The sequence below is a fragment of the Stenotrophomonas sp. GbtcB23 genome, assembly GCF_019091045.1.
Taxonomy (GTDB): domain Bacteria; phylum Pseudomonadota; class Gammaproteobacteria; order Xanthomonadales; family Xanthomonadaceae; genus Stenotrophomonas; species Stenotrophomonas rhizophila_A.
The window spans coordinates 1-57,671 of the sequence record NZ_JAGXKC010000023.1; the positions used below are offsets into that span (position 1 = coordinate 1).

Here is a 57,671-nt window from a genome sequence, read left to right on the forward strand (position 1 = left end):
AGGCCGCCGAATTTGTTGTTCTGCAACGAGGTCGGACACAGCTCGTAAGTACCGACCTTGTAGGGCTGCTGGTCGTCATCCAGACCGATGGTGAACGGCAGCGGGAAGTCGTTTTCGCGAATGACAGCTGCCTTCTGTTCGCGGAAATTGACAGCGGCTTTGCCGTCTCGTGCGGGGAAGCTGCGGGTGGTGAACGTTTCGGCGAGGATCTGAACTTTCATAGTGGGATTACCTTCCAAGCGATGGTCCGGCCGAATGCAAAGGTGACTCTCCATGGGGACGGCCAGAACTCCCCGGTGAGCTTGTCGAAATACCCGCCCTGGCACTTACGGATGTCGGCCTCAGTGCCGAGCGCATCACGTGCCGAGATGGGCGACTTCCACCACCGCAGTTCGCGGCGGGATTCTTCGTTGAGTCCACCGCAGCCATGCGTGCGGAAACCCTTGGGAAATTCACCAGCGGTGATGTTGGTGAACTTGGAGGCGTACTTCGCCATGTATCCAACGGCGTTGCGCGCCAGTTCGAACTTGCTCGAGCCGTGCGGCCACCAGCCACGCGTATCGACCCGACCGAACCACATGCCCTGCGGAACCCACACTAGGAGGTGGTAGTGGGGCCATCCGCGTTGGGTGAGCTCGCCCACCCAGAGGTAACGGAACACCTGACCCGCGAGCCGTCTGAGCCGAGCGACAGTTCGATTGAAGTGGCCGCGCATGCGCTTAAGTAGCTCGCTAACGTCACGAGGGCCGCTACGGCTTCCGTCTCGGTAGGTGAGCGTAACCATGTACCACGCGCCACGGCGCGATCCTTTCTTCGCTTCTTGATCATGAAGGCGTGCACTCGTAATGACGGACTTCCGCATCCGCTGCGCCCGCTGTAAAAGCGGATCAATTTCGATGGAGAGACGACCGGTCTTCAACGCGGTGTCACTTGTTTTGTAATGGACAAGCCCAAGGGCCAGCGCTTCGCGCTGGCCCTCAGGGGTCAGCGCGAGCGGCGCTGCTTTCATGTATTCCGACAGAGAAGCGCCAGAGGCGCGCTTGTGGCGCGAGACGCTTTCAGAGGCCATTTCGGTACGGCGTGCAGCGGCCTGCATCTGACCAACGGACGCATCGAACGCGACGAGCTCGGCGCTCGGCGGCGGCGGCATGGCGTCCAGGCGGATGCGTGCGTTCTTGCTGGTGCAGGCAACGCACAGCCGACCGGGGAACAGGTAGACCGTGGATTCGCCGCAGAAGGAGCAGCAGGCGTCAGTCACGGCGGATATCCGCCGACGCGCGGGCAACGAAAGCAGCGTCACGAATCACACGGGTTTTGTCTTGCTCGCGGCGGTCAAGTACCCACGCCCCGAGTCGCGCCAGACCGATCAGCACGCAGGCCGCTGCTACGACGGCTACGGTGAACATCAGACCTTCCATGCCCTGCCCCTTGCCCCTAGCCCCTAGAAGACCCGCCAGCGGTCTAGGGGAGCTGCTGGCGGGTGTGTCTAGCGCTGCTAAGACACGGGCGCATGTATAGTTCCGCTGAGACACCACTGTCAAGGGGTACTAAGACGTGACCGCCACCAACGAACTGCTCGACGCCGTGCGGACTGCCGCAAACATCCCGTCCGACAACGTTTTGAGCCAAAAACTGGGGATCACTCGCGCCGTCGTAAGCGCGTGGAGAAAGGAGCTATACCCGGTACCGGATGAGCGAATTGCGCAGCTCTGCACCATGGCAAAGCTCGATGGGCCGACCTGGGCGGCACGAATCCATGCCGAACGGGCTCAGTCCCCGGTCGAGCGCGCCATGTGGAAATCCATGCTGGACAGGTTGAGCGCGGTCGCTGCGGTGATCGCGCTGGTGTGCGTCAGCGTGCCGGGGATCGCAAAGGCAAAACCCGTTGATATTCAAGGGTTTGCACGCTCCGACATCGCATATTCTGTATATTATGTAAGCCCCAGGCTGTGTTCGTAAGGAACGCGCATTGCACTCAAACGCTCCCAGCGATCCCCATGCTCGCCCCACGCCCTGGCTACTTCTCCTCTCCCGCCGGCGTGCGATCCAAGGGGCGTTTCCATGGCCAGAACCCTTCGACTTCCAGGACCACCGACCAGCTGAGGAAGGTGCGGATGATGACAAGCAGGCCCAGGGAAAGAATCGCGCGCATGGTGCTGTCCAGCGCAACCGTACGGATGATGTCCGCCGCCACCAGTATTTCCAGACCCAGCAACAGCGCCCGTCCGAGCCTGCGACGAAACCGTTCGTAGCTTTCCACGCGGTCCTTGTGGTGCACGGCCAAGGCGATCACGTAAACCGCTGTCGACACCACGATGGTCACTACGATCAGCGCGATCGCCAGCAACTCGATCGCCAGAGCCGACCATTCGACCCAATGGATCGCAGCCTCTTCGCTTGGCATGACAATGCTCCGGAAGGTCAGTGTTTCCACGGCGACTGGACGCCCTCAGCGAGCGCCGAATCGGCAAGCGTTTGCAATCCAGCCGCAACTTGCGAGTGTCTAGCCTGAGGAGGTTCGGACAGGGCAACCAGCGTTTAAATACCTAGCCCGACCCAGTAAAATTACGTGGATTGGCGGCTGCTTGCGTCTGACGCTACAAAAGCGGAACAACGCCAGGAATACGTTCACCCGCAAGCGCCTTTGCTTCCTGCCGGGCCTGCCGTGCGGAACCGGCGTCACCGCGCTTGCCATACAGCGCAGCCGCCAGCCAGGCGACGCGGTAATCGACAGCGGCGTAGGCTTCCAGTTCGCCGAGTATCGCCGTGGCCTGGTCCATCTGGCCGGCATCCATCAGGATCCGGGCCCGCAACAGGTTGGCCCTGACCCGGTCATTGGGGCTGCCATCGCGATTGGCGATGGCCAGCGCAGCCTGCGCATCACGCAAGGCCGCCGCGCGGTCGCCGAAACGGTGTTGCACGATCGCGCGGGCAAAGGCGTCAGCCGGGTCCGGACGTGCAGCGGCACCGCCCGCGCCTTCTGGCCGCAACCAGCGCGCTGCGTCTGTCGAGGTAGCCGCTGCCTGCACGGCAATGGCAGCGGCGCCTGCATCCTGGCCGTCCGGTCGCGCGCCTGCATCGCCTGCCCAGCGCCCTGCCCCCGCCACGTCGCCACGGGCCATCGCCAAGGCCATGCGCAGGCGCGTTACCGACGGGTCCTGCGCTGTGGTGGCCGCCAGCGCATCGATGGCGGCCTCGGCGTCGCCGAGTTTGCCCGTGGCCAGCGCAACGGTGGCGCGCGCGTTCTGGATCACGGCAATCAACTGCGGGTCTTCCAGCGCGCCGCGCAGCGCGTCGGTCCGCGCGAGTGTCGCCCGCGCCTGTGCGGGCTGCACCAGCTCCAGCTGCGCCAGTGCTTTTGCTGCCAAGGTGGCCGCAAGGTAGTCATTGACCTGGAAACGCTCGAACACGTCGATGGCGCTGTCGAACTCCTGCAGTGCCTGCGGCCAATGGTTGCGCATGCCCTCCATGCGCCCCAGGTTGGCGCCGACCATCGCCGCGGAAACCACGTCGCCGGTGCGTCGCATGGCGATCCGTGCCTGGCCCAGATCGGCCACAGCGGCTTCCAGGTTGCCCTGCTGCACCTGGGCCACGCCGCGACCGTTGTAAGCGTTGCCGAGCAGACTGGTATCGCGGTTGCTGGCGTCGTCGGCCAGTACGGCCAGCGCCTGGCTGTAATGCGCCTGGGCCTGGTCCGGGTGACCCATGCGCAGCGCGACTCCGCCGAGCCCCATCAGCCCCTTGGCGCGCACGCCGGCGGGGGCGGCCGGCTGCTGCGCCAGGGCGCGCTCGAACAGACGCGCCGCGTCGGCCATGCGGCCGGCACGATATTCCAGCTGGCCTTCGCGTACCTGCAGCGCCGCGCTGTCCCGCAGCGATGCCGGCGTAGCCTGGATCTGCGCGCGCGCCGCGTCCAGCTGGCCGGCATCAAGCTCGGCATCGATGCGACGCAGGCGCTCCTGCAGTGCGGTGGGCGCGGCGCGGTCAGGGGACGCACGCTGGATGCGGTGCAGCCAGGCATCGGTGGCCACGGCCATGGCCTGCAGGGGCGTATCCCCCACCGCCTCGACCGATACGTCGCTGCCGCTGTCGAGCACGCGCAGCTGCACCCGCCACTGCGTGCCACTGCGCTGCGCGCTTGGCACTATCAACCAGCGTGCGTCGCTGCGCGCGAGCAGTTGTTTCAAGGTGTCGGTGTCCAGCGCCCCGCTCTCTTCCAGCCCTGCGCCCAGGTGCAGGGTCTGCTCGGTCGGGGTCACCTGCAGCGCCGCACCGCGCAGGCGGTCGGCGGCATATTCCATGGCCCCCAGGCGGACCCAGCTTGCATCGGCCTCATCTTCGGCCACCCGCACCGGCAGCACCGTTGCGCGCATCTGCGCTGCAGCCGTGGAAGCCGTGGATGACGGCGCCGGACGCATGATCCGCGCGACCACGAAGCCCAACAACAGAACAGCTGTTACCAAGGCCAGCACGATCAGCCAGCGTGAGATGCGGCGGCGCCGGGAGACGGAGCCCGCTTCAGGCTCAATGGCAACCGCCACGGGCGCGGGCGCATCGGCGCTTTCGACGTCGGCGATCGCCTCGGGCGCATATGTCGATGTCACGGCCGGCGCGGCCGGATCAAGTTCTTCCACCTCGGCTACCCAGCGGTAGCCGAATCCGGGCACGGTGCGGATCATCGTCTGGCGGTCACCGGCGTCGTCCAGGGCCTTGCGCGCGCGGCGCATGGTCTGGGTGATCACGGTATCGCTCACGTCGGCACGTCCCCATACCGCCGACACCAGCTCATCACGGCCGACCGCGCGTTCGCGGTTGGCCACCAGATAGACCAGGCACTCCAGCGATTTGAGTGGCAACGGCAGCCGATGCCCGGCGCGGCTCAGTTCGCGTACGGCAGGGTCCAGCACGAACTCGCCAAATCGGTACCGGATAAGGCGCATCAACCTGGCCTGCCTCGTGTACGTGGGGGGATCCCCATCCTACGACAGCAGACGCCGCCGATGCTCAGTCGATCCGCACATGGAACGCGTAGATGCGGCGGTTTCGGGTGACCAGTTCCTGGCCGCATTCGAACAGCAGCTCGCCCTGCCCCGCTGCAAGGCCGCGAAAGCGCCAGGTGTGGGGGCCGGCCACGCGGGCCGGCTCCCATTCGAGGTCGAGAACCGCTGCCGGCGTTGTCCTGAGCCAGCATCGGTAGCCGCTGGCTGAATGCGCTGGAAGGCGTACCTCCAGCGGTTGGCCGGGTGCCACTGTCACCACCCGGCCATCATCGCCCTGGTCCAGCGCGATCACCGGCAACGCCATCGTTGCCGGTGCCACGCTACCCCCAGCCGGTGGCTGCACGCCTCCACTGCATCCCAGCAGCGCGCCAGCCAGCAGCGCGGGAAGCGCACGCCGCTTCAATCAGTTCACCTTGACCAGCAGCCGCGCGCCGCTGGTTGCCTGGGTCGCACTCACCGCCAGGTAATAGCGGCCCTGCGCCGGGTTGAGCACGGTGATCGCCTGGTTCACTCCCGGGCGTGCGGACGCGCCCGCATTCTGGTTGGGCAGCGGGTCCATTTCATACCCGGCCAGCAGCTGCAGTTCGCCGCGACCACCGTAGGTGGTGATCTCAAGCCGTGCCTTGCCGGGGGCGACGTCGATCACGTACAGGTCGCGCTGGCCGGCGTCCATGGCCGGCAGCAGCATCGCGGTGCCGGGGCTGGTCGGGATGCCGTCGATCGGCTGGCCGAAGCTGCGCGCCCGCGCGACCGCCGCGGCCGCATCCAGCAGGCCGGCGCCGTTGGGCTGGGTCTGCTTGACCGGGAACGCGCGCGATGTCGCCTTAAGCAGCCCCTCCACCTGCGAGGGCGTCAACGGCTGTGCGGCCACGCTCTGCATCAACGCCACCACGCCCACCACATGCGGCGTGGCCATCGACGTGCCGGTGTAACCGGCGTAGATGTCGCTGCCCGGTACCGTGGTGCCGTTGTTGAGGGCGGACCAGATGTAGCCGTTCGGGCTCCCCTCGGTGCCGGCGCCACCGGGCGCGGCCAGGTCGACGCCCGCACCATAGTTGGAATAGCTGGCGCGCTGGCCGGAATAGCCGGTGGCACCGACCGTGATTACGTTGGCGCAGCTGGCCGGCGCGTGGTCGGTGACCGGCGCGTTGTCGTTGCCCGCAGCCACCACCACGACGGTGCCGAGGCTCACTGCCGCGTTGATCGCCGCCTGGGTATCGGCGTCGCAGGCGTGCGCACCGCCCAGGCTCATGTTGATCACTTCCGCCGGTGTGGTGTTGTCCGGCACGCCGTCGATGTGGCCACCGGCGGCCCAGACGATGGCGTCGTTGATGTCGGAGGTATAGCCGCCGCAGCGACCCAGCACGCGTACCGGCAGGACCTTGGCGTTGTAGGCGATGCCCGCCCCGCCCACGTTGTTGTTGGTGACTTCGGCGATCGTGCCGGCCACGTGGGAGCCGTGCCAGCTGCTGTTGCTGGCCGGTGCGCCATCACCGCATTCGTTGATCGCGCTGTAATCGCCGATATCCCAGCCGCCCGGCACGCGGCTGTCGTCGGCGCGGTGCGAGACGAACGCATCGGAAATGAAGTCGTAACCCGGCAGCAGGTTCGCTTCCAGGTCGGCATGGTGGGTGGCGCCGGTGTCGATCACCGCCACCACCACCCCGGCACCGGTGGCACCGGATTCCCATGCGGTGGTGACCCGTGCGCCGCCGGCGCCGGTGCCGTAGTGCCACATCTGGTGGCTGCTCAGCACCGGGTCATTGGGCACGGCCGCGGCGTGCATCATGCGGTCCACCCGCACCGACGCCACGTTGGGGTCGGCGGCAATGGCGCGCATCAGGGTTTCGGCCTGGCTGCGATCAAGCCGCTGCGAGGCGCGCACCACGTGCTGGCCACTGAAGGTGGCGCGCAGGCTCTTCACCTGCAGTGCGGCGCTGCCCTGCTGGGTCGCAAGGCGGGCGCCCAGCTGCGGGCGGGCACGGCTGGCAGCGGCGTCCAGCGAACGCTGGCGGGCCGCAGGCTGGGTGCGCTCGGCGGTGCCGGGCTTGTAGGTGACGATGAAACGAGGCGACAGCGTTGCATCTTCAATGGAGGCCAGGTCGACGGTGCCGGCGAAGGCGGGCGCGCAGGCAGCGGCCACCAGCAGGCTGAGAACGGAGCGACGGAAATGCATGAGTGGATTCCTGGTATGCGGAGTCTGGAAAGGGGAATTACAGGTCGACGCCGAAGCCGAGGCCGGCCGAGCGGTCGTCGCTGCTGAAGGCGCCACCGATGCTCATCGAGACGCGCTCGCTCAGGGCCTTGGAGTAGCCCACCGACAGCGCGCTCTCGCCGTTCTGCCAGCCCACGCCGGCGGCCACGCGACCGCGCGGGCTGCGCGAGTTGGCGGCGTTGATGGCCATGTTCATCATCGCGCTGCCCATCGCGCCCTGCCGGTCCAGGCGCTTGTCCTGGGCGTTCAGGCGCGCGTTGACGTCATTGCGGAGCAGATCGAAGCTGTCGTTGAGGCCCTGCAGTCGCGAATCGGCATAGGCATTGGCACGGGTGAGGGTCTGGGTGGCCGTTGTGTCGGTGTAGCTGTTGGCCGAGGCCAAGGTAGCCGCATCGGCGTCCTGCATCTGGGCGACGTTGGCCGCATCGGTGCCTGCGGTGCCGGCAGCCACCTGGGTGATGCGGCGCTGCTGGCTGGCATTGCCGACCGACACGGTGTTCTCCTGATCGGCCACGGCGCCCTGCCCCAATGCGACCGCACCGCTGGCGCTGGCATGGCTGTCGGCGCCCACGGCAACGGCGTTGTCGGCGCTGGCGTCGACCATGGCATTGCTGCCGACCGCCACACTGTTGGCCGCAGCGACGCGGGCACCGCTGCCCACCGCAGTGTCGTTCGGGTCCGCGGCGCTGGAGCCGGCGCCTACGGCCAGGCCATCGCCCGTGCCCATCGGCACCTCCGACGCCGTCGGAGCCGGTGCTGCCGCTGCCGTCTCCAGCACGGCCACGCGCCCCTGCAACCCGCTGAACGCGGCATCGATGGCGTTGAACGTGGCGCCGGCGCTGGTGTACGCCCTGCCCTGGAAGCCGAAGCTTGGCGCGCTGATGCCGCTGGCGCTCACCGCCGCGCCGCCGCCGAGTGCGGTGGCCACGGTATCGAGCTGCGAGCCGATCGTGCCGCCCACATCCGCCACCACGGCATCGAGCTGACGCTTGTTCACGGCGTCGGTCGCGTCCACGGCATTGTCGACGTTGACCACGCGGCGTTCGGCACCGGCACTACCGACCGACACCACGTTGTCCTGCTCGGCGGACGCATTCATGCCGATGGCCACGCTGTTGAGGCCGTACACGGTGGCGCCGCTGCCGATGGCCACGCTGCCGGCGGTTTCCACCACCGCGTAGCTGCCGATCGCCACGGCATCGTCGCCGCCGGCGTAGCTGTTGTAGCCGGTAGCCACGGCGTACTGGCCCGTAGCGAACGCGTTGGTACCGGCCGCCACCGCCGATTCGCCCGCAGCGTAGGCATAGGTGCCCAGCGCGGTGGCGGAATCTCCGCTGGCCTGGCTGCCCTCGCCCACCGCCGCGCTGGACACGCCCGATGCCTGCGCGTTGGCGCCCAGCGCCGTGCTGCCCATGCCGACCGCCTGCGCCGCGGTGCCCATGGCCAGTGCGGAGGTGTCCGACGCCAGCGCGCCAGTACCGAAGGCGATGGCGTTGCTGGACTCGCCGCTCGAACCCGGTGCGGTCTTGGCATCCTGGCCGAACGCAATGTTGCCGGTGCCGGTGTAGCCGTCGGCATATGCGTTTTCGCCAATGGCGATATTGCGATGCCAGGTGGCGGTCGCCTGGTCGCCGAGCGCGATGCTGGCCACCCCGTAGGCCATGGTCTGCGTGCCGATGGCAATGGCGTCGGCATCGGCGGCCGTCGCTTCGCGACCTACTGCAACGCTGGACCGCCCGGCGGCCTGGGCAAAGAAGCCGCCGGCGAACGAACCGGACACCACCTTGGCATCGGTGCTGTCGTAGTTGCGGATCACGCTGGTAGGGCCGGGGTTCTCGGTGTCGCGGTCGCCGGTGCTAGCCGCCGGGCCCAGCGCGGTGGCGTAATTGCCGAAGGCATACGTGCCGCTGCCGAACGCGGCAGTGCCCAGGCTGGTGGCGAACGCCTTGCCGTAGGCATTGGAGATGTTGCCCGGACCGCGCGGCGCACTGCCGAAGGCCTGCCCCCAGTCCAGCCAACCCCCTACCGCCACCGAACCGGTGCCCAAGGCGTAGGACATGTAACCCAACGCACTGGAATACGGGCTGTAGGCAATGGAGGTGTAGCCGATGGCGGTGCCATTGGTGCGAACCGACTGGGCGCCGGCACCGATGACGGTGGAATTCTGGTCGGGCAGCCAGTTCGGGCTGAAGGGGGTATAGAGCGTGTCGCCCCCGGTGGCCGCACCGGCGCCGATCACCACGTTGTTGTTGCCCTTGGAGGTGGCGCCATTGCCGATTGCGATGGAGTTGACCGCCGACTCGACCGCGGTGAGCTGTGCGAAGCTCCCGCCCCAGTCGCTGACGAAGCTGGTCTGGTTGCCCTTGTCGCCGGTGACCGTAGCACCGTTGCCGAGGGCGATGGAGCCGTTGCCGTTGACGGTCGCATTGTTGCCCATCGCAATCGAATTCTGTGCCGGCGTTTCGTTGCGGGTCTCGATCTTGGTGATGACGCCGTTGGCGTCCTGGCTGACCGTCACGCTGCCGTTGATGGCGCGCACCCGGCTGCCGGTACCCAGCGCGATGTTGTTGCTGCCGTTGGCCAGGGCGCCACTGCCCATTGCCACGGAGTTGACGCTGCTCCCGGACGGGGTGGTGGCGACCGTAGTACTGGACTGCTGCTGCGGGCTGCCCTGGGTGTAGAGCGAGGTGGTCGTGGTCGCCGAGCCCGAATGCACCGCGCCGGCCTGGTTGCCGATCGCCACGCTGCCATCGCTGACCGTGAGCGCGCGTACCCCTATGGCAGTGCTGTTGGCGCCAAGCGCCTGGGCGGCAGCGCCCACGGCGGTAGCGTTCACGCCCTTGCCCCAGGTGACTTCGTTGGCGTCGACCAGGCCATCGCCGTCCAGATCGACCCAACTGCCCAGCGCGGTGCTGCCCGTGCCGCTGGCGTTGGCGCCGGTGCCACAGGCCAGTGCCTGGTCGCCGGTTGCCGTGCTGTCGAGAGGCAGGGGAACGCCGCTGCCATCCACCAGCTGGCAGTTCACACCGGCGTAGGCCGGCAGGGTGAGGACGGACAGAAGCGCAGCGGTCAGCGCTTTGCGATGCAGGGTGCGTGAGGTCGGAAGCATGGGCGGGCTCTGGGTGAGAAGCCACTAGAACGCCCCATCCGCCGCCGCCGTGCATGACGCCGTCGTGACATTGACGCCAAAATTGATGTCATTGAGGTGACATGGGTGACATTGTGGTGAAATCTGCAGCTACCGGCGGTCGATCCCGGTTCGCGTGATGCGTCACGCAAATGGGCGGGAACCGCAGGTCAGGGGCTGATCTCGTCACGTTGCCGGTCGATCTGGAGCAGCACGTCGGCCTTGCCCTCTTCCGCCGGCATCCGCCGGACCAGGTTCCGCAGCATCTGCAGGTCCTGAAGCCAGCCCAGCCCGTCACTGGTCCTGTGCAGTGCCTTCGCCTTCCTGGTGCTGGCAACATGGCCCTTGGCATCTCCGCCCAACGCACCGAGCGCCTGCCCGGCGTCGAGTTGCATGCGCAGTCGTCGCACACGTCTTCGCCAACGGTGGATGGCTTCGGCGTCACCGTCCGAAGCCGCGCGCGAGGCCGCCCGCTTCACCCGTCGCTCGCTGCGTGCGAGCGCGGCCCGAACGTGCCGCCGTCGCAGACGCTCCCACGGCTGGGCATCAAGCCGCTGCAGAACGCGCTCGATCGTCCTTCGCCTGCGTGCAAATTGCGGGTCGACGGCCACAGCGAGCTGCAGAATGCCCGCGCGCCTCTCCTCAAGCGTGCCCACTACCGCTGCCCACGCGGGACCGGGGTGCAAGGCCTGAAGCCGTTTGGCCGCCTCGACCACCACATGCGCATCCCGAAGCGCTGAAAGGCTTTTGCCGAGCCGTCGGAGCGAGCGATCCTCTCGTTCCAGCTCGAATTCGTCTTCATCCAGCAGCGCCAGCACCGCCCGCATGCGCCGGATGGCTTTGCGTGCTGCATGGATGCCTTCGTTCTGGTCGTCCGGCGCAGCCAACGCCGCCAGGACACGGGCGCCGTCCTGCGCCAGGAGCTCCCGCGCTACCGCACCAGGTGCATCTGCCAGCATGGGTGACTCCGCGCCGTGACGTCGGCAGAGTGTATCGAATCCGCTCAGCCCGGCCCCGGCGTGTCGGGCTGCTCAGGATCCAGCCTGGGCATCCAGGACACGTTCGACAAACGCCACCGCATTGCGGAGCACCTCGTCGAAGTCGGCCGCTTCGGCCACATCCGGCTGTATCCAGCGCTGGTCCCTCAACGCGACCACGAACACGAACGCGGGCTTGCCCTGCGGCTGCCACGCGGTCACATGGTAGTCCTGTCCACGATACGACGCATCCAGCGTGGCACTGGCGACAGTGGCCTGCCCTCCCTGCCCGGCCTGTCGCGACGCGTCGCCCCATACGTCGCCTGCCTGGGCTGCCTGCTCCGGATCCCGCACCTCCGCGCCGAAGCGTACCAGCCGGGCGGCTGGCAGGCGGCTGTACCTGCCGGAGGACACATCGGAGATGCCGCACAGCTCTGGCGGGCGCGGGCCACGCACCTGCACCATGCCTGCGGAGGTACGGTTGGAAGTCAGTCTGGACATCGGGCCTGCCCCACTAGCGATCACCTGACCAAAGTCTGGCGGTGGGCCCGTTCCGGCGCATCAGTAAAGCCGCGGGGACATCGTGCGTACTCTTACTTAACAGCACCGATGACGCGTGCGCGAACATCCATTGCCGCCAGGCACGCTCAGTAAATCTACTGGCCCGTTCTTCCACGCGCTTTTCATGCGCCCGGTACAACCCTGTGCGGAGTCCGGTTCACGCCGCGAGGAACGCCCATGCTGCCCGCCCTGCTCCGACGTATCGCCGTTCAGCTGTTCGACAATGGCGTGCTGCGGCTGATCTTCGAGAACACGCGCAACATGGCGGTGTCCTCGCTGATCACTGCCGCCGGGCTGGAAGTCGTCCGCGCGGGGCCGGGCGACCTCGACCTGGTCAACCCCACCGTGGCCGGCTACGTGGTGGTCACCATCGGGGTCAGCCTGCTGCTGCTGAACCTGGGCGACGGCCTGTGGCGGTTGAGCCGCATGAAGTCGCACCTGGTCCTGCAGATCCTGCTGTGCGGCGCCTACGCCTTCATTTTCTGGCGCGTGGTGTACCTGGTGCTGTACTTCAAGGCGGGCGGCGGGATGAGCATGAACACAGGTGGCTGACCCGCTCAGCGTGCATCCTTGTAGATCTTGCCGTCCTTCATGATCACGTCGAAGTTGGCGTCTGGATCGGCAATGACGTTGATGTCGGCCAGCGGATCGCCTTCGACCAGCAGCAGGTCCGCCAGCGCCCCTTCTTCCACCACGCCAACACGCCCAGCATAAGGGCTGCGCTTGCCCGACAACGCCAACAGCTGGGCGTTGGTGCCGGTGGCCATCACCAGTGCCTCGGCCGGCGTGTACCAACGGGTCAGGCTGGCCAGGATGCGGTTCTGCTGGGAGGCCAACGCACTGGAAAACAGCACGTCGGTGCCGAAGGCGGTCTTGAGCTTGTACTTGATGGCGAAGCGGTAGGTCTGGTCGGTGCCGGCGAATACTTCCTGCGCCTTCTCCCACTGCTCTGAGCCCTTCGGGAAGGCGTTCGCCAGCTCCGGCGGGAACGGCTGCGTGCTGAGCCAGGTGCCGGTGTCGCGGATGCGGCGGGCAGTGGCGTCGTCCATCAGGCTGCCGTGCTCGATGCACTTCACCCCGGCACGGATGGCGCGCTGGATGGCTTCCGGGGTGTAGGCGTGCACCGTGACGTAGGTGCCCCAGTCGGTGGCTGCTTCCACCGCCGCGCGGACTTCCGGTTCGGTGAAGGTCACCACGTCCAGCGGGCTGTGCGGGGAAGAGACGCCGCCTCCGGCGGTGAGCTTGATCTGGCTGGCGCCCCGCATCAGCTGCTCACGCACGCGCACCCGCAGTTCGTCAGGGGTATCGGCAATGGCGCTGTCACCCAGTACGTCATGGCGCGAGCCGGGCTGGCCCACGGTGCGCGGCAGGTCGGAGGCCTCGCGGAAATCGCCATGGCCGCTGGTCACGGTGATCATCGCGCCGGAGGGCCAGATGCGCGGCCCGTCGGCATGGCCGGCGTCGATGGCCGCTTTCAGGCCCCACACCGCGCCGCCAACGTCACGCACGGTCGTGAAGCCACGCAGCAGCGTCTTGCGGGACTCTGCCCCGGCCACGATGTTGATGTAACCCGTATCGGCCGTCATCAACGTCTGGATCGGGATGCCGGCGAACATGCTGTGCCAGTGCATGTCGATCAGCCCGGGCATGAGGGTGCGGCCGCGCCCGTCGATGCGGCGCGCGCCGGGCGCGTCGATCGCACCGGCCGAGATGCGCGCGATGGTGCTCCCCTGCACCAGCACGTTGCTGGGTGCGGAAAGGCGGCCGTGGGTGCCGTCGAAGATGCGCACGTTGGTGAACAACGTGGCGGCAGGTGCCGCGCCGGTCGCCGGCGGCGGGGAAGCATCGCCCCCCGGTGCCTGCTGCAATGCCGAATGCGCGCCTGCCGACGCGGCCAGGCCGATCGAAACCAAGGCACCCAGAATCCGGACAGTCAGTCGTTGCGACATGGCACTACGCCCCCGTGGCGGTTGTTGCGCTGGTATAGGAGCGGACACGTTAGGGCCATGTGTTTGCGGAAAATACTGGTGCGGGTTTCACTGCTGCATAACCAGGCCGGGCGGGTAATTGGACGATCTCGCAGGAGTGGCCTGTCATGACCGTGTTCTCCCGACTTGGCAAGGACCCCGGCTCCATCGGCGTGGCAATGAAGTCCAGCTGGCAGCGCCTGTTGATCGTGGGCGTACTGTTGCTGGTGCTGGGCGCGTTCGGCATTTACGCCTCCTCCTTCATGGTCCGCACCATGACGGTACTGGTGGCCGGCTTGCTGGTGATTGCCGGTGCGTTGCAGCTGACCGAGGCGTTCCTGCTGCACGGCCTGCCCAGTTTTGCGATGACCATCCTGCTGGGGGCGGCGCAGATCATCGGTGGCGTGGCCATCTACACGCACCCGGAGTGGGCCGCGTACGCCGTGGCGACCACGGTGGCCGCGGTACTGGTGGTGCAGGCCATCGCGCAGATCAGCCTGGCATTCCGGTTTGCACCGGGCGGCAAGCGCTGGATCTCCCTGGTGTCGGGGCTGGTGGCGCTGGTGGCCGCGGTGGTGTGCGTGAGCGGCGTGGCCTGGGCCGGGCGCGCCTCCGCGTCCTGGGGCGTGGGGTTGGCGCTGCTGGCCATGGGTGTGGCGTACATCGCCATTGCCCTCCTGTTTCGGCAGGACCGGGATCCTGCGGCCTCCCCTGCGCGGCGTTAGAACGCGCCTTCCAGGTAGGTGTAGATGTAGTTGGAGCCGCCATCGACGGTGCCCAGCATCTGCGCCGAACCGAAGATGCCGGAACGGTGCGATACCCCGAAACCGAAGTACAGCTCGTGCCAGCGCTCGCTGCCGAAGATGTCGCCCAAGCTCACATCGATGCTGGGATCCAGGTAGTTCAGCACCTTGGACGTGTTGCGCTCGCGGCGTGCCTGCGACTGCACTTCCGCATACGGCACGCGCTCGGCGTAGGACACGCCGAAGCCGAAGCCAAGCCGGGTCTTTACCCGGTGCGACCACGGGAACCCGTAATAGAAGCCCTTCATGTAGGCATCGATCTGCCAAGAGTCCGGCTGGTGCCCCTTCTCGTCGTGGCGCAGCACGCCCACGTAGCCGACCAGGTCAAGCGGCCAGCCGTTGAGGCCAGACACGAACGGGCGGCCCACGTGTATGCCCCAGATGTCGGTGGGATCGTCATCGTTGAGGCTGACGCAGCTGAAGGTCATGATCTTGACCAGGTGGCAGCCGTCGTCCGAATCACGCCCGTAGAACACCTTTACGTAGGTGGGGGTGCCCTCCTTGTCCCAGCGCACCTGGCCATTGCCGAAATCGTAGGCGGCGCCGACCATCGCGCCCCACTGCATGTCGCTGTCCACCAGCGGGCTGTTGCGGATGGTGCTGGAATAGCGCTTGGCGAACACGCCGCCGACCAGGCTCCAGTTCTGCAGGATGCGGTAGCGGCCGTACAGGCCGGCGGTGATGTCCAACCCGCTGCCGGCCGAATACTCGGTGCGCTCCGCAGTCACTTCATAGGGCTCCACGCCGAAGTAATAGTCGTTGAGCTTGGCACTGCGCCAGCCCAGGGTAAGCACCGGCTGCAGCGCCCAGCGGTCGCCGCGCAGCGTATACCCGTACCCGGCGCGCACTTCGGTGCCGTTGGAGTTATTGGAGATGTCCTGGCGGACCGTAAAATCCAGCGCGTGGTTGTCGTGCTTGAAGTAATAACGCGCGTCGATGTCGGCCTCGCTGTTGCGGGTTTCCATGCCCTCGAGGATGTCGGGGGTTTCGTCCTCGGGGTAGCCTTCCAGCCGCCGTTCGACGAACAGTTCCAGGCCCTGGTCCTCGCGCGGGGTGAAGCGCACGCCGGCCGCGTTGGAGCGCAGGAAGAAGCGCTCGCCCTCGTACAGGTACAGCGGCATGATATCGACCCGGTCGTCGGCGCCCTTGTACGGTGACGATTCGATCCTGCCGAGGAAGCCCAGCCCGGCGCTGCCGGGCTCTTCCAGAATGGTGCCGAGCATGGCGTCCTGCGCGGCCACCGGCGCGGCGGCGGCCAGTGCGCTGACCAGCAGCATTCTTCGTAGTCTGCGCGTAGCCATGACGTCTCCTATTTCACGAAGTCGTACTTGAGCGCGGTCTGCAGGCGGAACACATCGCCGCTGGCACCACTCTGCTCCTGCAGCTTGCCGTACAGCAGTTCGGCGCCCCAGCTCCAGCTCGGCGCCGGCTGCCAGATGATGTTGGCGGCGGCGTAGTCGCTGCGGCGGAACACGGTCGGGTCGAGCAGCTGGTCGCGTTCCAGGTACAGCCGGCTGTAGGTCACGGTGCTGCGCCAGCGCTGCGACCAGTGGTGCGTGTAGCCCAGCCATCCGCCGTACTGCTGCAGCACCTGCAGGTCGCCCTGGGGATCGACCACGCCATCAAGGTTCAACCCGCCAAGATCGCCGATGAAGGCTGAGATGCCCTGCCCGCCCAGCGCACCGAACACCATGTAGTCGCCATTGTCGCCCCAGCCCCAGGTGCCGCTGAGGGCCAGCCCGCCGGCGGTGGCGCTGTCGCTGCCCTCATTGCTGTCCTGCGCCGAATCGTAGGCCAGGTACCGCAGCAGGCCGGACGCCTGCAGGCTGCCCCAGTCCGCTTCATGCCGGGCCGCCAGCACCAGATTGGGGGCGGCCGTGCGCGAGCGTTGGGTGGCGCCGTAGAACTGCAGTTCGGGGGCGCGATGCTCGGCCGCGAGGATGAACTGGTTGCCGTTGCCCAGCGGGAAGTACTGGCGGATGCTGGCCACGCGCGCCGACGGCGACGCGCCAGGGCCGGCGAAATCCAGCGTATCCGGGCCCGAATCCAGGTCCATGAAGGCCGACCAGCCAAAGCCCACGTAGGTGTTGCCCAGCTGCCCCCACGCATGCCGCAGGCGGTAGCCGTAGCTGCCGCCGGAGCCGAAGAAGTCGTTCTGGATCAGGAAGCGCAATTGGCCGGCGCCGGTATCGCGGCGGCCCTCGAGGGTGAGCCGGGTCTGGCGGGCGTGCATGTTGAAGCGGGTGCTGTCGCGGCCGCCATCCACTGGAATGTCGGAGGTGATGAACTGGTCGCTGTCGCCGGCATCGCCGCTGTCGAACATCGCATCCAGCTTGGCGTAGCCACCCAGCCGCAGCCACGTGCCGGTGCCGGGAATGAGGAAGAAACCCTCCAGTTCATCGCCCGGGGGCACTTCGTTGTCCACGCGGGCCGACGCCTGTTCGTCCTCGTCGAAGGTCTCGCGCGCAGGCAGCGGCGACGGCGGCACGTTCAACGCCGCGGGCGAAGCCGCGACCAGCGGTGCGGCGGGCACCGATACCGCGCCCGGCGCAGCCGCCGCGGCAGGAACTGGCGCGGTGGGCGTGGCCGTGGCGGGCGCCGCCGGCGGCGCAGTGGCCTGGCCGGATTCAAGCGCCTGGATCCGCGCGGTGAGCATGTCCACGGTCTGGCGCAGCCGCTGGATCTCCGCGTCCTGGGAAGCGTCGCGGGTCTGGGCGACGACGGCGCCCGGCAGCAGTACGGCGGCCAGGCAGAGGGTTCGGGTGGGAATGCGCATGGAAAACGGCCTCGCTGGGATATCGGGAACATGAAAAAAATCAGTCGACGGGAACCTCCCGCTGGCCCTGGCCGCCGCCCAGTGCGGCGTACAGGTTCACCGCGTCCTGCAGCGCGGCTGCGCGCAGCTGCAGCAGGTTCTGTTCGGCGGCGAAGTGGTTGCGCTCGGCATCCAGCACTTCCAGGTACGGGGTCAGGCCGACGTCGTAGCGGTCGTGCGCGGTGACCACCAGCGCCTGCTGCACCTCCACCGCGCGGATCTGCGCCTGGATCTGCCGGTCGTTCTGTTCGGCGGCCACCAGCCCGCTGGCAACTTCGCGGAAGGCGTTCTGCACGGTGGACTGGTAGGCCGTCTCCCGCTCGTCGCGGGCGGCATTGGCCCCGTCCACGCGCGCACGGCGGGCACCCCAGTCGAGCAGCGGCAACACCGCGCCGGCCCCGAACGACCACACCCGGTTGCTGTCCGACACCAGCCCGGACAGCTCGTTGGAGGCGTAGCCGCCCGCGCCGGTCAAGGCGATGATCGGGAAGTACAGCGCCCGCGCGACGCCGATGTTGGCGTTCGCGGCACGCAGCTGGTGCTCGGCCAGGCGCACGTCGGGGCGCGCTACCAGCAGCGCCGACGGCAGTCCGGGGTCGAGCCGGGTGAGCTGCGCGTCGGGATCCAGCGGCAGCCCGGGCGGCAGTGCCGGCGGCAGCGGCGCCCCCACCAGGAACTGCAGCAGCTGCAGCGCCTGGCCCTGGGTGCGCCGCAGCTGCGCCAGCTGCAGTTCGGTCTGGGTCACCAGCGCATAGGACTGGTTGAAATCAATGGACGACGTCAGCCCGGCGTCCATGCGCAGCTGGGCCAGTTCCAGGGTTTCGTTACGGCTGGCCAGCGAGCGCTCGGCCAGCACGATGCCTTCGTCGCTGGCGCGTACGGCGTAGTAGCTGGCCGCGACGTTGGCGACCAGCGACAGTTCCGCCGTGTTCCGGGCTTCCTCGGTGGCCAGGTACTGGCGGCGCGCCACTTCGCTGAGGTTGGCTACGCGGCCCCAGAAATCCAGCTCGAACGATGGGATGCCCACCTGCAGCCCATAGCTGTCCACGGTGACCCGGGGCGCGCCGTCGGCGGCGCTGAGCGGTGTGCGCAGGCGCTGGCCCGACGCGCTGGCATCCAGCCCGGGCAGGCGCTGGCTGCGCTGGATGCGGAACTGGGCGCGCGCCTGTTCGATCCGCGCAGCCGCGCCGGCGAGGTCGCGGTTGTACACCAGCGCCTTGCCGATCAGGTCGCGCAGTACCGGGTCGTGGAAGAAGTCCTGCCAGGGAATGGCCGGTGCCGCGGCACCGCCCGTCGTTGACGCCGGGAACCGCGCAGGAACCGGCGCCTCCGGGCGCACGTAATCCGGCGCGAAGTTGCAGCCGGCCAGCTGGCAGAGTGCCAGCGCCGCCCCCGCACGCCAGAACAGACCGCTACGCATCGGCGTCCTCTTTCGGTACGGGCGCGGCGGGATCGACCGTGCGCGGACGTGCACGCCGGCGCAGCAGGAAGTAGAACAGCGGGGTGAAGAAAATCCCGAACAGGGTGGCGCTGAGCATGCTGCCCAGCACGCCGGTGCCCACCGCCTGGCGGCTGGCCGCACCGGCACCGGTGGCGATCACCAGCGGCACCATGCCCACGATGAAGGTCAGGCTGGTCATCAGGATCGGGCGCAGGCGCTGCTGCGCGGCCTGCAGGATCGCATCGCGCACCGGCACGCCCCGCGCTTCCTCGTCGAGCCCGAACTGCACGATCAGGATCGCGTTCTTGGCGGCCAGGCCGATGATGGTGACCAGGCCCACCGTGAAGTACACGTCGGCCGACATTCCGCGTGCGGCGGTGAACACCACCGCGCCGAGGATGCCCAGCGGCACCACCAGCAGCACGATCACCGGGGTCACCCAGCTTTCGTACAGCGCGGCCAGCAGCAGGAACGCCACGATGAAGGCCAGGCCGAGCAGCATGCCCACCTGCCCCGACGCTTCGCGCTCCTCGCGCGCGGTGCCGGTCCACTCGTGGCGCATGCCCGGCGGAAGCACCTCGTCGGCGATGCGCTCCATCTCCACCAGCGCCGCGCCACTGGACACGCCGGGCGCGCCCTGCCCCGACACCGTGGCCGACAGGAACCCGTTGTAGCGCTCTACCTGCTGCTCGCCGACCGTCCAGCGCGTGGTCGCGAAGGCGGAGAACGGCACCGACTGGCCGTTGCTGCCGATCACCCGCAGGTCGGACACATCCTCGGCGCGCATGCGCTGTTCGGCGTCGCCCTGGATGAACACCCGCAGCACGTTGCCCTGGCGCACGAAATCATTGACGTAGGCCGAGCCGAACATGATGCCCAGTGCCTGGTTGACCTGCGACAACTGCACGCCCAGCGCACGCGCCTGGGTGCGGTCGATATCCACGAACAGCTGAGGGGCGCGCGGCATGCCTTCCGGGCGTACGCCAGCAAGGCGGTCGTTGGCGGCGGCGCGGGCGGCAATGCCCATGGCGGCCGCGCTCAAGCCGGCACCGCCTACGCCGCTGCGGTCTTCAATCTTCATGCTGAAGCCGGAGGCGTTGCCCAGCGACTGGATCGCCGGTGGGTTGAGCGCGAACACCTGCGCCTGCGGGATGCGGGTGAACGCCGCGCTCATGCGCGCGGCCAGCGACATGGCGCTGCGCTCGCTGCCGCTGCGCTCGGCCCAAGGGTGCAGGTCGACGAAGGACATGCCCACCGCCTGGCCCTGGCCAAAGAAGCTGAAGCCGATCACCGTGGCCACGTTGCGCACTTCCGGCTGCTGGCGCAGGATCGCCTCGGCCTGCTCGGCCGCTGCGCGGGTGCGCTCCATGGTCGCGCCGGGCGCGGCGTTGTAGGCCACGAAGATGTAGCCCTGGTCTTCGGTGGGCAGGAAGCCGCCGGGCAGGCGCGCATACAGCAGGCCGGTGATCAGCGTGACCACCACGAACACGCCGATCCACAGCCACGGGCGCACCAGCATGCTGCCCACCCAGCCAGCGTAGCTGCGGCTGCTCTTGTCCAGCCCGGTGTTGATGGCGCTGAACAAGCGCCGGCCGGGTCCGCCCTTCCCCACCTGATCCTTGGCCGGGCGCAGCATCGCACCGCAGATGGCCGGGGCCAGGGTCAGGGACAGAATCGTGGAGACCACCAGCGATACGCTGAGCGTGACCGCGAACTGCCGGTAGATGCCGCCGGCCGAACCGGGGAAGAACCCCATCGGGATGAACACCGCCAGCAGCACCAACGTAGTGGCGATGATCGCGCCGGACAGCTGCCCCATGGCCTTGGCCGTGGCTTCGCGGGGTGGCAGATCCTCCTCGCGCATGATCCGCTCGACACTCTCGACGATCACGATGGCGTCGTCGTTGAGGATGCCGATCGCCACCACCATCGCAAACAGCGACAGCAGGTTGATCGAAACCCCGAACGCCAGCAGGCCAAGGCACGCCCCCAGCAGCGAGACCGGCACCACGATGGTGGGCAGGAACACCGCGCGCCAGCTCTGCAGGAACAGCAGCACCACGATGGAGACCAGCACCAGCGACTGCAGCATGGTCACCGCCACGCCGTTGACCGATTCGGTGATGAAGGGCGTGGTGTCGAACGGGGTGGTCCACTGCATGCCGTCCGGGAAGCTGGCTTCCAGGTCCTCCATGCGCTCGCGAACCGCGGTGGCGGTGGACAGCGCATTGGCGCCGGTGGCCAGCGATACCGCAAGGCCGGCGGTTTCCTGGCCGTTCAAGCGCAGGTTGAAGGCGTAGTTGTCGTTGCCCAGTTCCACCCGCGCCACATCGCCCAGCCGAACGGTGGCAGCGCCCGGGGTGGCGCGGATGATCACCTGGCGGAACTGTTCGGGGGTGCTGAAGCGCCCGCGCATGACGATCTGCGCGGTGGTTTCGGTGGACGGCGTGGTCGGCTGCAGGCCGAGGCCGCCGCCGGCGGTCTGGGCGTTCTGCTCACGCACCGCCGCCATCACTTCGCCGGGCGAGATGCCATAACTGACCAGCTTCTCGCGGTCCAGCCAGATCCGCATCGCGTAACTGGAGCCGAACAGGGTCACATCGCCCACCCCGTGCACGCGGCGCAGTTCGTCGGCGATGTTGCTGTTGGCGTAGTCGCCCAGCTCCAGCGCTGAATAGCGGCCCTTGTCGGACTGCAGCGAGATCAGCATCAGGAAGCCATTGCTGGCCTGGGTCACCCGCACGCCCATCTGCCGCACTTCATCGGGCAGCCGCGGCTCGACCCGGGCCAGGCGATCCTGCACCTGCGACCGGGCGATATCCAGGTCGGTACCGCTGCGGAAGGTCACCCGGATCTGCGCCGTGCCATTGGCACGACTGGTGGAGGTCATGAACAGGAAATCGTCCACGCCGCTGAGTTCGTTCTCGATCACCGAGGTCACGGTACGGTCCAGCGTCTGCGCGTCGGCACCGACGAAGGTGGCCGAGATGCTCAGCGAGGGTGGCGCCACGTCGGGGTACTGCTCCACCGGCAGGCTGACCAGGGCGATGCCACCGAACAGGATGGCGAACAGCGCGATCACCCACGCCAGCACCGGGCGGTAGACGAAATAACCACTCATGGGGCTTTAGCCTTCGCCCTGAGATCTGCGTCGGGCTGTATCGCCACGGGTTGGCCGGGCTGGATCTTGTGCCAGCCGTCGACAATCACCTTGTCGCCGGGGGTAAGGCCCGACTGCACCACCCAGCGTCCGCCGGCCTGCCCGGCCAGCGTCACCGCGCGACGCACCGCGACGTTCTCGTCATTGACCAGCATCACCGTGGCTTCGTCCTCGCCGACCTGGATGGCGCGCTCGGGCAGGCTGGTGCCGTTACGGATGCTGCCGATGGCCAGGATGCCGCGCACGAACTGGCCCGGCAGCAGCCGGCCATCGGGGTTGGCGAAGCGCGCGCGCAGGGTGCGGCTGCCGGTGGCCGGGTCGATGGCGGTTTCGCTGAAGTCGACGACGCCTGCTTCGGGCAGCCGGACATTGCCGTCGAGCAGGATGGTCACCTGCACCCGGTGGTCGTCGCCCACGTCGATGCGGCCGTCGGCCACGCCGCGCTCAAGCTCGTTCATGGCGATGTTGGATGGATTGAAGATCACGAATGCCGGGTCGACCTGGTCGATCCGGGTCAGCAGCGTGGCTGCGGCCGCACTTACCAGCGCGCCTTCGCTGACCTGGGCCCGACCGGTGCGCCCTTTGATCGGCGCGCGTACCGTGGCATGGTCCAGCTGCAGCGTGGCGCGGTCCACCGCCGCCTGTGCTTCCACCAGCGCGGCATCGGCCTGGCGGAACGAGGCCTGCGCCGATTCGTATTCCTGCACGCTCACTGCCTTGCGCTGTACCAGGGTTGACAGCCGCGCACGCAGCGAAGACGTCTGCGCCTTGGCGGCGCGGGCCGAGGCCAGTGACGCACGCGCCTGCTGCAGGCGTGCCTGCAGGTCGCGAGGATCGATCTGGAACAGCGGCGCGTTGGCCTCGACCTCGGTGCCATCCACATACAGCTGGCGCTCGACGATGCCATCGGCGCGCGCACGCACTTCGGCCGAGCGGCTGGCTTCGACCCGCCCCGGCAGTTCCACCAGGTTCGGCACGGCCTGTGCCTTGACCACTTCCACGGCCACCAGCGTGGGCGGTCGCTCGCCGCCGTCAGGCCCACCACCCCGCCCACAGCCGGCGGCCAGCGCAACCGCCGCCAACAGCCATGCACGCGCCATCCATCCAGGGGATTGCATCCTTCCGGCCTCCGCGGTTCGCACGGCAGCGGCGCAGGGCCGGCCGCCGTGACGGGAAATGTCGGCGCAGCGTCTAGAAACTCACCGCGTCGCGGATCAACGGACAGGTCATGCAGTGGCCACCACCGCGGCCACGCCCCAGCTCGGCCCCGACGATGCTGATCACTTCGATGCCCTGCTTGCGCAGGTCGGTGTTGGTCTGGGTGCTGCGGTCGTAGGCCACCACCACGCCCGGCGCCATCGCCACCAGGTTGTTGCCGCTGTCCCATTGCGAGCGCTCGGCCGCGTAACGGTCGCCGCCGGATTCGACGATGCGCAGCTGCTTGAAGCCCAGCGCTTCGGCCACCACGTCGTTGAAGTGCTTCTTCTCGAACACGATCTCGAAGCCCGGCGCCTTGTCGCTGGGATGCAGCGATACGGTGTGGATCTGGTCGACGATGCCCGGGAACACGGTCACCACGTCGCGGTCGGCGAAGGTGAACACCGTATCCAGGTGCATGGCCGAGCGCAGCTTGGGCATCACCGCCACGATGACCCGCTTGGCCGCGCCGTTCTTGAACAGCGACTGGGCCAGCTGGGTGATGGCGGTGCGCGAGGTGCGCTCGCTCATACCGATCAGCACGATGCCGTTGCCCGGAATCAGCACATCGCCGCCTTCCAGCGTGGCGTTGCCGTGGTCCACCGTGGGGTCACCGAACCAGATCGGGAACTTGGCCTTGGTGAAATCCGGATGGAACTTGTAGATCGCGGTGGTCAGGATGGTTTCTTCATGCCGCGCCGGCCAGTACAGCGGATTGAGGGTCACGCCCTGGTAGATCCAGCAGGTGGTGTCGCGGGTGTACAGCGTGTTGGGCAGCGGCGGCAGCAGGTAGCCCACGATGTCCGGCTGGGCGCGCGCGGCCTGCAGCGTGGGGCCGGCGAAGTCGTCCGGCAGGTCGAACACGCTCAGGCCGCCGATCAGGGTCTCGGCCAGCTGCCGCGCCGGCAGCGATTGCAGGTAGGCGCGCACTTCGGCCATGAATTCCACGCCTACTTCGTTGGCGTTGATCTGGTGGTCCAGGATCCAGTTGCGGGCTTCGTCAAGCTCCAGCGTCTCGGTCAGCAGATCGTGCATCTCCACCACGTCCACGCCACGGGCGCGCATCTTGGACATGAAATCGAAATGATCGCGCTTGGCGTTGTCTACCCAGATCACGTCATCGAACAGCAGGTCGTCCTTGTTGCGGGGCGTCAGCCGGCTGTGCGCCATGCCGGGGGCACAGACCATCACCTTCTTGAGGACGCCGACTTCGGAATGAACGCCATAGACAGTTGCACTGGACATTGCAGGCCTCTCCATTTCGCGAAAACAAGCAGGGAAAGCGAAGCCTCCGCCTGTCATCGCGGCGGCCACGGGATGTGCTCTCGTTGCGTGCAGAACTAGTCCCGAAAAGGTAAAGCGCACGTGAGCGTCGGAATCTGGATAGTGCGCAGAAAGCCCTGTAATTGCGGGATGTGTTGCTGTGTTTGGCGCGGCGATTTCTTTCACATCGCCGTTACCGGTTGCGTAGTTAATCGCTGCTCCATGGAGCACATTCCAGGGCCAGGACGGCTGGCCACTTCGCAGTCCCGCGCATTCATTTGATGGAGACACACGATGAAACTTTCCCAGGCAGGCGCCGCGACGGCGCTGTTGGCATCGGCCCTGTTCATGACCGCCTGCGCCACCCACACCACGCCCAGCACTTTCAACCGCTCCGAGGTCGGGCGTGCCCAGGACGTGCAGATGGGCACGGTCCAGTCCATCCGGGCGGTGCAGATCCAGAATGACTCACGTGGCGTGGCGACCATCGTCGGCGCCGGCATCGGCGGCGTGGCGGGCAGCTCCATCGGTGGTGGCAGCCGTGCCAACACCATCGGCGCCATTGCAGGTGCGGCAGCAGGCGGGGCAGCAGGCAACGCGCTTGCCCGCAGTGCACGCAATGGCGTGGAGATCACCGTGCAGCTGGAGAACGGCCGGACCGTCGCCGTGGTCCAGGATGGCAACCCCAACGACTACCGCGTGGGCGACCGCGTGCGGGTCTCCAGCGACGGCGCCACGACCCGCGTCACCCGCTGACACGAAAGGAACCGTCATGCGCCACCTGCTGATGACACTGCTCGCCGTGGCCGCCCTCAGCGGGTGTGCCACCACACCCACGATGACCACCCAGGAGCGCTTCAACCTCTACGTGCAGCATGCCGGGCCACCGGTGGCGTCGTTCCAGCTGGCCCGCTTCGTCCGCCAGACGCAGTGGACGCCGCTGGGTGACCGGGCGCTGGCGGTATGGACCAGCTCCAGCCGGGGTCACCTGCTGGAGCTGCGCGGCCGCTGTACCGGGCTGTCCATCGCCCACACGGTGCAGATCACCAATTCGTTCGGCACCGTCAACGCCCGCTGGGACAGCGTGATCCCGCGAACCGCGAGCGTGGCCATGCCGCAGTCCTGCCGCATCATCCGGATCCGCCCGCTGGATGGCACCGCGATCCGCGATGCGCGCCGCGAGATGCGCAACACGATCTACGGTGACCGCCCGGCCGACCTTGTGGAGGACACCGGTCCGGACGTGTCTGATCGGTTCGACGACTGAGGACGGAGTGCCATGCCGATGGAGCGCCTGCGCGGCCTGTTCCGCCGCAACGTATCGCGCAGTCTGTTCGATGCGCGATGGATCATGGCGCCGTTCTATTTCGGGCTGGTGGTGGCGCTGTTGCTGCTGCTGTTCGTGTTCCTGCGCCAGCTGGCCAATTACGTGCTGAACATCGCCAGTATTGGTCCAGCTGACGCGGTGTTGCTGGCGCTGTCGCTGATCGACATGTCGCTGGTGGCCAACCTGCTGCTGATCGTCACCCTGGCCGGTTACGAGAACTTCGTGACCCGGATCGATTCCGGCCAGGAACGCCGGCCGGCATGGATGGGCACGGTCGACTTCGGCGCAATGAAGACCAAGCTGATGGGGTCGATCATCGCGATCTCGGCCATCGCCCTGCTGCGGATCTTCATGAAGCTGGAGGAAGGCCTGGTGGTCGAGCCGGAGGTGCTGCGCTGGATGTCGGTCATCCACGGCATGCTGCTGCTGTCGGCGCTCATCCTCGCAATCATCGAACGCCTGTCCCAACAGACCCGCATGCCGCACCCACCCCGCGAGCCCTGAGCGCTGCTCAGCCGCCGGCGGCACTGCGCCGCTGTTCGATCTGCTGGCGACGGCGCGGGTCCAGCAGGAACTGCAGCCGACGGATGTCGCCCGCGCTCCAGCCCTGCGTGCCCAATACCGCCTGCCACCCGGCAATATAGTGCGAGGGCGCGAAGACGTGCCCGTAGCCCATCGGCGTACGGTCGGCCAGCAGCATGTCCAGCGCCAGCTGCAGCATGCTCACCAGCGGGTACCAGCGCACCGCCGGTGACACGTCCGGTGCGCGTGGTTCGACCATCCAGTCCGGTTGCCGCCACGCGTCATGCGGGGTGAAGAAGGTAATCGGGTCGCTGGCGTACTGCAGGTACACCACCCGCATCCGTCCCCAGGGCGCGTCCGCCGGGACCAGGCTGCCGCCCTGGTTCATGAAGCGTACCGAGCGGCTGTCACGGAACACCGGCAGCCATTCGGGCGAGCCGGCGTTGCGCTGGTTGGTGGTCTGCCGCCAGGTGCGGGTGGCGAAAGGCGGGCCGCTCCACAACGCGCCGTCGATCGGCGTGTCGATCATGTCGAACAGGTTCACCGAGCGCTCGGAATTCATCGCGCCCAGGCTCAATCCGTGCACGAACAGCCGCGGCCGGGTTTCCACCGGCAAGGTACGCCAGTACGCGTAGATCTCGGCGAACAGCAGCCGCGAGGTCTCCTCGCCGTACTCCGGCTCGACCAGCAGTGACAGCGGGCTGGAAAGATAGGAGTACTGCACCGCCACGCTGGCCACGTTTCCATGCAGCAGGTATTCCAGGCTGTCCGCCGCCGCCGGGTCGACCCAGCCGGTGCCGGTGGGAGTGATCACCACCAGGTTGGCGCGCTCGAAACCGCCCTGGCGCTGCAGCTCGCGCAGCGCCAGCTGTGCACGGGCACGGGCATCGGCGGCCGCCGGCAACCCGGCATACACCCGGATCGGCTGCAGCGCGGGTTTTCCGGTGAACGCGGCGATGTCCGCCGCATCGGGGCCGGCAGTCACGTAATCGCGCCCTGCCCGGCCCATCTGTTCCCAGGCCACCAGCGAGCCCGGCCCACCCGTCGCACCCGGGCGTGTCGGCGCGATGGCATCGGGCGGAATCAACGCATCGGCCTTGCGGAACGAAGCGTCGGCCGCATGCAACGCACCGCGCAGCAGCACGCCATTGGCAATGTTGAAGAACAGCACCGCCGCCACCACGATGCCCAGCAGGCGCGCCACCGGTGCCGGCATCACCCGCCGCGACAACGCCCCCACCCGGCGCGCCACCCAGGCGAACGCGCGGCCCAGCACCAGCAGCACACCGAACACGGCCAGCGCGATCACCAGCAGCCGCAGCGAGAAACTTTCGTCCATCGGCGGCAGGCCCATCACCGCGCGCACCGAATCCTGCCAGGGCCGCACCCACCACACGGTGAGCGTACAGGCCAACAGGCTCACCCACGGCAGCCAGTGCAGGACCTGCTGCAAGCGTCCACGGCCCAGCTCGGGCAGCATCAGGCGCCGCCACAGGGCCGCCAGCGCCACGCCGATGAGATAGCCCACGCCGAAGCAGATACCCGACAACAGGCCCTGCGCCACGTAACCGCGCGGCACCAGGCTGGGGGTGAGCGAGGCAATGAACAACAGCGCGCCCAGCACCTGCCCGGTACGGCACAGCGGGCCGCGATACGGCGCGGTCAGGCGCGCCAGCAGGTTGCGGGACGGCCTGGCCGGTGGCCCGGTCACAGGCGCAGCCAGCCGCTAGCCAGGCCGACGATCGCCGCCAGCGCCATCGCGCACAGCAGCAACAGCACCCCCATTTCCAGCGGCCGGAAGGCGATGCCGCGGTGGCGCTGCCAGGCCCAGAACAGCAGCGACCCGGGCACGTACAACAGGCTGGACAGCAGCAGGTAGCGGCTGCCGCCGGCCAGCAGCATGGACGCGGCGTAGACCGTGGCGATGCCGGCAATCCAGCGCATCCGTGCATGCGCAGGCGCATCCACGCCGCCCTCGCCGCCCAGCGACAGCTTCAGCTGGTACGCGGCGACCAGCAGGTACGGCACCAGTGTCATCGCGCTGGTCATCTTCAGCGCCAGGGTAAAGGCGTAGTCGGCGAACCAGCTGACCAGCAGGAAGGTCTGGATCACGCCGTTGGTGAGCCACAGCGCGGCGTCCGGCACCCCCGCACGGTTCTCGCGGGCAAGCGCACGCGGCATCGCATCGTTGAGCGCGGCCGAGTGCAGCACTTCGGCGGCCAGCAGCGACCAGGACAGATAATTGCCCAGCACCGAGATCAACAACCCGATGCTGATGAACAGCGCGCCCCAGCGCCCGGCGATGGCTTCCATCACCCCCGCCATGGACGGGGTGCGCAGTGCGGCCAGGTCGGGGCGCAGCAGGATGCCATAGGACAGGATGGTCACCATCACCAGCAGGCAGAGCACGCCCAGGAAACCGGCCACGGTGGCAATGCCCACATCCTCGCGGCGGCGCGCATGGCGTGAGTACACGCTGGCGCCTTCGATGCCCACGAACACGAACACGGTCAGCAGCAGCGTGCCCCGGGTCTGCTCCCACAGCGTGCCGGCACCCGGCGGCTCGCCGCCCCACAGGTTCAGCGCGAACACGTCCGCACGGAACCCCAACACCAGGAACACGATGAACACCGCCAGCGGCACCAGCTTGGCCACCGTGGCAATGGTGTTGATCAGCGCCGCTTCCTTGATGCCGCGCAGGATCAGGAAGTGGAAGCCCCACAGCAGCAGCGAGGCGGACAGGATCGCCACCACCGTGGTGCCGTCGCCGAACACCGGGAAGAACTGGCCCAGGGTGGCCTTGATCAGGATCAGGCAGGCCACGTCCGCCAGGCAGCAGCCCAGCCAGTAGCCCACCGCCGAAAGCAGGCCGGCGTAGTCGCCGAACCCTGCTTTTGCATATGCATAGATGCCGGTGTCCAGCTCCGGCTTCAGCCGCGACAGCGACTGGAACACGAAGGCCAGCATCAGCATGCCGGTGCCGGCGATCGCCCAGGCCAGCAGCGCGCCGTTCACCCCGGTGTTGGCGGCGAAGGCGGCGGGCAATGCGAAAATGCCCGAACCGATCATCGAGCCGACCACCAGCGCGGTCAGCTCCAGCAGCGACAGCTTGCGGCTACCCACGGCGGGGCTCATCGCGGCATGGTCCTTAGATCTGGATATAACCCGTTGCGATCCAGTACACGCCCACGATGGCAGCGATCACCGCCACGGCGAGGATGATGAAATCCGACGCCTTGGTGAAGATCTTCTCGCCCTGCTCGCGCCGCGCCCAGAAGTACAGCAGGCTGCCTGGTGCATACAGCACCGCCGAGAGCACGATGAACTTGATGCCGCCGGCGTACAGCAGGAACGCGGTGTAGATCGTGGCCAGGATCGCCAGTGTCAGGTCACGCCCGCGTTCGTTGGGGCGCTCGTTGTAGGTCTCTCCGCGCCGGGTGATCTTCAACCCGTACGCGGCCACCAGCAGGAACGGAATGAGCGACATCGCGCTGGTCAGGTTGAGCATCAGCGAGAACGCATCGCGCGACCAGTAGGTGGTGATCACGATCAGCTGGATGATGATGTTGGTCGCCCACAGTGCCGCCGACGGCACCCCGTTGGCGTTCTCACGGGCGAAGATGGCCGGCATGTCCTTGGTGCGCGCCGCCGCCGACAGCACTTCGGCGCAGATCAGCGACCACGCCAGGTAGGCGCCCAGCACCGACACCATCAACCCGACGCTGACGAACACCGCGCCCCAATGGCCCACCACCGCTTCCAGCACGGTGGCCATCGACGGCTGGCGCATGCCGGCGATGTCGGCCCGCTCCAGCACCGCAAACGGCAGCAGGGTCACCAGCACCATCAACGTGGTGACCACCAGGAAACCGGTGATGGTGGCCGCGCCCACGTCCTTGCGCTCCTTGGCATAGCGCGAGTACACGCTGGCGCCTTCAATGCCGAGGAACACGAACACCGTGACCAGCATGGTCGCGCGCACCTGTTCGAAGATGCCGCCTTCCAGCCCGCCGCCGTAGAAATTGAACTGGAACACGTCCATCTTCATGGCAAAGGCCATGATCACCAGGAACACCACGATCGGGATGACCTTGGCGATGGTGACGATCTTGTTGATCGCCGCGGCCTGCTGCACACCGCGCAGGATCATGAAGTGGAACAACCATATGCCGGCCGAGGCCACCAGGATCGCAACTACGGTATTGCCATCGCCGAAGATCGGGAAGAACGCGCCCAGGGTGGATTTGATCAGCACCCAATACGACACGTTGCCGATGCAGCTGCCGATCCAATAGCCGAACGCGGAAAGGAACCCGGGGTAGTCGCCGAAGCCCTCCTTCGCATAGGCGAACACACCGGCGTCCAGATCCGGCTTGCGCTCGGCCAGCAGCTGGAACACGCGGGCCAGGGTGTACATGCCCAGGCCGGCGATCAGCCACGCCACCACCGCACCCAGTGGGCCGGTGGCACCGGCGAAGGTTCGCGGGAGGGAGAAAATACCTGCGCCGATCATGCCGCCGACCACCATGGCGGTAAGTTGCGTGCGCGTCATCTTCACGACGTTCGAGGACATGGCAGGCGTCCACTGGCAGGCTGGAGCATTCAGGATGGAGAGCAAATCGTCAATTCGACGTGAGTGCTTTGCCACTATCCGGAAACCGTCATCGGAGCGTGTTTTCAGCGGTATTCAGCGGTGTTTTGCCTGTCCGTCAACGAGCTCCACCACCTGCTGGCCGAACATCGCCACGTCCACCGGATCATGGCTGATCAGCAGCAGCGGAATGTCGGTGGCCTGCAGAACGCCCTGCAGTTCCTGGCGAAGGTGATCGCGCAACGCGTGGTCCAGTGCGGCAAACGGCTCGTCCAGCAGCAGCGCCTGCGGGCGTGTCACCAGCGCCCGTGCCAACGCCGTGCGCTGGCGCTGTCCGCCCGACAGCTGGGCCGGCATCATCTGCGCCAGGTGCTCGATGCGTAGTGCCGCCATCCAGCGTTCCACCTCGGGGTCGGCCTCGCGGCGCCGGGGATTGAACCAGCCGCGACGCAGGCCGAACGCGATGTTCTGGCGCACGGTCAGGTGCGGAAACAGGGCGTAGTCCTGGAACACGTAACCCAACCGGCGCTGCTGGGGTGGCAGGTGAATGCCCTGCGCGGCGTCGAACAGCGTCGCACCGCACAGCCGCACATGCCCATCGTGCGGTCGCAGCAGGCCGGCGATGGCCTTCAGGGTCAGGCTCTTGCCCGCGCCGGAGGGGCCGAACAGCACCACCTGCCGCTGGCTGCACTGCAGCTGCACGTCCAGCGTGAACTGCTGGCCGGGTGCTTCCAGCGTGCGGCGGATGTCCAGTTCAAGCCACATCGCGCATCTCCCGGCGGCGCCCGCCGACCAGCCGCGCTGCCGCCAGCAGGATGAGGATGCACACCACGGACGTGAGGATCACCAGACCGTTGGCGGTGTCGTCATGCCCGGCCTGCACGGCTTCGTAGATCGCGATAGACAGGGTCTGGGTGCGTCCGGGAATGCTGCCGGCCACCATCAAGGTTGCACCAAACTCACCCATCGACCGCGCGAATGCCAGCAGCAGCCCCGCCAGGATGCCGCGCCAGGCCAGCGGCAGGCTGACCCGCAGGAACAGTGCGAACTCGGAGACACCGAGCGTGCGCGCAGCCTGCTCCAGCTGCCCGTCCACGTCCTCGAACGCCGCGCGTGCCGGCTTGAACACCAGCGGCAGCGAGGCAATGGCAGCGGCGATGACCGCCGCCTGCCAGGTAAACACCAGGTTGATGCCGAAGGTGGACTGCAACCATGCGCCAAGTGGTCCGTTGCGCCCGATCACCACCAGCAGGTAATACCCCAGCACGGTCGGGGGCAGCACCATCGGCAGGGTCAGCAGCGTGTCCAGCAGCTCACGCCCGGGGAAACGGCGCCGCGCCAGCAGCGCGCCCAGCGCCACGCCCAGTACCAGGTTGATCGCCGTGGCCCAGCCGGCCACCTTCAGCGACAACCAGAGCGCGGACCAGTCCAGCGCCATCGATCAGGGCGCGCCGAAACCGTGGCGGCGCAGGATCGCCTGGCCCTGCGCTGAGACCACGAACGCCACGAAACGGCGCGCTTCCGCCGCACGGGCGCTGTCCTTGATCACCGCCACCGGGTAATTGATCGGGGTCTTCAGCGGCACGTCGAAGGCACGCACCACGCGGCCGGGCGTGGCCTGGTAATCGCTGGCGTAGACAAAACCGGCGTCCACTTCGCCGCGCGCCACGTAATCCAGGGACTGGCGCACGTTCTGGGTGGTGATGGTCTTGGCGGTGATCGCCTCCCACAACCCGGCGTCCTGCAGCGCGGCGCGTGCATAGCGGCCCACCGGTACGCTGTCCGGATTGCCGATCGCCACCCGCTGCACGCCCTTCCCTGCCAGCGCGGCCAAGGATGCGGGGGCATCCCTGCGGCCCCGCGGCACCACCACCACCAGCTGGTTGGTGGCGAAGGTCTGGCGCGAATCGGTTTCCAGAAGTCCGCCCTTCGCCGCCTGGGCCATCGTTTCGGTATCGGCAGTGGCCAGTACATCCACCGGCGCACCGCGCGAAACCTGCTGCAGCAGCACGCCCGATGCGGCGAAGTTCAGATCGACCTTCGTTCCTGGATGCGCCGCCTCGTACGCGCTCGCGATGTCACGGAAGCTTTCGGTCAGGCTGGACGCGGCCGATACGGTGAGTTCGGCGGCGGTGGCCGGCAACGCGGCCACCATCAGCAACAGGCACAGCAATCGTTTCATCGGTCAGGTCCCGGAGGGTTGCGCCGATGATAGCCACGGCGGGATGCCCGCCGCGCGAAGACCGTTACCCTGCCTGCAGGGCGAAGTCCAACCCGGCGCGCACGGCAGCCACCTGTGCGGCGTTGCACTCCGCCGGCGTGGTCCGCGGGCTGTCCGGGTACACCTCGGTGGTGGTGGCGAAGCGGGCACTGGTGAACCCCGCGCAGGCGCCGATCGAGCGCGATTCGCCCCACACCACGCCCGGCGACTGCAGCGGCAGCCCGACCAGGTTGCCCTGCGCGTCGGCGGGGGCGATGTGGGTAATGGGGGCCACGGCGGCGATCAGGGCACGCTGGAAGGCCGGTTCCGGATTTTCGCTGTTGCCGATCACATAGAAGCCGTCGGGAATCGTTTCCGGGTGCCACGGCTTGCCATCGCGCGAGGCCAGCGCCGGGTCGAACTCATGCGCGTCGCTGTCGGTGGTTTCGTGCAGGTCCAGGTGCACCAGCAGGTCGTCGTTGCGGGCGGCGACCCAGTGCATGAGCGAGGCCGATTCAACGATGCGGCCACCGTCGCGGAAGCTGCGGTTGGGATCGATCGCATCGCGGTTCCAGCGCTGGATGCGTTCGTAGCCCCAGGGGCACACGCAGGGGGCGACGATCAGGTTGATGCGGCCGGCGTACTCCTGCGCGTGGTCGCGCAGGAACTGCAGCGCACCGTGCACGCCGCTGGTTTCGTAACCATGCACACCGCCGGTGACCAGTGCGGTGGGGAGCGCGGGGTTCCAGTTGCGGGTCTTGGCCAGCAGCAGTGGGTAGGTGTCGGTGATGGATTCAAGCTGGCCGTACTGGACGATTTCCAGTGCATCGGGCAGCGCATTCAAGGCGGCGACCACGTCGTTGGCGTAGTGGCGCTGCACGACCTGGCGCGCGCGCCATGCCGCACGTTCGGCATCGCCCCAGGGTTGGCCGGGGATACCGACGGGGTAGAAATGGGGGGTGGTCATGGGGCGCTCCTGAAACGGTTGCGCCTATTATCGCGCATGGCTGTTTTACGTGCGCAGGGTCATGGCTTTGACACGCATGGCTCGTTTACGTGCGCAGGGTCATGGCTTTGACACGCATGGCGTGTCACTACGATCCTTGGTCGCCTGGTTGGGGCCGGCGTTGCCGGCCCCTTTCCTTTTGACATTCAGGCGGCTTGTACTTCTTCGTAGCCGTTGAAGCGCATGTCGCTGGATGCGCGGCCCTGGGTCAGCGAGCGCAGCGAGGTGGTGTAGCCGGACAACTGCGCCAGCGGCGCGTAGCCCACCACTTCCGCACGCCCACCCTGATCCTCGATGGACGCGATGCGGCCACTGCGGCGGTTGAGGTCGCCCACCACGTCACCGACATTCACCGACGGCACGTGGATGGCCACTTCCATCACCGGCTCCAACAGGCGCGTTCCGGCCTGCAGCAGCGCGGCCTTCACCGCTTCGGCACCGGCCCGATGGAACGCCATGTCGGACGAATCCTTGGCATGGGTCTGCCCATCGACCAGCGCCACCTCGATGCCCACCACCGGATGGCCACGCGGCCCTTCCGACAGCGCGCTCCGCACGCCCTTCTCCACCGCCGCCACGAAACCGCGCGGGATCACCCCGCCTACGGTGCGGTCGACGAAATGCACCTCGCCGTCCCCGCGTGGGCTGACATCCAGCACCACCCGGGCGTACTGGCCCTGGCCGCCGGTCTGCTTGACCACCTTGCCTTCGATGCCACGCACCGCCTGCTTCAGCGTTTCCTGGTAGGCCACGCGCGGCGCGCCGGTGCGGACGTTGACGTTCCACTCGGTGCGCAGCCGTTCCACCATCACCTCCAGGTGCAGCTCGCCCATGCCCCAGACCAAGGTTTCGCCGCTGTCCGCTTCGGTTTCGACGCGGAACGACGGGTCTTCCTGGGCCAGGCTGGACAGGCCCTGCGCGATGCGGATCAGGTCGGCCGACTTTTCCGCAGTCAACCGCCACGCCAGCACCGCGTGCTGCGCCTGGATGGTGTCCAGCAACAGCGGGCGCGAGGGTGCACTGAGCGTTTCACCGCTCACCGCATCCTTCCAGCCCAGCACCGCCACGATGTCACCGGCCACCGCCTGCTTGATGTCGTGGGTCTGGTCGGCCTGCACCCGCACCAGCCGGCTGACCCGGCGGCCCTGCGCGTGCTGCGAACTGGCCAACGCATCGCCCACCTTCAGCGTGCCCGAATACACCCGTACGAAGCTCAATGCCCCATGGTGCTGGTGCGTGATCTTGAACAGCAGCGCCGCCAGCGGCCCATTCGGATCCGGCGGCAGGCTGACCTCGCCCGCTTCCTCCGTGGCCACCACGGCCGGCCGGTCTTCCGGCGCGGGCAGGTAGTCCACGATGGCATCGAGCAGGGTTTCAATGCCCTTGCTCTTGAACGCCGCACCCGCCAGTACCGGCACGCCGGCACCCTCCAGCGTGGCCCGGCGCAGCGCAGCGCGCAGCGCGGCGGGTTCCACCGCACTTCCGTCCAGCCAGGCTTCGGCCAGCAGTTCGTCGTGGTCGGCCACCGCTTCCACCAGTTCCGCACGCCGCGGCTCCCACTCGCTGTGCTCAGCGGTGGTCCACGCGGTGCGGGTCGGCGTGCCGGCGTCGTCCCACTGCACGGTGCTGCGGTCGACCAGGTCAACCCAGCCGTGGAAGGCGTTCTCGGCGCCCAACGGCCAGCCGAGCGCCCACGGCCGCGCCTGCAGCTTGTCCTGCAGCTGCGCCAGCACGCGCTCGAACGATGCGCCGATGCGGTCCATCTTGTTGACGAACGCGATCAGCGGCACGCCATGGCGACGGGCCTGGTGCCACACGGTTTCCGATTGCGGTTGCACGCCATCCACGGCGGAGAACACCGCCACCGCGCCGTCGAGCACACGCAGCGAACGTTCGACTTCGATGGCGAAGTCGATATGCCCGGGTGTGTCGATCAGGGTCAGGTGGTGGGTCGGTTCGCCGCGCGGCGCCCAATGCGCCTGCACGGCAGCCGCGCCGATGGTGATGCCGCGCTCGCGCTCGATCGCCGAGAAGTCGGTGGTGGCGGCGCCATCGTGGACTTCACCGACGCGATGGATCTCGCCGGTTTTCCACAGCAGGCGTTCGGTGAGCGTGGTCTTGCCGGCGTCGATGTGGGCAATGATGCCGAGGTTGCGCCGGAGGTTCTGGGTCTGGGTGTTCATAAAAGGGGTCTCGCTGCTGCCAACATCAGGGAGCCGCACGCCGCCGTTGGCTAACGGGCGTGCGGCCAGGTTTGGGGCTCGGCGATCTGGTGCATGGCACGTTCTCCTTGATGCGTGGTGTTACGGAACACTGAAACGAAAAAAGCGCCCAATGGGCGCTCTGTCTGGGGTCCTGCGGTGATCGAATCCGATCAGCCGCCAGAGGAGCCGCGAGGCAGACGCGCCCGTCCCGCGAAAGCGCGGGTGCGAGTAAAAAACGTCAGGAGCGGCATCGAGTTCATGGCGGTGGTTGAGAGGATCTGCGGCGAATTCTAGACCTCTGCGTACGGGTTGCAAGCGGTTTTTACTTCCACGGATAGAACACTGACGGCTATCTCTAGTGGATTATTACGCTGGCGCAAACTAACTCCCTCCGCCACGGTTTTTACATGCGAATAGGTCGCAATTGCATTGCGTGTCGGAATCCTTAGAATGGCGGGTCAACGTCGCTGTGCGACGACCCTGACGCTGGCAGTACATGACCCCCTCCCCCGCTTCGTTCCGCCGGTTGCGCCCCAACCTGCTTGCCCTCGCCTGCTGCATCGCCAGCGCCACCGCACCTGTCGCCTTTGCGCAGAACGCGACCGATGTGGATGCCGTCCAGGTCAACGCCTACCGCGCGGCCAACAGCACCAGCGGCGCCACGAAGACCACCACCAGCATTGCGGAAACGCCACAGTCCGTCGCCGTGATCGAACGCGCCGAACTGGATGCGCGTGGCGTGCAGTCGCTCAACGACGCCATGCGCTATGTAGCGGGCGTGAGCCTGGAAAGCAGCGGCATCGACAACCGCGTGGACGACTTCCGCATCCGTGGGTTCGATGCCGGCAGCTGGGCCAACAACGTAACCCTAGATGGCATGCGCGCGCCGCAGGGCAGCCAGTGGAACCGCAGCATGTTCGACAGCTGGAACCTGGAACGCGTGGAAGTACTCAAGGGCCCGTCCGCGGTGATGTACGGCCAGGTCGCACCCGGCGGCATGGTCAACCAGGTCAGCAAGACCCCCACCCCGGACGCGCAGCAGCTGCTGCGCCTGGGCGTGGATGCCAACGGCCAGTACAGCGCGGCCTTCGACATCGGCACCGGCAGCGGCGACAACACGCACCTGGCGCGTCTGGTCGGCCTGTACCGGGATGGCGACACCCAGATCAAGCACACGGCGCAGGAACACTGGTTCCTCGCGCCCAGCTACACCTGGCAGATCGCCGAACGCACCCGCCTCACCCTGCTCGGCATGTACCAGAAGGACGACGGCGGCTCCACCTACCAGTTCCTGCCAATGGCCGGCACCCTCAACGCCACGCCCCATGGCCACATGAAGAACAGCACCTTCATCGGCCAGCCGGACTGGAATACCTTCGACCGCACGCTGTGGACGGCGGGCTGGATGTTCGAACACCAGTTCAACGACCACCTTACCCTGACCCAGAACGCACGCCGCACCCATGTGGATTCGCTGTACCGCGGCGTGGTCACCTTCGGCGCGCTCAATGCCGATGGCCGCACCCAGAACCGGCGCGGCGTACAGGGCACCGGCGATTCCGACGGCGACACCTTCGATACCCGCCTGCAGGCCCGCTTCAGCACAGGCGCGGTGGACCACACCGTACTGCTCGGCTGGGACTGGCAACGGGCAGACTGGGAAGGCGTGCGCAGCGCGATGACCAATCCGCGCGCGATCGACATCTTCGATCCCGTTTACTACCCCTACCAGCCCACCGTCACCACCGAAACACCCACCGCCGGCATCAACCGGCAGAGCGGCGTGTACCTGCAGGACCAGTTGGCCGCCGGCCACTGGCGCCTGACCCTGGGCGGCCGGTATGACTGGACCAAGGACGACACGCTGAGCGCCACGCGCAACATCGCCACCGGCATCTCGCAACCGGGTGCGCACAACGTGATCAAGAACGAAGCGTTCACCGGTCGTGCCGGCGTGCTGTATGTGTTCGACAGCGGCCTGACCCCGTATGTCAGCTATGCCGAATCGTTCCAGCCCTCCAACAAGTCGCCATTGGACAGCTTCACCCAGACCGCGTTCGACAAGGTGACCGGCTCGCAATGGGAAGCCGGTCTGAAGTACCAGCCGGCCAGCGTCGATGGGCTGGTCACCCTGGCCGTGTACGACCTGCGCCAGCAGGACATGATTGTCGATGACCCCGTGGCCAGCCACCGCAACTGCGGCGCCACCGGCACGGCGGTCTGCTCGATCCAGGGCGACGAAGGCCGCGTGCGCGGCATCGAACTGGAAGGCCGCATCACGCCGATCGAGGGCCTGAGCCTGATCGGTGCGGCCTCGCGGATGGACTCGGAAATGCTGACGTCAGCGGCCTACAAGGGCAAGCAGCTGGCCATGGTGCCCGACTACAGCGCTTCATTCTGGGCCGACTACACCTTCCAGGCCGGTGCGCTGCGTGGCGTGAGCCTGGCGGCTGGCGCGCGCTACAACGGCGTGAGCTACGGCGACAGCGCCAACCTGTACCGCATTCCGTCCTACACCCTGTTCGATGCTGCGCTGCGCTATGACCTGGGCCAGCATGGCAACACGCACGTGCAGCTCGCGCTCAACGCCAGCAACCTGGCGGACAAGCGGTATGTGTCTACCTGCACCGGCGTGTCGTCCTGCTATTACGGCAGCGGGCGTACCGTGATGGCTACGGCGACGTTTGGCTGGTAATCCCAGCCGCGCAGGGCGTAGCGCTACACGGAAGGATCGGCGACGACCACCAGCGGCACATCGCGTTGCGGGTGCCGCAGCACCAGCACCGGCTGCTGGTACACCCGCTCGATGTGCTCGCGCGTCAGCACCTGGTCCGGCGTTCCATCAGCCGCCACCCTGCCCTGCTCCAGCAGCACGATCCGGTCGGCATACCCCGCCGCCAGGTTCAGGTCGTGCAGCACGACGATCACGCACGCGCCGCTGTCGGCCAGCTGCCGCACCGCACGCAGCGTCCGCTCCTGGTGCCGGAGGTCCAGCGCCGCGGTCGGCTCATCGAGCAGCAGCAGCGGCGTGTCCTGGGTGAGCACCCGCGCGAACGTGGCCCGCGCCGCCTCACCGCCGGACAACGTCTGCACCTCGCGCCGCCGCAACCCCACCATCTCGGCCTGGCCCAGCGACTGTTCCACCCGCGCCGCATCGCGCAACGCATCGGCCGGGTGCGGCAACCGTCCCATCGCCACCACCTCGTCCACCGTGAACGCGAAGCGCACTGCATGGTCCTGTGGCATCACCGCGCGCTCGCGCGCCAGCGCCATCGCCTTCCAGTGCGCGATCGGTTTGTCGTGCAGGATCACCTGCCCGGCATCGGCCTCGACGTCGCCACTGGCCACCGCCAGCAACGTCGACTTGCCCGCCCCGTTCGGCCCGACCAGCGCCGTCACCGTGCCCGGCACGAACCCCAGGTGGATGTCGTGCAGGATGGACCGCTCACCGAAGCGAACGCCCACGCCATCCAGTTGCAGGAACGGCGCGCTCATACCGTGCCGCTCCGGCGCTGGTGCAGCACCAGCCACAGGAAGAACGGTGCGCCCAATGCTGCCGAGAACAAGCCCAGCGGAATCTCCGCGGGCGGGTCCAGGGTACGTGCGGCGGTATCGGCGACCACGATCAACACCGCACCGGTCACCGCCGACACCGGCAGCAACCAGCGGTGCCCGGGGCCCACCAGCATGCGCACCACATGCGGCACCACCAGCCCCACGAAGCCGATGGAACCGGCGAACGCCACGGCCGCGCCGACCAGCAGCGCGCTGAACGCAATCAGCTTCAGCCGCGTGCGCTTCACGTCCAGACCCAGGTGCTGCGCCTGGCGCTCCCCCAGCGCCAGCATGTCCAGCGGCGTGGACAGCCGCAGCAGCGCGAACGTCCCCAGCACGAACACCGGCAGCGCCGCCGCCAGGTCAGCCCAGTCGGCCTGCGCCAGCGAGCCCATCTGCCAGAACACCAGCGACTGCAGTTCGCTTTCGCTGGCGATGTAGGTCAGGAACCCGATCGCCGCCGAACAGAACGCCGCCATCGCAATGCCTACCAGCAGCAAGGTCGCCGTGCCCGTGTTACGCCCGGGCCGCGCCAGCGCATAGGTGAGGCTGATCGCCGCCGCACCCCCGGCAAAGGCCGCCAGCGGCAGCGTCCAGCCGCCCACGCTGCCGGCGCCCAGCACGATGGCCGCCACCGCGCCCAGCGCCGCGCCCTGGGTCACCCCCACGATGCCCGGATCGGCCAGTGGATTGCCGAACAGCCCCTGCAGGCTGGCCCCGGCCATCGCCAGTGATGCCCCCACCAGCGCGCCCAGCAGCGCACGCGGAATGCGCAGGTTCCAGACCACCGCCATGTCGCGCTGGCTGACCTGCGCGGGGTCGAGCATGCCCAGCTTGACCGCCACCGCCTGCACCACCTCCAGCGGTGGCAGGCGCAACGGCCCGACCGCGAACGAAGCCAGGATCGCACCGAGCAGGGCCAGCGCCATCATCGCCAGCACCCATCCGCCTGCACGTCTGCGCGTAGCGCGTTCCATCACAGCGTCCTGCTCACGGCGACGGCAGTGCCGCCAGCGCCTTGGCCAAGGCCACCGCACCGCTGCCGGAGCCCACGCTGGCCGCCTTCAACTGCACGTCCGGCATCACCCACACCCGGTTGGCCGCGCCGGCCGGGGTCTGTTTCAACGTCGGGTAGGCCTTCCACAGGCCCGCCTCGCCACCGAACAGTTGCAGATCGTTTTCGGTCACCAGGATGACCTCGGGCGCTGCGGCCACCACGCCTTCATTGCTCAGCGCGGAATAGTTGGCCACGCCCGCTTCGGTGCCGATGTTCACGCCACCGGCCAACCCGATCAGCTTGCCCGAGGCACTGTCGGCGCCCGCCACGGTCGGCGCGCCGCCAGCCCCGGTCGCGGAAAGATGGATCACCCGCGGGTGCACCTTGCTGCTCGCCGCGATCGCGGCGGCTTCCTCCAGTTGCGCCTGTACCTGCGCTGCCAGCGCGTTGCCGGCTTCGGCCACGCCCAGCGCGGCCGCCACCTTGCGCACCTTGTCCGGCGCCGGCTGCAGGTCATCGATCACCACGGCCGCCTCACCGGCACCACGCAGTTTCTTCGCCAGCTCGGTATGCCGGCGCAGGCTGTTGCCCAGGAACAGCGTCCCTTCCAGGCTCAGCACGCCTTCCACACCGGTGGTGCGGTTGAACAGGAACTGCTTGGGGGCCTTGCGCCCTGCTTCGGTGGCCGAACGCAGCGGCGCGGCATACACCTGGCCGCCGAGGCCCAGCGCTTCGATCACCGCGATGACATCGTCACCGCCAGCCACGATGCGCGAGGCGTCTTTCACCGTGACCTGTTCGCCGTCGTCGGACGTCACCGTCACCGGAAGCACCGGCATCAGGTTGGTGCTGGAGGGCACATTGGCGCCGGCCAGGTGCAGCCAGCCCTGCGGCAGCGCGGCAGGCGATGATGCGTTTGCGTTGGCCGCCTTCGGCGCGGCTGCGGCAGGCGCTTCGGTTTCCGCGGGCTTGCCGCCGCAGGCAGTCAGTGCGGCTGCCAAGGCCAGCACCAGCAGATGCCGGCGCGCGGTCAGGGAACTGGACATGTCATAACTCCGTCAGGTGCGCGCAGGACCGCAGCCCCGCGCGCGGAATGCATCAGCGGCGGGTCGGGGTGATGCGGGTGATGCGGTCGCCCTTCGGGTCTTCCGCACCGCGCGACTTGTTGACCGCGAACACGTTGCCCTTGCCGTCTTCGCGGACGTGGTTCGGGAACGTGCCGCCGTCCAGGTTGCCGACCACCTTGCCGTCGCCATCCACCACGGTCACCGTGCCGGCACCACGATTGGTGACGTAGGCCAGGCCGGACACCGGTTCGAACGCCACGTTCAGCGCGCCCGCGCCCACCGGCACATCGTGCAGGACCTTGCCACTGGCCACGTCGACGATGAGCAGGTTGTCGGTGCCCTGCGAGGCCACGTACAAGCGGTTGCGCTTCGCATCGAAGGCTACGCCGGAGGCGCTGATCGAATTGCCCAGGCCGATGACCTTCTCGACCTTGCCGCTGGCCACGTCGATCACTGCCGCTTCCGGTGTCCCGATGCTCACCGTGAACAGCTTGCCGCTGGCTTCATCCAGCACCAGGCTCATCGGCACGAACTTCTCGTCGTCCACGCCGGATGCCAGCGTGATCGGTTCCAGCGCCTTGAAGGTCCTGGCATCGAACACCGACAGATGGTCTTCGCCAGCCGCCGACGCGAACACCTTGCCACGCTTGGCATCCACCACCACGTCACGCGCATGCGGCACCGCGCCCACCGGGAACTGGTGCACCAGTGACAGATCCGACTGGCGGTACACCGCCACCGTGTCCTGGCGGGTGTTGCTGACCCACACGTTGCCGTTGGCATCGTCCACGCCCACGCCATACACCGCAAACACGCTACCGCCCTTGGCATCGGGCACCTGTGCCGGCGTGATCGCCTTGACCACCTTAAGCGTCTTCGGGTCCACCTTGAGCAGCTGCGACTGGGTCACCGGCGGGCGGCCCACCGCCGAGGTCACGAACAGCGCGTTGCTGCCCGCGCTGTAGGCGCTCTGGTACAGCCCCTGCACCAGCTTGCCGGAACTCTGCTCGAATGCCTGCTGGCCGCTCAGCGGCAGGTTCGGCGACACCCGCAGGGCGACGACGGTCGCAGCAGCCGGCTGGCTGGCGCGCACCACCACCGGGTGCTGGCCGGGCACGGCGTCGGCCGGGATCTGCACGCTGGCCTTGAAGTTGCCCTGTTCGTCCACCACCACCGGCGTGGCGTTGAGCACGGTCTCGCCGCGCAGCAGCGTCACCTGCTGGCCGGGTACGAACGCGCGCCCGGTCACTTCAGCGGTGCTGCCGGGAATCACGTTCTCGTTGCGGGCGCTGACCTTGCCACGGAAGCCGTTGGCCGGCGCATCGAACACCGGCTGTGCGGACACCGCGCCGTTGGCCAGCGACAAGGCCAGGGCCAACGCGGCAACGCGTGGGAGGGAAATCAATCGGGACATAGCAGACTCCTTCTGTAGGGGCGCGCCAGCGGCGCGTGTCACAAGGGTTGCCTTGGCAGGGCCGGATCGGCGCAGCCTGGGTAAGGAAAAATCAATCGGCGCTCTTGTCGGCCACGCCGTACAGCGCCGCCAGCGCTGCTTTCAGCGAAGCCGGCAGCATCGGGCCGTGGCCCAGGCCAGGAAATTCGCGGTACGTCACCTGCAGCCCGGGCACCTTGGCCAGGCGCGCGCTCAGCGCATGCGCGGCATCGGGGGTGGCACCAGCGATGCGGCGCAGGTGCGCCACCACGCGCGGGTTGCTCATGTCACGCACGCCGCGGTTGCCGCTGCGCTCGTCGCCGCCGAGCATCAGCCACAGCTTCGCCGGCGCGGGGTGGGCGATGAACTCCTGCTCCATCGCGCCCTGCGGCGCGCCCTGGCTCCACCACAAGGAGGGGCTGGCGCTCACGTACTGCTGGAATGCGGTCGGCTGGGTGTACAGCGTGCTGAGCACGAACAGCCCGCCCAACGAGTGGCCCCAGAGCGACTGCTGCTGCGTGTCCACCCGGGCGCGGCGCTCCACCTCGGGCTTGATCCGCTGCTGGATGACCTCCAGGAACGCCTTGGCGCCGCCGCCGCTGGACTGGGACGTGCCGTTCTCATCATCGGCCGTATCCACCCACGCGGTGTAGTCGAGCGTGCGGGCGGGTGAATCGATGCGGAGGTCGTTGTCGTAACCGATGAACACCAGCACCGGCGCGGCATGTGCGGCCAGGTCGCTCAGCATCGCCTGGTCGAACACCATGGCCGCTGCGTTGCCATCCAGCATGTACAGCACCGGCGCAGGCGCGTCTGCCCCGCGCACAGGCACGCCGACGTTGACTCGCCAGCGCCGCGCAGGCTCGCCGCTTTCAATCACGAAACGCTCGAACCGATAGCTCTGCGGCGGTTGGTCCAGTACGGTCTCGCCGACCTTCTGCAACGGGTTGCGTTGCTGGGCGGCAACCGGCGCCATCGCGACCACGCCCAGTACTGCGGCAACGCCAGCGTTGCGCAACCACGGAGAGAAATCGGAAATCAGACGGGAAAACACGACGGGCACGACCCAGGGCAAGACGATCGCCCCAGTGTACCCGAAATGCGAATGGGTATCACTTGCTTCGTGAACACCCCGCAACGGCACCCGATTGTTGATCGTGACTCGACCGCAACGGTAGGTCACCACCGTAGGTTTCAGCGGCAGCGGTAGGTCACGACCGTAGGTCTCAGCGGCAACGGTAGGTCACGACCGTAGGTCTCAGCGGCAACGGTAGGTCACGACCGTTGGTCGTGACCCAACAAACGGAAAGTCCGGCCCAAAGGCCGGACTCCGGTCATAGCGTTGCTGCAGCAGCTTATTCTTCTTCTTCCTGCTGGCCGCCCTGCTGGTTGCGCTCGCCCTTCTGGTTCTGGTCCTGCTGTTGCTGCTGGCCCTGGCGCTGCGGGTCCTTCTGGTTCTGCTGGCTCTGCTGGCCCTGCTGCGGATTCTGCTGGCCCTGCTGCGGATTCTGTTGGTTGCCCATCATGCTTCTCCGGTAGACGGCGTCGAAAGCGATGCCGGTGAGCCAACACTAGGGACCGCCGCGTTACCGCCGCGTGCGCTGACGATGCCGCGCGTCGACGGAAAACGCATGTACGTAAACAGTTCAGAACCGAACCTGTATGTCGTCACGCTGTTGTCGCACTCCGCATGGATCAGGGATCCGCATCGAAGATCACCGTCACGTCACCGCGATACGTGCTGCCGGGATGGTCCAGCATCGTTCCCACCGCCTCGCCGTTGACGGCAAAATGCAGCCTGGAGGGGCGGCGGATGATGAAACTGTCGGCGGTCATCACAGGCGGCGTCATCGTGGTGGTCAACGCAATGCCAACCGCCTCTGCCCCCGACGATGCATCGCGGAAACCTGGCAGGGTCAGCTGGATATCGAGGGGCGCGTCGGGGGCATCCACGGTTTCGTTGCGGATCCCACAGCGACCATCCGGGCGCGCGTGCTGGCACTGCAGCGAGACACTGAACTGCCCAGAGCTGCTGATGCTGAAGGGAATCTCGCGCTCCAGCGCCTTCGGCACGACCCCATGGTCCGTCCACTGTGTCCACCCGCCGCGAGGGGCAAGCACGGCGCGGTCGCTCCCTGCCGGAACCTCCAGCTGGAACGCATGCTGGATCTCCAGCTGGAAGTGCACGTTGACGATGTTGTCATCCAACTCAACCCCGTTGCCCAGGTCGAAGTCGGCACCCTCGCCCGTACCGCCCACGCGGAACGAGGTCATTCCGGTGTAAACCCCGCTGCGCATGGCCAGCGGCGCAGGCGTGGTCAATTGGTAGGTGAAGTCGAACTCGGCGATGGCGTAGTTGTTCGTATGCAGCCAGTGCAGCGCGCAGGCCAGCACGCCGTCGCCCCGGTCCTGGCGAAGCCACAGGCGCATGACGCTCCGGTTGTGTGCATTGGTGTTGCTCAACGCCCGGTTGCAGTTCCTGGCGGCGCCCGTGGAGGCAGGCTCGGTGGGCCCGTCGCCATCCTGGTCGACCAGGCGCAGCGCAGCGCCAATGATCTTCACCCCCAGATCGAACGTATGCGTTCCATCGTCGGAGGTGACCGTTACGGTACGCGGCCCCGGCATGCCGATGTAGAAGCTGTCACGCCCATAATCGTTCGTGCGCACGCCCTGCTTGGTGCCCCGCACCTTGGTGTCGATGCTCCACCAGTCGTTGTCGATGCATGCCTGCAGGTGCACGCTGTTGCACACCCCCGACCACGGCGTCGTGTTGACGAACTCCCGCTTGTTGGGGTCATTGATGTCCGGCTTGAACTCCGCGGTGATGTAGATGTCGGCGGCATGGGCGCCAGCAGCAGCGGCAGCCAACGCAATGGCTGCCGCCGCGCGACGCACGCCACGCAGCAAGGTGGAGGGGGAACGTTCAAACATCACGGCATTGCTCCTGCAGCGGGTGCAGCCGACGACGACTGCGCATGTCCAGGGGAGGTCGATGGGCACTTGAGGATGCCGGCCATCCACGTGTCGCCCTGCGGGCGGGTGGTCGTGCCGTCCAGCGCAAAGGTGCAGCCGGTCACCCTGGGGTGGCGGACTTCCAGGCTCGGCACCCTGGCACTCATCTCCAGCGCGAAGAAGCCATCGGCCTCCGCCACGCTGCGCCCGGCATGGTTGATGACGTGGGCGCCGGCCAGCGGCTGCCCGGCGGCATCCTTGAGATGGCCCATCACGGTGAAGGTGCTGAGCACGTCCACCTTGCCGTAGGCCACGCCTCCCTTGTTGAGGTGATACTCCAGCGTGGCCGGCTGGATGCTCGCAGCCGGCGCGGCGCGCCCATGGAAGTCGACCTGCAGGGCGCCGGTGCGATACGCAGTGACCGGCAGGAAGTTGCGGCCAGGGTGGAGCGCGTAGGAGCCACCGCGGCTGTCGTATGCGCGCAGCTCCACATCGGGCAGCTCGGAGCTCACGTCCACGATCATGCCGGTATCGACACTGCCGACCTGCCCCGCACCTGCGATGGCAAGCTTGCCGCCGCCCATGGCCAAGGTGCTTTCCAGGTTCAGGCCGCCACTGACGGTGCCGCCCAGCGACGAGCGCTGCGCATGCACGTCGCCGCGCAGTGCAGGATGCTCGAACTGCGCGTTGCTGCTCAGGCCCAGCCCATCGCTGTCCAGCGTGGCCTGGCCGGCGACACTGCGCAGCAGACCCTCTTCATAGGTCTGCTGTACCCCCGCGCTGGCGTACAGGCTGCGCCCGCCATCGGTGGCGGTGCGGCTGCCAAGGCTGCCGCTGTAGCGACGCCCCTCCTGGCCCAGCGCGATGTTCAGGGTGAAGTCGACACCACGGTTGCGGCGCGTGCCGCTGCTGGCACTGGCCGGGCGGTCGAACACCGCAGCGCGCCAGGTTGCGTCGCTGCCGAACAGGGTCTGGCGACGGCTGAAGGACAGGTCGAGCCCAACGCCGTTGCTGGTGCCACTGTGATGCGACACGCGCGCGGCAACGTAGCTGCTGTCACCGAGGCGATGGTTCATGCTCAGCGCACTGGTCTGCAGCCAGCCCGAGCGGGTCTGCGGCAGCTCGGCACCGGGCGGCAACGGCGGGTAGGCATCATCACCGGGGCGGCGACGCTCCTGCCAGCTGCGGTTGTGCGAGGCGATCACGGTGCCTTTGCCATGGCGCCACATGCCTTGGAGATCGACGCCATTGCCGTGGTCGCCGCTGTAGGCGTTGGTATGGATATTGGCACGGTCGTTGACCTGCCAGTCCAGCGATCCAGCAACGGCATTCCCGCCATCCAGGTGCTGGGCAGACAGGCCGAGGATCGCACGCGGATGGGCCAGGTAATTGACGATGCCGCCTGCGGCAAAGGCGCCGGCATCGGGGTCCTCCAGGGTGTCCAGCAGGCTGTGCTGGACACCGGCGAACGCGCTGTAGCGCCAGCGGCGGCTCGGGTCGCGCCAGTTGCCCGGCTTGTGGATCACCGTGGTTTCACGCGAGCTTTCGCGTCCATCCTCGATGACCCGCAGTTCGACCTCGTAGATGCCGCCCGGCAGGCGACGGGTATCCAGCTCCTGCAGGCCCGGCTGCAATGGCTGGGTCTGGATCAGGCTACCGTCGCGGAACACCTCCACGGTGCCCTCGCGGTTGGCGGTCACGTATACCGGATACAGGCTCGGTGCGCGCGAATCAATGGCCAGGCTGTCCGATGAGCCGGCCATCATGCCCACGGTGGTGTGGCTGAACGAGCCGGGCGCACGCGGCTGGCGGGTCACGCCCTGGAAGTTGGGCAGGAAGTAACCCACGCGCAGGAAGTTGTCGCGGAATTCGCGTTGTGCGTAGAGGCTCTGCACCGACTGGCGCAGCTGCCCGGCTTCATCACTGCTGCGGTCGACCTGGTAGTTGCCGACCAGCGTCCAGTGTCCCAGGCTGCCCTGTGCGTCGAGCGCGTAGCGGCCGGCCGTCGCCACGCCCTGCCCTGCATAGGCGTTGAGCTGGTGGCGCAGGATCAGGCCGCGACTGCCGTCTTCAGGCAGCGCGAGGTGGCGCTGCTGCGTGGCGGCGCGCCCACCGTTTTCGGTGGCGATGGAAAGCAGCGAGCTCTCCAGGCTGTAGTGAAGCCGCACCAGGCTGTCATTGCAGGCCTGTTCGCAGGCGCCCAACGGACGCGGTGGAGCCAACGCCTTCAACCAGCGCTCGCGTTCGGCGGCCGGTTCGGTGCTGTCGTGGCTGTCGGTAAACTCCAACAGCGACAAGGTATTGTCGCGGGTCAGCACCGCACGGGCGTCGCCCAGGTACTGACCATCGCGTTCGACCCGTACCACCAGGGGTACGTCGAAGAAATGGTCACGGAAGTCATCGGGCAGCCCCCCTGCCTGGTCAAGCAGGGTGAGGCTTTCCAGTGCCGCAGGCGCAGCCTGCACTGCTGCAACGCTGCAATGGAGCATGACGGCGGTGGCGAGGGGAAGCAGACGCGGTGACATGGTCATTCCTGTGCATGAAGAAGGGGCGCGAGCGCGCCCCTCCTGTGGCAGCCGGAGCTGCCGGGGTGAAACATGCGCAGCTGCGCGATTACGGGGTGCCGCTCTCGAACATCATGAAAACGTTGCCTTGGTAGGTGCCCTGCACGTAGCTCTCGCCGGCCGGCGCAGCGGCGGTGATGGCAACCGCAGCGCGCTTGCTCGCGGCGGCTTCGGTCGCGGTGGCCACTTCAACCGCGTTGGCGGCACCGACCTGCAGGTCCTGGCCGGCAACGGCCACGGTCAGGTCGATCGCGTTGCCGGCGCTGGTCAGCATGGCTTCGGTGGTCAGGTAGGCGTTGATGGCGCCCAGGCCGCTCTTCATGTCGACCTGCTGCAGGATCGGATCCAGGCGCTGGGTCGCGATGTTCCAGCGCATGTTCTGGGTCTGGCTAGCCCAGTCGCCGACCGGCGAGATCTGCAGGCCGGTGGCGGACGGCACCGTGGCTTCAACCGTCACCTGGATGGGGAACTGCTCGGTAGCGGCCATGGCGGCAGCCGGGGTCAGGATCAGGGCAGCCGCAGCGGCCAGGACGGTGGTCTTGAGGTTCATTTTTCCTGCATCTCCAACGGAAAGGTGTCGCCTGGAGTCCGGCGACGGGACGACGGTTCCGGGCGGAACCTAGCGGGTGAGCAGGACGTCCTTGCGGCTGTCCCCCTCAACGATCTGGAAGCGGTGCAGATGCCCGGCACTGCGAGCGAAGCGTTCGGTGCGCCCTGGCAGCAGGTGCACCTTGCGCGACGGGGAGCACTTGGCCGCCTTGTCCTGCGCACTGCACTGGCGGATGTCGTCGAGCACCACCGTGGTGTTGCCGGCATTGCGCAGCTGCACGTGGCTGTCGTGCGTTTCGGTCTGCACGTCGTAGCGGGGCTGGTCGGGATGCACGATCACGAATACGCCATAGCCGGTCAGCACGTTGACGCCGGCCGAGAGCTTGTTGCGGTAGTCATCACGCTGCGCGTCGGTCAGCGCGAATTCGTCTTCGGACTGTGGCAGCACCGGCACGAAGCGCACGCGGTAGTAGCGTTCGGTGCTGCGATCCCCCTGCACCAGCAGGCGCGTGGCCTGTTGGCCCTGCGCCGGCACGATCAACCGCGACGGGCTGGCAATCAGCCCGGCGGCGGCAGCGGTGCCCGAGGTATCCACCGGGATCTCCTGATGGGTGCCGTCCGCGGCGTAGCGCACTTCGCTGATCTGCACACGGACGAACGCCGTGGCATCGCCGGTATTGCGCACGCGCTTCAGCAGCGCCCCCTTGCCCGGCTCGGCATATTCGTACATCGCCCCCACATGGATGCTGGGAGCGGCAGCCTGGGCCGGATGAGGCGATGCCGTCATCGCCATCGCCATGGCTGCCGCCAGCGCGGTGATCAGACGCTTCATCAAAGGAACTCCTGTTGTTGACGCGTCGATTGCATCGCCGCGTTGAATGGGGGCAGCTTAAAGTTCTGCTACGCCGCGCCACATTCAATATTCCTCAATGCGCTACTGCAATTTGTTGTAGCGGCGCCCAAACGAAAACGCCCCGCTGATGAGCGGGGCGTCTGCTGCTTCTCTTCACTCTGCTGCGCGCATATCGCTACTGGGCAGCGTCCTGCTGCCACTTGGCGACCTTGGCCCGTGTCTGCGCCAGCAACGCATCCAGCGCCTTGCGGTCATACACGTGGCCACGCAGCACCACGGTGTTGATCGCGCGTGTGGCCTGGATATCCTGCAGCGGGTTGGCATCCAGCAGCACCAGGTCGGCGGCCTTGCCTTCGGCGATGCCGCCGTAGCGGTCCAGCGTACCGAACCACGACGGACCCGCACGGGTTGCCGACGACAGCGCCTGCGCGGGAGTCAGGCCTTCCTTGACGAACAGGGCCAGCTCGTCATGCAGGCCGATACCGGGATAGTTGAAGGAATTGAGGAACCCCGCGTCGGTGCCGGCCATGACGGTCACGCCCGCCTGCTGCAGCATCGGCAGCACGGCCGCCACCTGGTGGTACTGCTGGTGGCGCTCGGCGATCTGCTCTGGACCCGCCTTGGCAGCACGTTCCACCCGCCACTGGTAAGTCGCCTGCAGCTTCGGGCCAATGTAGGCCAGGTACGGATCGTTGGCGTGGTCATCCTGGTCCAGGAAGTCGAGGATGCGGCCGCCGTTGAGGGTGGGCGTGACATACACGCCCTTCGCCGCAAAGCCACGGTAGGCGGCCATGGCAGTGTCACGATCAAAGCCGGCATCAAGCCGGCGATTGGCCTCGGCGCGATCGATGCGCTTGGCGGCGAAATCGGCGGCAATGGCCGCCTCGTCCCTGACCCCGGCCTTGTAGGCGTAGTCCAGATGCTCGATCGAGCTGATGCCGGCATCCACCGCCTGCTGCACGGTCAGCGCCATCGGGATGTGCCCGGACGCGCGCAGGCCATTGGCACGGGCGCCACGCACTGCCGCCAGGAACAGGGGCGGGGTCAGGGTGCTGTCGGTGATCTTGACGAAGTCGACGCGGTCGCGCTTGAGCTGGGCCAGCGCGGCATCGAGGTCGGCCGGGCTGCCGACCTCCAGCGTTCCCTTCCAGACCGGCTTGATGCCTTCGATCTTGGCGCCCGAACTGAACAGCTGCGGGCCTTCCAGGCTGCCGTCGGCAATCTGGCCACGCCACTGCAGCACCTGCGTGGGCAGGTCGCCGGAACAATCACGGATGGTGGTGATGCCATGGGCGATGTACAGCGGCAGCAGCGCCTTGTTCTCTTCGACCAGCTCCGGTCCGCCGCCGAAATGCACGTGCATGTCCCACAGGCCGGGAATCAGGAAGCGGCCGTTGCCATCGATGCGCTGCGGCGCCTTCCAGGCCTTGGCAATGCTGCGGTCGTCACCCACGGCGACGATGTCATTGCCGCGCACCACCACCGCCTGGTCGGCATGGGTGGTGGCATGTTCGACATCCACCACGGTGGCACGCCGGATGATCAGGTCGGCCTGTTCGGCGGCGAGGACGCAGGGCGCCAGTGCAAGCAGCACCGGGACGGCAGACAGCACAATGGGTTTCATGGCAACGTGGCAAAAAGGAGTACCTCCGCACCATACGGCGCGAAGGCATCCATTCACCAGTTAAATTTCGTCATGACGCGCATTACGGAATCGAATGCGCTCAGACCTCGCCCTGCATGGCCGGACGCGCCTGCACCTGCGCCAACCAGGCCGCCACGGCGGGATACGCGTCCACGCCAGCACCGACGTAGGTGCCATAGCCGACCACCTGCGCCACCACCAGGTCCACCAGCGAGTAATCGCCGCCCAGCATCCAGGGCTGCGATCCCAGGCGATCTTCCAGCAATCCCAGCAGCTCGGCCGCGCCCTGTCCTGCGGCGGTGGCCTGCACACTGTCGCGCAACGGACCTTCGCGGGTGGCCAGCATCAGCCGGTTGATCATCGCCGCGTAGGTCACATAGGCCCACGCGCACCACGACAACGCCTGCAGCCGCTCCGGGGTGTCGGCCGCCGGCCACAGCCCGCGCGCCACGCCGAAGCGGTCACCCAGCCACAGATGGATGGCCAGGCCCTCGAAGATCGGCGTGCCATCCACCACCAGGCACGGCACCTTGCCGTTGGGATTGATCGCCAGGTACTCCGGGGTGCGCTGCTCGCCATTCCGGATGTCGATCCGCACCCGGTCATGGGCAACCCCCAGTTCGGCAAGCGCGCAGGCGACGGGGGTGGCACTGGACATGGGATGCCAATAGAAGACGACGGACATGTGGAACTCCTTGTGGGTTGTCGGTGTGGAAAGGTGCGCCGCCAGGGGGCCTTGCACCGTGGCCACAGGCTAGCCACCATTGCGGACAGATCCTGTCCTCGACAGGCGCGATGCTGCCGCCCATGCTGACCACCTCCGCTCGACTGCTGCGCCTGCTCTCGCTGCTCCAATCCCGTCCGCATTGGCCGGGCAACACGCTGGCCGCGGATATCGGCGTGCATCCGCGCACGCTGCGCCGCGACATCGACCGCCTGCGCGAGCTGGGCTACCCGATCCAGGCCAGCAGTGGCGTGGCCGGCGGCTATGCGTTCCGCGCCGGGCGCGCATTGCCGCCGCTGCTGCTCGACGATGAAGAAGCATTGGCCGCTGCGCTGGCCCTGCGCACTGCAGTGACCGGCACCATCAGCGGCATCGAGCAGACCGCGATCACCGCACTGGTCAAACTCGAACAGGTGATGCCGGCCCGGCTGCGACGCCGGCTGGATGCATTACGTACCGCGATCCTGCCGATCGACCAGGCCGGGCCCATGGTCGATGCCGGGCTGCTGGCCACCTTGGCCGGCGCCTGCCGCGACCAGCTGCAGCTTCGCTTCGACTATGCCGACCGCCAGGGACAGCCCAGCCAGCGTCTGGTGGAACCGCAGGGCGTGGTGCATGCCGAACGGCGCTGGTACCTGGTGGCCTGGGACACGCTGCGCGTGGACTGGCGCACGTTCCGCATCGACCGGATGACCAGTGCGGCAGAGGTGGGCGCGCACTTCCGCCCGCGCCCCTCGCCCGCCAATGGCGACCTGCGCGCGTTCGTGAGCCAGTCGCTGTCGCTGGGGCCCTACGGGGACGAAGCGCGGGTGATCCTGCACGCGCCCATCGACATCGTGCGCGAACGCATACCGGCCTCGGCGGGCATGCTCGAAGCGGTGGATTCACAGCGCTGCCTGCTGCGGTGTGGCGCGCACCCGCAGGGCGCGGTGGTGTACTGGCTGCTCGCGCTGGAGCTCGAATTCGAGGTACTGGGCCCGCCTGCGCTGCACGCGATGATGCAGGCCGCGGGCGCTCGCGTGGCGCGCAGCCTTGCACGCAGCGGGGCCGCCGCTGGCTAGGCATCCGCGTGCATGCTAGAACAGGCACCATTGGTTTTCTGGATACCGCCATGCCGCCCAGTGCACAATCGCATCGCACCCTGTTCGAACTGGACCTGCTGCGGGCGATGGTGATGGTGGCCGACTGCGGCAGCTTCACCACCGCCGCCACGCGCCTGCATTCCACCCAGTCCACCATCAGCCAGAAGATCCGGCGGCTGGAGCAGTTGGCCGGGCACCCGCTGCTGGTGCGCGGCAACCGCGATGTGCACCCCACCGATGCCGGGCAGACACTGCTCGGCATCGCGCGCCAGATGCTGGCCCTCAACGACCAGATGGGCGAAGCACTGGCCGGCGCCACGGTGGCGGTGACCGTGCGGCTGGGCGTGCCCGAAGACTTTGTCAGCCCCCGCACCACCGCCCTGCTGGGCCGCTTCACCCGCCGCCACCGGCAGGTGAAGCTGGAAGTCACCAGCGGCCTCAGCCGCGACCTCGCCAACGCCTACGACCACGGCGAGCTGGACCTGGTGCTGGTCAAACAGCGCCGCAACAGCCGCCAGGGCGTGGCCTGCTGGCATGAGCCGATGCGCTGGGTGGACAGTGCACGCAGCCCCTGCATCGGCATGGACCCGATTCCGCTGGTGACGTTTCCGCCGCGCGGGCTGTATCGCGATGAGTTGATCGCTGCCGTGGAAAGCATGGGCCGGCGCTGGCGGATCGGCTTCACAAGCTCCAGCCTCAGTGGCATCCAGGGCGCGGTGGCCGACGGCATGGGCATCAGCCTGCTGCCAGCGCGTGCCATGACCCGCGAACACCGCGCGCTCACCGCGCGCCAAGGCCTGCCGCCCATGGACGGCATCGAAATCGCGATGCTGCACCGTGACAATGCCGATCCGCTGGTGCTGGATCTGGCGTCGCAGTTCGCGCGACTGCTCGATCGCGAAAAACGGTGACGCGGATGCGCGCAGAGAGTGACGCACCTCTCGTACCGAGCATAGGAATAGTCCTAATCTGACATCAGACTATCTCCGCTGCGCGTTGAAGCGGTAAGAATGGCGCAAATCCCACGATTGCGTGCCTCCTTTGTCTCGACGCCATCCAGGCCCCGCATATAGACCGCTGCTGCCGTCCGTACTCAACATCGCCCTGCTGGATGACCACGATGTGGTCCGGCATGGCAGTTATGTACACCTGTCCACCGACCCGCGCTTCCATGTGGTCGGCAACCACGCCCACACCAGCTCCCTGATCAGCACCTTGCAACACCACCTGGTGGACGTGGCGGTGGTGGACTACACGCTGGGCGAAGGCGACCTGCAGGGCATGGAGCTGCTGCGCATGCTTCGACGCCGGTTCCCGCGCGTGCGGGTGTTGATGTTCTCGGCCAACGTACATCACGTGATGATCTCCAACACCATGGCCGCCGGCGCTGCGGGCGTGGTCTCCAAGGGCGAGTCACTGGAAGCGCTGGCGCGCGCGGTCACCCGCGTGGCGGCCGGGCACACCCATGTGCCGGTCAACTACCGCGACGAACACGCCGAACACCGGTTGTCGCAGAGCGAGCGCGAAGTGCTGCAGCTGTGCCTGAGCGGCATGACCGTGACTGACATTGCCCTGCAGCGCAACCGCAGCATCAAGACCATCAGCACCCAGAAGCACGCGGCGTTCCGCAAGCTCGGCCTGCGCACCGACCGCGACCTGTTCACCCTCCGCCATCAGCTGGCGGTGTGGTGAGCGGCAACTGGACCTGGGCCGGCGCCTTGACCGGGGTGCTGGTCGGCCTGCTGCTGCCTGTCACCGCGGGCAGCAGTGCCGAACCGCGGCTGGTCAGGGTGGCTGCCGACCCCTCCCAGCATGGCCTGCTCGCCAACGACAACCGCGCGGCGCGCGACATCAACCTGATCACCGGCTATGCGCAGCTGGTCGCCGAACAGGCCGGACTGGAATTCCGCGAGCAGCCGGTGGAATCGGCCACCGCCGCGCTGCAGGCGATCTGCGACGGGCGCGCCGATCTGATGCTGCTGCTGGGCCCGCTGGACAACGCGCCCTGCACGGCGTTGGCCGCATCACCGGCGTATTACCGCGGCCAGACCCTGATGGCCAGCCGCCACGCCCAGGCGCACCCGCCGGAGTTCGCACACCTGCGCCGGGTGGCGGTGGTTCGCGGCACCCGCCTGGCCGAATGGCTGGGCGCCTACCACCCCCACCTGCAGGTGGTGGACCTGCCCAGCCTGCGTGAAGCGCTGTCCGCCGTGGAAGCCGGCGTGGTGGACGCGGCACTGGACCTGGATGTGGCAATGCGCCCCGTGGTGCGCCGCGACTTCGGCAACAGCCTGCTCCTGCACGGCGGGCCATCCACCTTGCCAGGCAGCCTGCACCTGGTGGTGCGCCACCGCGACCGCGCCCTGCTCGATCAGATCCATCAGGCGATGCGCTCGATCAGCCCGCAGGAACACGCGATGCTGATGCAGCGCTGGACCAAAGCCACGTACCTGAGCGGGCCGTCGCTGCAGGTGATGTCGCAGCACTTCCGCTGGGAACTGCTGGCCGGCGCGCTGATCCTGCTGGCCCTGCTCACCGCCGGGGTGTGGATGCGCGTGGCACAGCAGTCGGCGCGGCGCAGCGAGCGCCAGCAGGCGCGCTTCATCGCCGTGATGAGCCACGAAGTCCGCAACGCCGCGCAGGCACTGGTCACCTCGGTGGATCTGCTGCACCAGTCGGGCCTGGACCAGGGCCAGCGGCAACTGGTGAACGCCGCACGCAATGCGGGGGCCGGCCTGCGCCATCTGCTCGGCCACGCGCTGGACTATTCACGGCTGGCCACCGGCGAGTACCACCCCACCCCCGGCTGGCAGGACGTGCGCCAGCTGGCGCGTGACTGCCTGGCGGTGGCCCGCCCTGCGGCCGAGGCCAAAGGCCTGGCCATCACCCTGCTGCAGGACACCGACCCGCTGCCCCGGATGTGGCTGGATGGTGACGCGCTGCGCCAGGTGCTCAGCAACCTGCTGGGCAACGCGGTGAAGTTCACCGACCTGGGGCACGTCGACGTCACCCTGTCGCTGCACCTGGACCAGGACAGCGCACACCTGGGGCTTGCGGTCCGCGATACCGGCATCGGCATCCCGGCCGCGCTGCACGACACCGTGTTCAAGCCTTTCGCGCAGGCGCACGACAGTCATTCGCGGCAGATGGGCGGTGCCGGGCTCGGCCTCTCCATCTGCCAGGATCTGGTGCGGGGCATGGGAGGCACGGTGCAGCTGCGCAGCGCCCCCGGCGAGGGCAGCTGCTTCGAGGTGCGGTTACCGGTGGTGATCGAAGCCACCGGCCCCTGCGCGGGGGAGCAGCCGCTGGCCGGGCGCACCCTGTTGCTGGTTGAAGACCACGCATTGAATCGCACGGTGGTCTGTCGGCAGCTGGAGACGCTGGGCGCCTCGGTGAGCAGCTGCGCCGACGGCGCCAGCGCACTGCACTGCCAGGCCGCCGAACCCTGCGGCATCGTGCTGCTCGATTGCGTGCTCGACGACATGAGCGGTTACGAGCTGGCCGTCCAACTGCGACAACTGGAGCGCCGCCACGGGCGTACGCCGGCCGTACTGGTGGCAGTGTCTGCCAATGATTCGGCCGCGCACGTGGAACGCTGCCTCGCCTGCGGCATGGACGCGGTGCTGTGCAAGCCGCTGGATATCGGCCAGCTGCTCCGGGCATTGCAGGTGGAGACGCAGGGGAACACAGAGCGGCTGGCAAGCCCGACCAGCAGCGCAACCGACCCCATCTGGACCGAGATCCTGCAATCGCTGCAGGAAGAGCAGATGGCGCTGCATGACGCCCTGCGCGACCGGGCCGCCACCGCGCTGCGGCACCACGCGCATCGGCTGGCCGGCGTGCTGCAGATGCTGGGACGACCGGATCTGGCCGCG

General features: G+C 67.6%; 48 protein-coding genes (1 of these 48 running past the window's edge). 11 read left to right on the forward strand and 37 right to left on the reverse strand.

All coding sequences use genetic code 11. The features are described 5' to 3' along the window. The 3 genes from KVS69_RS11125 to KVS69_RS11135 all read right to left on the reverse strand — a co-directional run. On the reverse strand, positions 1 to 221 hold a 221-nt coding region (locus KVS69_RS11125), incomplete at its 3' end, for a G5P family DNA-binding protein (RefSeq protein WP_217538079.1). Further along, the gene (locus KVS69_RS11130; RefSeq protein ID WP_217538120.1) at positions 218 to 1,150 is read right to left on the reverse strand and encodes a replication initiation protein; all 933 of its coding nucleotides are present in this window, start codon (positions 1,148 to 1,150) and stop codon (positions 218 to 220) included. The genes KVS69_RS11130 and KVS69_RS11125, both read right to left, overlap by 4 nt. A 100-nt stretch (positions 1,151 to 1,250) precedes the next feature. Beyond that, positions 1,251 to 1,406, reverse strand: coding sequence for a hypothetical protein (locus KVS69_RS11135; protein ID WP_217538080.1), 156 nt, complete (start codon positions 1,404 to 1,406; stop codon positions 1,251 to 1,253). Between the two features lie 148 nt (positions 1,407 to 1,554). Between KVS69_RS11135 and KVS69_RS11140 the strand changes: the two genes are divergently transcribed. Further along, on the forward strand, positions 1,555 to 1,959 hold the full coding sequence (locus KVS69_RS11140) for a DUF3693 domain-containing protein (protein ID WP_217538081.1): 405 nt from the start codon (positions 1,555 to 1,557) through the stop codon (positions 1,957 to 1,959). A gap of 58 nt (positions 1,960 to 2,017) precedes the next feature. Here the strand turns inward: KVS69_RS11140 and KVS69_RS11145 are convergent, their stop codons facing one another. The 7 genes from KVS69_RS11145 to KVS69_RS11175 all read right to left on the reverse strand — a co-directional run bounded on the left by KVS69_RS11145 (position 2,018) and on the right by KVS69_RS11175 (position 11,820). After that, positions 2,018 to 2,404 (reverse strand): DUF1622 domain-containing protein, encoded by a 387-nt coding sequence (locus tag KVS69_RS11145; RefSeq protein WP_217538082.1) that lies wholly within the window; start codon positions 2,402 to 2,404, stop codon positions 2,018 to 2,020. Positions 2,405 to 2,597: 193 nt separating this feature from the next. Beyond that, a complete protein-coding gene (locus KVS69_RS11150) occupies positions 2,598 to 4,940 on the reverse strand; it encodes a winged helix-turn-helix domain-containing protein (RefSeq protein WP_217538083.1) in 2,343 nt (780 codons plus the stop codon). A 64-nt stretch (positions 4,941 to 5,004) separates the two neighbouring features. Then, positions 5,005 to 5,304, reverse strand: a complete 300-nt coding sequence (locus KVS69_RS11155) for a protease inhibitor I42 family protein (protein ID WP_217538084.1) — start codon at positions 5,302 to 5,304, stop codon at positions 5,005 to 5,007. Positions 5,305 to 5,403: 99 nt separating this feature from the next. After that, positions 5,404 to 7,176, reverse strand: coding sequence for a S8 family peptidase (locus tag KVS69_RS11160; RefSeq protein WP_217538085.1), 1,773 nt, complete (start codon positions 7,174 to 7,176; stop codon positions 5,404 to 5,406). A gap of 37 nt (positions 7,177 to 7,213) precedes the next feature. Continuing rightward, positions 7,214 to 10,324 (reverse strand): YadA-like family protein, encoded by a 3,111-nt coding sequence (locus KVS69_RS11165; protein WP_217538086.1) that lies wholly within the window; start codon positions 10,322 to 10,324, stop codon positions 7,214 to 7,216. A gap of 188 nt (positions 10,325 to 10,512) precedes the next feature. Next, positions 10,513 to 11,301 carry a CHAD domain-containing protein gene (locus KVS69_RS11170; protein WP_217538087.1) on the reverse strand — a complete coding sequence of 263 codons (789 nt, stop codon included), beginning with the start codon at positions 11,299 to 11,301 and terminating at the stop codon, positions 10,513 to 10,515. A 72-nt stretch (positions 11,302 to 11,373) separates the two neighbouring features. Continuing rightward, a complete protein-coding gene (locus tag KVS69_RS11175) occupies positions 11,374 to 11,820 on the reverse strand; it encodes a hypothetical protein (RefSeq protein ID WP_217538088.1) in 447 nt (148 codons plus the stop codon). Between the two features lie 237 nt (positions 11,821 to 12,057). On the opposite strand from KVS69_RS11175, the gene KVS69_RS11180 reads away from it, so the two are divergent. Further along, complete coding sequence (locus KVS69_RS11180; RefSeq protein ID WP_093536631.1) at positions 12,058 to 12,432, forward strand: hypothetical protein; 375 nt, start codon at positions 12,058 to 12,060, stop codon at positions 12,430 to 12,432. A 5-nt stretch (positions 12,433 to 12,437) separates the two neighbouring features. On the opposite strand, the gene KVS69_RS11185 is transcribed toward KVS69_RS11180, so the two are convergent. Continuing rightward, the gene (locus KVS69_RS11185) at positions 12,438 to 13,829 is read right to left on the reverse strand and encodes an amidohydrolase family protein (RefSeq protein WP_217538089.1); all 1,392 of its coding nucleotides are present in this window, start codon (positions 13,827 to 13,829) and stop codon (positions 12,438 to 12,440) included. A gap of 146 nt (positions 13,830 to 13,975) precedes the next feature. Between KVS69_RS11185 and KVS69_RS11190 the strand changes: the two genes are divergently transcribed. Then, positions 13,976 to 14,572 carry a DUF308 domain-containing protein gene (locus tag KVS69_RS11190; RefSeq protein ID WP_093536635.1) on the forward strand — a complete coding sequence of 199 codons (597 nt, stop codon included), beginning with the start codon at positions 13,976 to 13,978 and terminating at the stop codon, positions 14,570 to 14,572. Here the strand turns inward: KVS69_RS11190 and KVS69_RS11195 are convergent. The 6 genes from KVS69_RS11195 to arcA form a co-directional block, all read right to left on the reverse strand. Next, positions 14,569 to 15,927 (reverse strand): MipA/OmpV family protein, encoded by a 1,359-nt coding sequence (locus tag KVS69_RS11195; RefSeq protein ID WP_217538090.1) that lies wholly within the window; start codon positions 15,925 to 15,927, stop codon positions 14,569 to 14,571. The genes KVS69_RS11190 and KVS69_RS11195 overlap by 4 nt on opposite strands. A 32-nt stretch (positions 15,928 to 15,959) precedes the next feature. Continuing rightward, the gene (locus tag KVS69_RS11200; RefSeq protein ID WP_217538091.1) at positions 15,960 to 17,426 is read right to left on the reverse strand and encodes a DcaP family trimeric outer membrane transporter; all 1,467 of its coding nucleotides are present in this window, start codon (positions 17,424 to 17,426) and stop codon (positions 15,960 to 15,962) included. Between the two features lie 40 nt (positions 17,427 to 17,466). Beyond that, positions 17,467 to 18,885 (reverse strand): efflux transporter outer membrane subunit, encoded by a 1,419-nt coding sequence (locus KVS69_RS11205; protein WP_217538092.1) that lies wholly within the window; start codon positions 18,883 to 18,885, stop codon positions 17,467 to 17,469. After that, on the reverse strand, positions 18,878 to 22,027 hold the full coding sequence (locus KVS69_RS11210) for a multidrug efflux RND transporter permease subunit (RefSeq protein WP_217538093.1): 3,150 nt from the start codon (positions 22,025 to 22,027) through the stop codon (positions 18,878 to 18,880). The genes KVS69_RS11205 and KVS69_RS11210 overlap by 8 nt, the downstream gene beginning before the upstream one ends. Next, on the reverse strand, positions 22,024 to 23,184 hold the full coding sequence (locus tag KVS69_RS11215; protein WP_217538094.1) for an efflux RND transporter periplasmic adaptor subunit: 1,161 nt from the start codon (positions 23,182 to 23,184) through the stop codon (positions 22,024 to 22,026). The genes KVS69_RS11210 and KVS69_RS11215 overlap by 4 nt, the downstream gene beginning before the upstream one ends. A gap of 73 nt (positions 23,185 to 23,257) precedes the next feature. Beyond that, positions 23,258 to 24,508, reverse strand: a complete 1,251-nt coding sequence (arcA, locus tag KVS69_RS11220; protein WP_068851877.1) for an arginine deiminase — start codon at positions 24,506 to 24,508, stop codon at positions 23,258 to 23,260. Positions 24,509 to 24,820: 312 nt separating this feature from the next. Between arcA and KVS69_RS11225 the strand changes: the two genes are divergently transcribed. From KVS69_RS11225 to KVS69_RS11235, 3 genes are read left to right on the forward strand one after another with little or no spacing between them, the layout of a single operon-like run. Beyond that, a complete protein-coding gene (locus tag KVS69_RS11225; protein WP_068851874.1) occupies positions 24,821 to 25,282 on the forward strand; it encodes a glycine zipper 2TM domain-containing protein in 462 nt (153 codons plus the stop codon). Between the two features lie 16 nt (positions 25,283 to 25,298). Further along, entirely contained in the window at positions 25,299 to 25,793 is a 495-nt protein-coding gene (locus KVS69_RS11230) for a DUF6491 family protein (RefSeq protein ID WP_217538095.1), read from the forward strand. Positions 25,794 to 25,805: 12 nt separating this feature from the next. Beyond that, on the forward strand, positions 25,806 to 26,357 hold the full coding sequence (locus tag KVS69_RS11235) for a TIGR00645 family protein (protein ID WP_210132500.1): 552 nt from the start codon (positions 25,806 to 25,808) through the stop codon (positions 26,355 to 26,357). A 7-nt stretch (positions 26,358 to 26,364) separates the two neighbouring features. Here KVS69_RS11235 and KVS69_RS11240 read toward each other — a convergent pair whose 3' ends face one another. The 8 genes from KVS69_RS11240 to fusA all read right to left on the reverse strand — a co-directional run bounded on the left by KVS69_RS11240 (position 26,365) and on the right by fusA (position 36,355). Then, the gene (locus KVS69_RS11240) at positions 26,365 to 28,086 is read right to left on the reverse strand and encodes an alpha/beta-hydrolase family protein (RefSeq protein WP_217538096.1); all 1,722 of its coding nucleotides are present in this window, start codon (positions 28,084 to 28,086) and stop codon (positions 26,365 to 26,367) included. After that, positions 28,083 to 29,510, reverse strand: a complete 1,428-nt coding sequence (locus KVS69_RS11245) for a basic amino acid/polyamine antiporter (protein WP_217538097.1) — start codon at positions 29,508 to 29,510, stop codon at positions 28,083 to 28,085. Before KVS69_RS11245 ends, KVS69_RS11240 begins: the two co-directional genes overlap by 4 nt. A gap of 13 nt (positions 29,511 to 29,523) precedes the next feature. Beyond that, on the reverse strand, positions 29,524 to 30,948 hold the full coding sequence (locus KVS69_RS11250) for a basic amino acid/polyamine antiporter (protein WP_068851863.1): 1,425 nt from the start codon (positions 30,946 to 30,948) through the stop codon (positions 29,524 to 29,526). A gap of 114 nt (positions 30,949 to 31,062) precedes the next feature. Next, positions 31,063 to 31,731, reverse strand: a complete 669-nt coding sequence (locus KVS69_RS11255; RefSeq protein ID WP_217538098.1) for an ATP-binding cassette domain-containing protein — start codon at positions 31,729 to 31,731, stop codon at positions 31,063 to 31,065. Further along, positions 31,721 to 32,404, reverse strand: a complete 684-nt coding sequence (modB, locus tag KVS69_RS11260; RefSeq protein WP_217538099.1) for a molybdate ABC transporter permease subunit — start codon at positions 32,402 to 32,404, stop codon at positions 31,721 to 31,723. The genes KVS69_RS11255 and modB overlap by 11 nt, the downstream gene beginning before the upstream one ends. Before the next feature lie 3 nt (positions 32,405 to 32,407). Continuing rightward, entirely contained in the window at positions 32,408 to 33,148 is a 741-nt protein-coding gene (gene modA / locus KVS69_RS11265) for a molybdate ABC transporter substrate-binding protein (protein WP_217538100.1), read from the reverse strand. A 64-nt stretch (positions 33,149 to 33,212) separates the two neighbouring features. Next, complete coding sequence (locus tag KVS69_RS11270) at positions 33,213 to 34,133, reverse strand: M14 family metallocarboxypeptidase (protein ID WP_217538101.1); 921 nt, start codon at positions 34,131 to 34,133, stop codon at positions 33,213 to 33,215. A gap of 185 nt (positions 34,134 to 34,318) precedes the next feature. Beyond that, positions 34,319 to 36,355 (reverse strand): elongation factor G, encoded by a 2,037-nt coding sequence (fusA, locus tag KVS69_RS11275; protein ID WP_217538102.1) that lies wholly within the window; start codon positions 36,353 to 36,355, stop codon positions 34,319 to 34,321. Positions 36,356 to 36,872: 517 nt separating this feature from the next. Here fusA and KVS69_RS11280 point away from each other — a divergent pair. Further along, a complete protein-coding gene (locus KVS69_RS11280) occupies positions 36,873 to 39,071 on the forward strand; it encodes a TonB-dependent siderophore receptor (protein WP_217538103.1) in 2,199 nt (732 codons plus the stop codon). 23 nt (positions 39,072 to 39,094) lie between these two features. On the opposite strand, the gene KVS69_RS11285 is transcribed toward KVS69_RS11280, so the two are convergent. The 12 genes from KVS69_RS11285 to KVS69_RS11340 all read right to left on the reverse strand — a co-directional run bounded on the left by KVS69_RS11285 (position 39,095) and on the right by KVS69_RS11340 (position 52,675). Then, positions 39,095 to 39,871, reverse strand: coding sequence for a heme ABC transporter ATP-binding protein (locus KVS69_RS11285; protein ID WP_217538104.1), 777 nt, complete (start codon positions 39,869 to 39,871; stop codon positions 39,095 to 39,097). Beyond that, on the reverse strand, positions 39,868 to 40,908 hold the full coding sequence (locus KVS69_RS11290) for an iron ABC transporter permease (RefSeq protein WP_249834270.1): 1,041 nt from the start codon (positions 40,906 to 40,908) through the stop codon (positions 39,868 to 39,870). The genes KVS69_RS11285 and KVS69_RS11290 overlap by 4 nt, the downstream gene beginning before the upstream one ends. A gap of 13 nt (positions 40,909 to 40,921) precedes the next feature. Then, positions 40,922 to 41,974, reverse strand: coding sequence for an ABC transporter substrate-binding protein (locus tag KVS69_RS11295; RefSeq protein ID WP_217538105.1), 1,053 nt, complete (start codon positions 41,972 to 41,974; stop codon positions 40,922 to 40,924). A 52-nt stretch (positions 41,975 to 42,026) separates the two neighbouring features. Then, positions 42,027 to 43,409 (reverse strand): ATP-binding protein, encoded by a 1,383-nt coding sequence (locus KVS69_RS11300; protein WP_217538106.1) that lies wholly within the window; start codon positions 43,407 to 43,409, stop codon positions 42,027 to 42,029. Positions 43,410 to 43,500: 91 nt separating this feature from the next. Beyond that, positions 43,501 to 44,481 carry an alpha/beta hydrolase-fold protein gene (locus tag KVS69_RS11305; RefSeq protein WP_345776806.1) on the reverse strand — a complete coding sequence of 327 codons (981 nt, stop codon included), beginning with the start codon at positions 44,479 to 44,481 and terminating at the stop codon, positions 43,501 to 43,503. Positions 44,482 to 44,782: 301 nt separating this feature from the next. Further along, on the reverse strand, positions 44,783 to 44,950 hold the full coding sequence (locus KVS69_RS11310) for a hypothetical protein (RefSeq protein WP_217538107.1): 168 nt from the start codon (positions 44,948 to 44,950) through the stop codon (positions 44,783 to 44,785). Between the two features lie 172 nt (positions 44,951 to 45,122). Then, a complete protein-coding gene (locus KVS69_RS11315) occupies positions 45,123 to 46,358 on the reverse strand; it encodes a hypothetical protein (protein WP_217538108.1) in 1,236 nt (411 codons plus the stop codon). After that, positions 46,358 to 48,904 (reverse strand): TcfC E-set like domain-containing protein, encoded by a 2,547-nt coding sequence (locus tag KVS69_RS11320; protein ID WP_254622141.1) that lies wholly within the window; start codon positions 48,902 to 48,904, stop codon positions 46,358 to 46,360. Before KVS69_RS11320 ends, KVS69_RS11315 begins: the two co-directional genes overlap by 1 nt. Positions 48,905 to 48,992: 88 nt before the next feature. Then, positions 48,993 to 49,493 (reverse strand): CS1 type fimbrial major subunit, encoded by a 501-nt coding sequence (locus KVS69_RS11325; RefSeq protein ID WP_217538109.1) that lies wholly within the window; start codon positions 49,491 to 49,493, stop codon positions 48,993 to 48,995. Between the two features lie 69 nt (positions 49,494 to 49,562). Beyond that, complete coding sequence (locus tag KVS69_RS11330; RefSeq protein ID WP_217538110.1) at positions 49,563 to 50,324, reverse strand: CS1 fimbrial subunit B flags: Precursor; 762 nt, start codon at positions 50,322 to 50,324, stop codon at positions 49,563 to 49,565. Between the two features lie 196 nt (positions 50,325 to 50,520). Next, positions 50,521 to 51,969 (reverse strand): amidohydrolase family protein, encoded by a 1,449-nt coding sequence (locus KVS69_RS11335; protein ID WP_217538111.1) that lies wholly within the window; start codon positions 51,967 to 51,969, stop codon positions 50,521 to 50,523. A 100-nt stretch (positions 51,970 to 52,069) separates the two neighbouring features. Next, positions 52,070 to 52,675 (reverse strand): glutathione S-transferase family protein, encoded by a 606-nt coding sequence (locus tag KVS69_RS11340; protein ID WP_217538112.1) that lies wholly within the window; start codon positions 52,673 to 52,675, stop codon positions 52,070 to 52,072. 122 nt (positions 52,676 to 52,797) lie between these two features. Between KVS69_RS11340 and KVS69_RS11345 the strand changes: the two genes are divergently transcribed. From KVS69_RS11345 to KVS69_RS11360, 4 genes are all read left to right on the forward strand, one after another. Then, entirely contained in the window at positions 52,798 to 53,775 is a 978-nt protein-coding gene (locus KVS69_RS11345; RefSeq protein ID WP_217538113.1) for a transcriptional regulator, read from the forward strand. Positions 53,776 to 53,825: 50 nt separating this feature from the next. Continuing rightward, positions 53,826 to 54,707, forward strand: coding sequence for a LysR substrate-binding domain-containing protein (locus tag KVS69_RS11350; RefSeq protein WP_217538114.1), 882 nt, complete (start codon positions 53,826 to 53,828; stop codon positions 54,705 to 54,707). Between the two features lie 130 nt (positions 54,708 to 54,837). After that, positions 54,838 to 55,488, forward strand: coding sequence for a response regulator transcription factor (locus tag KVS69_RS11355; RefSeq protein WP_217538115.1), 651 nt, complete (start codon positions 54,838 to 54,840; stop codon positions 55,486 to 55,488). Further along, positions 55,485 to 57,671: the 5' portion of an ATP-binding protein gene (locus KVS69_RS11360; protein ID WP_217538116.1), read on the forward strand. It continues 168 nt past the right edge of the window; 2,187 of the gene's 2,355 nt are visible here — the first part of the coding sequence; it begins with the start codon at positions 55,485 to 55,487; its stop codon lies off the right edge, out of view. Before KVS69_RS11355 ends, KVS69_RS11360 begins: the two co-directional genes overlap by 4 nt.

Bases quoted from the DNA above. Each gene is read 5' to 3' on its own strand.
- KVS69_RS11130 (WP_217538120.1), bottom strand. From the start codon at position 1,150: ATGCCGCCGCCGCCGAGCGCCGAGCTCGTCGCGTTCGATGCGTCCGTT.
- KVS69_RS11135 (WP_217538080.1), bottom strand. From the start codon at position 1,406: ATGTTCACCGTAGCCGTCGTAGCAGCGGCCTGCGTGCTGATCGGTCTG.
- KVS69_RS11145 (WP_217538082.1), bottom strand. From the start codon at position 2,404: ATGCCAAGCGAAGAGGCTGCGATCCATTGGGTCGAATGGTCGGCTCTG.
- KVS69_RS11150 (WP_217538083.1), bottom strand. From the start codon at position 4,940: ATGCGCCTTATCCGGTACCGATTTGGCGAGTTCGTGCTGGACCCTGCC.
- KVS69_RS11155 (WP_217538084.1), bottom strand. From the start codon at position 5,304: ATGGCGTTGCCGGTGATCGCGCTGGACCAGGGCGATGATGGCCGGGTG.
- KVS69_RS11160 (WP_217538085.1), bottom strand. From the start codon at position 7,176: ATGCATTTCCGTCGCTCCGTTCTCAGCCTGCTGGTGGCCGCTGCCTGC.
- KVS69_RS11165 (WP_217538086.1), bottom strand. From the start codon at position 10,324: ATGCTTCCGACCTCACGCACCCTGCATCGCAAAGCGCTGACCGCTGCG.
- KVS69_RS11170 (WP_217538087.1), bottom strand. From the start codon at position 11,301: ATGCTGGCAGATGCACCTGGTGCGGTAGCGCGGGAGCTCCTGGCGCAG.
- KVS69_RS11175 (WP_217538088.1), bottom strand. From the start codon at position 11,820: ATGTCCAGACTGACTTCCAACCGTACCTCCGCAGGCATGGTGCAGGTG.
- KVS69_RS11180 (WP_093536631.1), top strand. From the start codon at position 12,058: ATGCTGCCCGCCCTGCTCCGACGTATCGCCGTTCAGCTGTTCGACAAT.
- KVS69_RS11185 (WP_217538089.1), bottom strand. From the start codon at position 13,829: ATGTCGCAACGACTGACTGTCCGGATTCTGGGTGCCTTGGTTTCGATC.
- KVS69_RS11190 (WP_093536635.1), top strand. From the start codon at position 13,976: ATGACCGTGTTCTCCCGACTTGGCAAGGACCCCGGCTCCATCGGCGTG.
- KVS69_RS11195 (WP_217538090.1), bottom strand. From the start codon at position 15,927: ATGCTGCTGGTCAGCGCACTGGCCGCCGCCGCGCCGGTGGCCGCGCAG.
- KVS69_RS11200 (WP_217538091.1), bottom strand. From the start codon at position 17,426: ATGCGCATTCCCACCCGAACCCTCTGCCTGGCCGCCGTACTGCTGCCG.
- KVS69_RS11205 (WP_217538092.1), bottom strand. From the start codon at position 18,885: ATGCGTAGCGGTCTGTTCTGGCGTGCGGGGGCGGCGCTGGCACTCTGC.
- KVS69_RS11210 (WP_217538093.1), bottom strand. From the start codon at position 22,027: ATGAGTGGTTATTTCGTCTACCGCCCGGTGCTGGCGTGGGTGATCGCG.
- KVS69_RS11215 (WP_217538094.1), bottom strand. From the start codon at position 23,184: ATGCAATCCCCTGGATGGATGGCGCGTGCATGGCTGTTGGCGGCGGTT.
- arcA (WP_068851877.1), bottom strand. From the start codon at position 24,508: ATGTCCAGTGCAACTGTCTATGGCGTTCATTCCGAAGTCGGCGTCCTC.
- KVS69_RS11225 (WP_068851874.1), top strand. From the start codon at position 24,821: ATGAAACTTTCCCAGGCAGGCGCCGCGACGGCGCTGTTGGCATCGGCC.
- KVS69_RS11230 (WP_217538095.1), top strand. From the start codon at position 25,299: ATGCGCCACCTGCTGATGACACTGCTCGCCGTGGCCGCCCTCAGCGGG.
- KVS69_RS11235 (WP_210132500.1), top strand. From the start codon at position 25,806: ATGCCGATGGAGCGCCTGCGCGGCCTGTTCCGCCGCAACGTATCGCGC.
- KVS69_RS11245 (WP_217538097.1), bottom strand. From the start codon at position 29,510: ATGAGCCCCGCCGTGGGTAGCCGCAAGCTGTCGCTGCTGGAGCTGACC.
- KVS69_RS11250 (WP_068851863.1), bottom strand. From the start codon at position 30,948: ATGTCCTCGAACGTCGTGAAGATGACGCGCACGCAACTTACCGCCATG.
- KVS69_RS11255 (WP_217538098.1), bottom strand. From the start codon at position 31,731: ATGTGGCTTGAACTGGACATCCGCCGCACGCTGGAAGCACCCGGCCAG.
- modB (WP_217538099.1), bottom strand. From the start codon at position 32,404: ATGGCGCTGGACTGGTCCGCGCTCTGGTTGTCGCTGAAGGTGGCCGGC.
- modA (WP_217538100.1), bottom strand. From the start codon at position 33,148: ATGAAACGATTGCTGTGCCTGTTGCTGATGGTGGCCGCGTTGCCGGCC.
- KVS69_RS11270 (WP_217538101.1), bottom strand. From the start codon at position 34,133: ATGACCACCCCCCATTTCTACCCCGTCGGTATCCCCGGCCAACCCTGG.
- fusA (WP_217538102.1), bottom strand. From the start codon at position 36,355: ATGAACACCCAGACCCAGAACCTCCGGCGCAACCTCGGCATCATTGCC.
- KVS69_RS11280 (WP_217538103.1), top strand. From the start codon at position 36,873: ATGACCCCCTCCCCCGCTTCGTTCCGCCGGTTGCGCCCCAACCTGCTT.
- KVS69_RS11285 (WP_217538104.1), bottom strand. From the start codon at position 39,871: ATGAGCGCGCCGTTCCTGCAACTGGATGGCGTGGGCGTTCGCTTCGGT.
- KVS69_RS11290 (WP_249834270.1), bottom strand. From the start codon at position 40,908: ATGGAACGCGCTACGCGCAGACGTGCAGGCGGATGGGTGCTGGCGATG.
- KVS69_RS11295 (WP_217538105.1), bottom strand. From the start codon at position 41,974: ATGTCCAGTTCCCTGACCGCGCGCCGGCATCTGCTGGTGCTGGCCTTG.
- KVS69_RS11300 (WP_217538106.1), bottom strand. From the start codon at position 43,409: ATGTCCCGATTGATTTCCCTCCCACGCGTTGCCGCGTTGGCCCTGGCC.
- KVS69_RS11310 (WP_217538107.1), bottom strand. From the start codon at position 44,950: ATGGGCAACCAACAGAATCCGCAGCAGGGCCAGCAGAATCCGCAGCAG.
- KVS69_RS11315 (WP_217538108.1), bottom strand. From the start codon at position 46,358: ATGTTTGAACGTTCCCCCTCCACCTTGCTGCGTGGCGTGCGTCGCGCG.
- KVS69_RS11320 (WP_254622141.1), bottom strand. From the start codon at position 48,904: ATGTCACCGCGTCTGCTTCCCCTCGCCACCGCCGTCATGCTCCATTGC.
- KVS69_RS11325 (WP_217538109.1), bottom strand. From the start codon at position 49,493: ATGAACCTCAAGACCACCGTCCTGGCCGCTGCGGCTGCCCTGATCCTG.
- KVS69_RS11330 (WP_217538110.1), bottom strand. From the start codon at position 50,324: ATGAAGCGTCTGATCACCGCGCTGGCGGCAGCCATGGCGATGGCGATG.
- KVS69_RS11335 (WP_217538111.1), bottom strand. From the start codon at position 51,969: ATGAAACCCATTGTGCTGTCTGCCGTCCCGGTGCTGCTTGCACTGGCG.
- KVS69_RS11340 (WP_217538112.1), bottom strand. From the start codon at position 52,675: ATGTCCGTCGTCTTCTATTGGCATCCCATGTCCAGTGCCACCCCCGTC.
- KVS69_RS11345 (WP_217538113.1), top strand. From the start codon at position 52,798: ATGCTGACCACCTCCGCTCGACTGCTGCGCCTGCTCTCGCTGCTCCAA.
- KVS69_RS11350 (WP_217538114.1), top strand. From the start codon at position 53,826: ATGCCGCCCAGTGCACAATCGCATCGCACCCTGTTCGAACTGGACCTG.